59 protein-coding genes and 3 pseudogenes (2 of these 62 running past the window's edge) are annotated in these 56,086 nt (G+C 63.4%); 29 read left to right on the plus strand and 33 right to left on the minus strand.

Going from position 1 to position 56,086, the window contains the following annotated elements:
- Positions 1-46 carry the 3' portion of a spirocyclase AveC family protein gene (locus MYXE_RS05005; protein ID WP_161552049.1) on the plus strand. 860 nt of this gene lie to the left of the window's left edge, so the window shows 46 of its 906 coding nt (coding positions 861-906); its start codon lies off the left edge, out of view; it ends in the stop codon at positions 44-46.
- 182 nt (positions 47-228) lie between these two features.
- On the opposite strand, the gene MYXE_RS05010 is transcribed toward MYXE_RS05005, so the two are convergent.
- A complete protein-coding gene (locus MYXE_RS05010; protein WP_139821161.1) occupies positions 229-441 on the minus strand; it encodes a hypothetical protein in 213 nt (70 codons plus the stop codon).
- A gap of 91 nt (positions 442-532) precedes the next feature.
- Here MYXE_RS05010 and MYXE_RS05015 point away from each other — a divergent pair, with 91 nt between their 5' ends.
- Complete coding sequence (locus tag MYXE_RS05015; RefSeq protein WP_232061746.1) at positions 533-904, plus strand: DUF6262 family protein; 372 nt, start codon at positions 533-535, stop codon at positions 902-904.
- Here the strand turns inward: MYXE_RS05015 and MYXE_RS05020 are convergent.
- Both MYXE_RS05020 and MYXE_RS05025 read right to left on the minus strand, forming a co-directional pair.
- Entirely contained in the window at positions 888-1,265 is a 378-nt protein-coding gene (locus MYXE_RS05020) for a hypothetical protein (RefSeq protein ID WP_139821162.1), read from the minus strand. The genes MYXE_RS05015 and MYXE_RS05020 overlap by 17 nt on opposite strands.
- A gap of 74 nt (positions 1,266-1,339) precedes the next feature.
- On the minus strand, positions 1,340-2,404 hold the full coding sequence (locus MYXE_RS05025; RefSeq protein ID WP_085195878.1) for an Lrp/AsnC family transcriptional regulator: 1,065 nt from the start codon (positions 2,402-2,404) through the stop codon (positions 1,340-1,342).
- A 353-nt stretch (positions 2,405-2,757) separates the two neighbouring features.
- Here MYXE_RS05025 and MYXE_RS05030 point away from each other — a divergent pair, with 353 nt between their 5' ends.
- The 5 genes and pseudogenes from MYXE_RS05030 to MYXE_RS05050 form a co-directional block, all read left to right on the plus strand.
- Positions 2,758-4,239: a carotenoid oxygenase family protein gene (locus MYXE_RS05030; protein WP_085195962.1), complete on the plus strand. Its 1,482-nt coding sequence runs from the start codon at positions 2,758-2,760 to the stop codon at positions 4,237-4,239.
- A gap of 31 nt (positions 4,240-4,270) precedes the next feature.
- Positions 4,271-4,687, plus strand: a complete 417-nt coding sequence (locus tag MYXE_RS05035) for an SCP2 sterol-binding domain-containing protein (RefSeq protein WP_085195880.1) — start codon at positions 4,271-4,273, stop codon at positions 4,685-4,687.
- The gene (locus tag MYXE_RS05040) at positions 4,684-6,183 is read left to right on the plus strand and encodes a flavin-containing monooxygenase (protein ID WP_085195882.1); all 1,500 of its coding nucleotides are present in this window, start codon (positions 4,684-4,686) and stop codon (positions 6,181-6,183) included. Before MYXE_RS05035 ends, MYXE_RS05040 begins: the two co-directional genes overlap by 4 nt.
- A complete protein-coding gene (locus MYXE_RS05045; protein ID WP_085195884.1) occupies positions 6,180-7,982 on the plus strand; it encodes an AMP-dependent synthetase/ligase in 1,803 nt (600 codons plus the stop codon). Before MYXE_RS05040 ends, MYXE_RS05045 begins: the two co-directional genes overlap by 4 nt.
- 152 nt (positions 7,983-8,134) lie before the next feature.
- Positions 8,135-8,569: pseudogene (locus MYXE_RS05050) on the plus strand (aldehyde dehydrogenase family protein); the annotation flags it as partial.
- On the opposite strand, the gene MYXE_RS05055 reads toward MYXE_RS05050, so the two are convergent.
- The 4 genes from MYXE_RS05055 to MYXE_RS05070 form a co-directional block, all read right to left on the minus strand.
- Positions 8,552-9,154 carry a transposase gene (locus tag MYXE_RS05055; RefSeq protein ID WP_139821164.1) on the minus strand — a complete coding sequence of 201 codons (603 nt, stop codon included), beginning with the start codon at positions 9,152-9,154 and terminating at the stop codon, positions 8,552-8,554. The pseudogene MYXE_RS05050 and the gene MYXE_RS05055 overlap by 18 nt on opposite strands.
- A 96-nt stretch (positions 9,155-9,250) precedes the next feature.
- Entirely contained in the window at positions 9,251-10,090 is an 840-nt protein-coding gene (locus MYXE_RS05060) for a mycofactocin-coupled SDR family oxidoreductase (RefSeq protein WP_085195888.1), read from the minus strand.
- A gap of 28 nt (positions 10,091-10,118) precedes the next feature.
- Entirely contained in the window at positions 10,119-11,321 is a 1,203-nt protein-coding gene (locus MYXE_RS05065) for a cytochrome P450 (RefSeq protein WP_003922593.1), read from the minus strand.
- A 172-nt stretch (positions 11,322-11,493) separates the two neighbouring features.
- On the minus strand, positions 11,494-12,168 hold the full coding sequence (locus MYXE_RS05070; RefSeq protein ID WP_003922595.1) for a TetR/AcrR family transcriptional regulator: 675 nt from the start codon (positions 12,166-12,168) through the stop codon (positions 11,494-11,496).
- Between the two features lie 197 nt (positions 12,169-12,365).
- Here MYXE_RS05070 and MYXE_RS05075 point away from each other — a divergent pair.
- Positions 12,366-12,512, plus strand: a pseudogene (locus MYXE_RS05075) (acyl-CoA dehydrogenase family protein); the annotation flags it as partial.
- A gap of 79 nt (positions 12,513-12,591) precedes the next feature.
- On the opposite strand, the gene MYXE_RS05080 reads toward MYXE_RS05075, so the two are convergent.
- Genes MYXE_RS05080 through MYXE_RS05110 form a run of 7 tightly spaced genes read right to left on the minus strand, consistent with a single transcriptional unit; the run spans position 12,592 to position 18,209 of the window.
- On the minus strand, positions 12,592-13,326 hold the full coding sequence (locus MYXE_RS05080) for an acyl-CoA dehydrogenase family protein (protein WP_081485440.1): 735 nt from the start codon (positions 13,324-13,326) through the stop codon (positions 12,592-12,594).
- Positions 13,327-13,376: 50 nt separating this feature from the next.
- On the minus strand, positions 13,377-14,465 hold the full coding sequence (locus MYXE_RS05085; RefSeq protein ID WP_003922599.1) for an acyl-CoA dehydrogenase family protein: 1,089 nt from the start codon (positions 14,463-14,465) through the stop codon (positions 13,377-13,379).
- Positions 14,462-14,884 carry a nuclear transport factor 2 family protein gene (locus MYXE_RS05090; protein WP_003922600.1) on the minus strand — a complete coding sequence of 141 codons (423 nt, stop codon included), beginning with the start codon at positions 14,882-14,884 and terminating at the stop codon, positions 14,462-14,464. The genes MYXE_RS05085 and MYXE_RS05090 overlap by 4 nt, the downstream gene beginning before the upstream one ends.
- Positions 14,868-16,082: a metal-dependent hydrolase family protein gene (locus MYXE_RS05095; RefSeq protein WP_085195890.1), complete on the minus strand. Its 1,215-nt coding sequence runs from the start codon at positions 16,080-16,082 to the stop codon at positions 14,868-14,870. Before MYXE_RS05095 ends, MYXE_RS05090 begins: the two co-directional genes overlap by 17 nt.
- 3 nt (positions 16,083-16,085) lie before the next feature.
- Positions 16,086-16,409 carry a hypothetical protein gene (locus MYXE_RS05100; protein ID WP_003922602.1) on the minus strand — a complete coding sequence of 108 codons (324 nt, stop codon included), beginning with the start codon at positions 16,407-16,409 and terminating at the stop codon, positions 16,086-16,088.
- The gene (locus MYXE_RS05105; RefSeq protein WP_085195892.1) at positions 16,393-17,673 is read right to left on the minus strand and encodes an aromatic ring-hydroxylating oxygenase subunit alpha; all 1,281 of its coding nucleotides are present in this window, start codon (positions 17,671-17,673) and stop codon (positions 16,393-16,395) included. The genes MYXE_RS05100 and MYXE_RS05105 overlap by 17 nt, the downstream gene beginning before the upstream one ends.
- A 5-nt stretch (positions 17,674-17,678) precedes the next feature.
- A complete protein-coding gene (locus MYXE_RS05110) occupies positions 17,679-18,209 on the minus strand; it encodes a carboxymuconolactone decarboxylase family protein (RefSeq protein WP_003922604.1) in 531 nt (176 codons plus the stop codon).
- A gap of 256 nt (positions 18,210-18,465) precedes the next feature.
- On the opposite strand from MYXE_RS05110, the gene MYXE_RS05115 reads away from it, so the two are divergent.
- The 12 genes from MYXE_RS05115 (at position 18,466) to MYXE_RS05170 (ending at position 29,139) form a co-directional block, all read left to right on the plus strand.
- Positions 18,466-19,749: an amidohydrolase family protein gene (locus MYXE_RS05115; protein ID WP_003922606.1), complete on the plus strand. Its 1,284-nt coding sequence runs from the start codon at positions 18,466-18,468 to the stop codon at positions 19,747-19,749.
- Between the two features lie 65 nt (positions 19,750-19,814).
- The gene (locus MYXE_RS05120; RefSeq protein WP_003922607.1) at positions 19,815-20,993 is read left to right on the plus strand and encodes an acyl-CoA dehydrogenase family protein; all 1,179 of its coding nucleotides are present in this window, start codon (positions 19,815-19,817) and stop codon (positions 20,991-20,993) included.
- Complete coding sequence (locus MYXE_RS05125; protein ID WP_003922609.1) at positions 20,993-21,754, plus strand: SDR family oxidoreductase; 762 nt, start codon at positions 20,993-20,995, stop codon at positions 21,752-21,754. Before MYXE_RS05120 ends, MYXE_RS05125 begins: the two co-directional genes overlap by 1 nt.
- Complete coding sequence (locus MYXE_RS05130; protein ID WP_085195964.1) at positions 21,754-22,974, plus strand: CaiB/BaiF CoA transferase family protein; 1,221 nt, start codon at positions 21,754-21,756, stop codon at positions 22,972-22,974. The genes MYXE_RS05125 and MYXE_RS05130 overlap by 1 nt, the downstream gene beginning before the upstream one ends.
- Positions 22,964-23,773 carry an enoyl-CoA hydratase/isomerase family protein gene (locus MYXE_RS05135; protein ID WP_085195894.1) on the plus strand — a complete coding sequence of 270 codons (810 nt, stop codon included), beginning with the start codon at positions 22,964-22,966 and terminating at the stop codon, positions 23,771-23,773. Before MYXE_RS05130 ends, MYXE_RS05135 begins: the two co-directional genes overlap by 11 nt.
- Positions 23,766-24,911 carry a thiolase family protein gene (locus MYXE_RS05140; protein WP_003922613.1) on the plus strand — a complete coding sequence of 382 codons (1,146 nt, stop codon included), beginning with the start codon at positions 23,766-23,768 and terminating at the stop codon, positions 24,909-24,911. Before MYXE_RS05135 ends, MYXE_RS05140 begins: the two co-directional genes overlap by 8 nt.
- Position 24,912: 1 nt before the next feature.
- Entirely contained in the window at positions 24,913-26,061 is a 1,149-nt protein-coding gene (locus tag MYXE_RS05145) for an acyl-CoA dehydrogenase family protein (RefSeq protein ID WP_085195896.1), read from the plus strand.
- A gap of 95 nt (positions 26,062-26,156) precedes the next feature.
- Complete coding sequence (locus tag MYXE_RS05150; protein WP_003922616.1) at positions 26,157-26,756, plus strand: TetR/AcrR family transcriptional regulator; 600 nt, start codon at positions 26,157-26,159, stop codon at positions 26,754-26,756.
- 44 nt (positions 26,757-26,800) lie between these two features.
- On the plus strand, positions 26,801-27,256 hold the full coding sequence (locus MYXE_RS05155; protein ID WP_085195966.1) for a hypothetical protein: 456 nt from the start codon (positions 26,801-26,803) through the stop codon (positions 27,254-27,256).
- A 125-nt stretch (positions 27,257-27,381) separates the two neighbouring features.
- Complete coding sequence (locus MYXE_RS05160; RefSeq protein ID WP_085195898.1) at positions 27,382-28,635, plus strand: cytochrome P450; 1,254 nt, start codon at positions 27,382-27,384, stop codon at positions 28,633-28,635.
- On the plus strand, positions 28,632-28,820 hold the full coding sequence (locus MYXE_RS05165; protein ID WP_003922619.1) for a ferredoxin: 189 nt from the start codon (positions 28,632-28,634) through the stop codon (positions 28,818-28,820). The genes MYXE_RS05160 and MYXE_RS05165 overlap by 4 nt, the downstream gene beginning before the upstream one ends.
- Before the next feature lie 19 nt (positions 28,821-28,839).
- Positions 28,840-29,139, plus strand: a complete 300-nt coding sequence (locus MYXE_RS05170; protein WP_085195900.1) for a DUF1330 domain-containing protein — start codon at positions 28,840-28,842, stop codon at positions 29,137-29,139.
- Here MYXE_RS05170 and MYXE_RS05175 read toward each other — a convergent pair.
- From MYXE_RS05175 to MYXE_RS05215, 9 genes are all read right to left on the minus strand, one after another.
- The gene (locus tag MYXE_RS05175; RefSeq protein ID WP_085195968.1) at positions 29,136-30,584 is read right to left on the minus strand and encodes an HNH endonuclease signature motif containing protein; all 1,449 of its coding nucleotides are present in this window, start codon (positions 30,582-30,584) and stop codon (positions 29,136-29,138) included. The genes MYXE_RS05170 and MYXE_RS05175 overlap by 4 nt on opposite strands.
- Before the next feature lie 820 nt (positions 30,585-31,404).
- Positions 31,405-31,599 (minus strand): ferredoxin, encoded by a 195-nt coding sequence (locus tag MYXE_RS05180; protein ID WP_085195902.1) that lies wholly within the window; start codon positions 31,597-31,599, stop codon positions 31,405-31,407.
- A complete protein-coding gene (locus MYXE_RS05185) occupies positions 31,596-32,801 on the minus strand; it encodes a cytochrome P450 (protein WP_003922624.1) in 1,206 nt (401 codons plus the stop codon). The genes MYXE_RS05180 and MYXE_RS05185 overlap by 4 nt, the downstream gene beginning before the upstream one ends.
- 113 nt (positions 32,802-32,914) lie before the next feature.
- Positions 32,915-33,712, minus strand: coding sequence for an NAD(P)-dependent oxidoreductase (locus tag MYXE_RS05190; protein ID WP_085195904.1), 798 nt, complete (start codon positions 33,710-33,712; stop codon positions 32,915-32,917).
- Positions 33,709-34,524 carry an NAD(P)-dependent oxidoreductase gene (locus tag MYXE_RS05195; protein ID WP_085195906.1) on the minus strand — a complete coding sequence of 272 codons (816 nt, stop codon included), beginning with the start codon at positions 34,522-34,524 and terminating at the stop codon, positions 33,709-33,711. Before MYXE_RS05195 ends, MYXE_RS05190 begins: the two co-directional genes overlap by 4 nt.
- A complete protein-coding gene (locus MYXE_RS05200) occupies positions 34,524-35,429 on the minus strand; it encodes an alpha/beta hydrolase (RefSeq protein WP_085195908.1) in 906 nt (301 codons plus the stop codon). Before MYXE_RS05200 ends, MYXE_RS05195 begins: the two co-directional genes overlap by 1 nt.
- Positions 35,426-37,093: a thiolase C-terminal domain-containing protein gene (locus MYXE_RS05205; protein ID WP_085195910.1), complete on the minus strand. Its 1,668-nt coding sequence runs from the start codon at positions 37,091-37,093 to the stop codon at positions 35,426-35,428. Before MYXE_RS05205 ends, MYXE_RS05200 begins: the two co-directional genes overlap by 4 nt.
- Positions 37,075-37,371 (minus strand): ferredoxin, encoded by a 297-nt coding sequence (locus MYXE_RS05210; RefSeq protein WP_172468567.1) that lies wholly within the window; start codon positions 37,369-37,371, stop codon positions 37,075-37,077. The genes MYXE_RS05205 and MYXE_RS05210 overlap by 19 nt, the downstream gene beginning before the upstream one ends.
- 8 nt (positions 37,372-37,379) lie before the next feature.
- Positions 37,380-38,672 carry an NADH-ubiquinone oxidoreductase-F iron-sulfur binding region domain-containing protein gene (locus MYXE_RS05215; RefSeq protein WP_085195914.1) on the minus strand — a complete coding sequence of 431 codons (1,293 nt, stop codon included), beginning with the start codon at positions 38,670-38,672 and terminating at the stop codon, positions 37,380-37,382.
- 26 nt (positions 38,673-38,698) lie between these two features.
- Between MYXE_RS05215 and MYXE_RS05220 the strand changes: the two genes are divergently transcribed.
- On the plus strand, positions 38,699-39,172 hold the full coding sequence (locus tag MYXE_RS05220; protein ID WP_003922634.1) for a hypothetical protein: 474 nt from the start codon (positions 38,699-38,701) through the stop codon (positions 39,170-39,172).
- Between the two features lie 2 nt (positions 39,173-39,174).
- On the opposite strand, the gene MYXE_RS05225 is transcribed toward MYXE_RS05220, so the two are convergent.
- The 4 genes from MYXE_RS05225 to MYXE_RS05240 are packed head-to-tail and all read right to left on the minus strand — an operon-like array spanning position 39,175 to position 42,711.
- On the minus strand, positions 39,175-40,041 hold the full coding sequence (locus MYXE_RS05225; RefSeq protein ID WP_085195916.1) for an alpha/beta fold hydrolase: 867 nt from the start codon (positions 40,039-40,041) through the stop codon (positions 39,175-39,177).
- A 17-nt stretch (positions 40,042-40,058) separates the two neighbouring features.
- Entirely contained in the window at positions 40,059-40,451 is a 393-nt protein-coding gene (locus MYXE_RS05230; protein ID WP_085195918.1) for a Rieske (2Fe-2S) protein, read from the minus strand.
- Complete coding sequence (locus MYXE_RS05235) at positions 40,452-41,597, minus strand: amidohydrolase family protein (protein ID WP_085195921.1); 1,146 nt, start codon at positions 41,595-41,597, stop codon at positions 40,452-40,454.
- A 22-nt stretch (positions 41,598-41,619) separates the two neighbouring features.
- A complete protein-coding gene (locus MYXE_RS05240; protein ID WP_085195923.1) occupies positions 41,620-42,711 on the minus strand; it encodes an amidohydrolase family protein in 1,092 nt (363 codons plus the stop codon).
- Positions 42,712-43,030: 319 nt separating this feature from the next.
- Here MYXE_RS05240 and MYXE_RS05245 point away from each other — a divergent pair, with 319 nt between their 5' ends.
- Together MYXE_RS05245 and MYXE_RS05250 are read left to right on the plus strand one after the other, a co-directional pair.
- Entirely contained in the window at positions 43,031-44,029 is a 999-nt protein-coding gene (locus tag MYXE_RS05245; protein WP_085195970.1) for an acyl-CoA dehydrogenase family protein, read from the plus strand.
- Positions 44,013-45,188, plus strand: a complete 1,176-nt coding sequence (locus tag MYXE_RS05250; RefSeq protein ID WP_085195925.1) for an acyl-CoA dehydrogenase family protein — start codon at positions 44,013-44,015, stop codon at positions 45,186-45,188. The genes MYXE_RS05245 and MYXE_RS05250 overlap by 17 nt, the downstream gene beginning before the upstream one ends.
- Before the next feature lie 17 nt (positions 45,189-45,205).
- Here MYXE_RS05250 and MYXE_RS05255 read toward each other — a convergent pair whose 3' ends face one another.
- From MYXE_RS05255 to MYXE_RS05280, 6 genes are all read right to left on the minus strand, one after another.
- Positions 45,206-45,364, minus strand: coding sequence for a hypothetical protein (locus MYXE_RS05255; RefSeq protein WP_157139301.1), 159 nt, complete (start codon positions 45,362-45,364; stop codon positions 45,206-45,208).
- A 151-nt stretch (positions 45,365-45,515) separates the two neighbouring features.
- Positions 45,516-45,965, minus strand: coding sequence for a hypothetical protein (locus MYXE_RS05260; protein WP_085195927.1), 450 nt, complete (start codon positions 45,963-45,965; stop codon positions 45,516-45,518).
- Between the two features lie 12 nt (positions 45,966-45,977).
- Positions 45,978-47,351 (minus strand): cytochrome P450, encoded by a 1,374-nt coding sequence (locus MYXE_RS05265; protein WP_003922646.1) that lies wholly within the window; start codon positions 47,349-47,351, stop codon positions 45,978-45,980.
- The gene (locus tag MYXE_RS05270; RefSeq protein ID WP_050947787.1) at positions 47,348-47,593 is read right to left on the minus strand and encodes a ferredoxin; all 246 of its coding nucleotides are present in this window, start codon (positions 47,591-47,593) and stop codon (positions 47,348-47,350) included. The genes MYXE_RS05265 and MYXE_RS05270 overlap by 4 nt, the downstream gene beginning before the upstream one ends.
- 10 nt (positions 47,594-47,603) lie before the next feature.
- Positions 47,604-48,464, minus strand: a complete 861-nt coding sequence (locus MYXE_RS05275) for a mycofactocin-coupled SDR family oxidoreductase (protein WP_003922648.1) — start codon at positions 48,462-48,464, stop codon at positions 47,604-47,606.
- A gap of 32 nt (positions 48,465-48,496) precedes the next feature.
- Positions 48,497-49,198, minus strand: a complete 702-nt coding sequence (locus MYXE_RS05280) for an SDR family NAD(P)-dependent oxidoreductase (RefSeq protein ID WP_003922649.1) — start codon at positions 49,196-49,198, stop codon at positions 48,497-48,499.
- A 261-nt stretch (positions 49,199-49,459) separates the two neighbouring features.
- On the opposite strand from MYXE_RS05280, the gene MYXE_RS05285 reads away from it, so the two are divergent.
- The 6 genes and pseudogenes from MYXE_RS05285 to MYXE_RS05310 form a co-directional block, all read left to right on the plus strand.
- A complete protein-coding gene (locus tag MYXE_RS05285; protein WP_232061747.1) occupies positions 49,460-50,980 on the plus strand; it encodes an aldehyde dehydrogenase family protein in 1,521 nt (506 codons plus the stop codon).
- Positions 50,977-52,185 carry a CaiB/BaiF CoA transferase family protein gene (locus MYXE_RS05290; RefSeq protein WP_003922652.1) on the plus strand — a complete coding sequence of 403 codons (1,209 nt, stop codon included), beginning with the start codon at positions 50,977-50,979 and terminating at the stop codon, positions 52,183-52,185. Before MYXE_RS05285 ends, MYXE_RS05290 begins: the two co-directional genes overlap by 4 nt.
- A gap of 300 nt (positions 52,186-52,485) precedes the next feature.
- The gene (locus MYXE_RS05295) at positions 52,486-53,298 is read left to right on the plus strand and encodes an MlaE family ABC transporter permease (protein ID WP_039891142.1); all 813 of its coding nucleotides are present in this window, start codon (positions 52,486-52,488) and stop codon (positions 53,296-53,298) included.
- Positions 53,299-53,311: 13 nt separating this feature from the next.
- Positions 53,312-54,175 (plus strand): MlaE family ABC transporter permease, encoded by an 864-nt coding sequence (locus MYXE_RS05300; protein WP_085195929.1) that lies wholly within the window; start codon positions 53,312-53,314, stop codon positions 54,173-54,175.
- Positions 54,176-54,184: 9 nt separating this feature from the next.
- Positions 54,185-55,374: pseudogene (locus MYXE_RS05305) on the plus strand (MCE family protein).
- Positions 55,371-56,086: the 5' portion of an MCE family protein gene (locus MYXE_RS05310; RefSeq protein WP_085195933.1), read on the plus strand. 313 nt of this gene lie beyond the right edge of the window; 716 of the gene's 1,029 nt are visible here — the first part of the coding sequence; it begins with the start codon at positions 55,371-55,373; its stop codon lies off the right edge, out of view. Before MYXE_RS05305 ends, MYXE_RS05310 begins: the two are co-directional and overlap by 4 nt.

A 56,086-nucleotide genomic window follows, 5' to 3' on the forward strand; every position in this document is an offset into this window, starting at 1 on the left:
CGACATACCGCCGCCGCACTTGCCCACATACTTTCCCGTCCCATAGTGAGTGGCGCATGGTGCGCCCCGGTGCACCATAATCGCTGGTGGCAGGTTGTTGACTACGAAAATGGGAGCCGCCGCACCCCCCTCCAGGTGCGCGCACAACTCCAGTGTCGGGGTAAGGGGATTGACCGCCGGGGTCCAACGGCAGGAATCCGGGCAGCAATTCGGCGATGCACGCCATTGTCATTCCGGCCTCGAAGTAACTGTCGATAGCACAGTGGCCGCGACGGTTTCGCAGATGCCCGAGTAAGCGGCGAAGGTCCGGTGGACCATCTCGGGCGTGACCGCAGCGATGATCGTGAGCAACTCGTCGCGCGAGGGCATGTTGGGCTGCCAGTGCAGGTGGTACTTCCAATCGGGCTGCATCACGCTCGCCTGAAGCATCCCGGGTTTCATGCAACCTCGTTGCGTGTGACCACGAGCTGACAACTCCCGCCTCATCATCGCCGCCGCCCGCTGCAGGGCGAAAACAACCCCCAAACGCGCCGTGTGGACGCTGCGACGGATGGACAAGGCCGGTCTCCCCATCACTTTCGATGCTGTAGCCCGCGAAGCCCGCGTCTCTCGGTCCTGGCTATACAACCAGCCGGAGCTATGCAGCGAGATCGAGCGCCTCCGCGCACGTCGACACCTCCCGACTCAGCACATGCCGGTGCCGGACCGGCAGCGCGCCTCCAACTCCTCCCGGCTCCAGCGTCTCAAGGCGGCGACCGAGCGCATCAACCACCTGGAAGAAGAGAACACGCGGCACCGACAGGCGCTGGCGCTCGCACTCGGCGAACAACGAGCCAAAGCCGTTCACGGCGAACACCGCGACACGCTGAGAAGAAAACCCACCGCCCTCATCGGCCCGTGTTGACCAATGCGTCGACCGCACCGTCCTCAACGCAAAACCGCTGGTCAAAGCCCTGAACAATTCGTCGGCTCAAGATAATCACCCTCTTGGTACGGGCACCATTGCGGGACTTGCCGCCATCACGGCCGGCTGGATCGTGCTTGGCGTAGCCGAGATGATCGTCGAGCTCGCCCCGGGGCCGCGGACTCGATGATTCTCTTGGTGAGCTGGCCCAGCAGCCCGTCCTCCCGGTCAACCGCAGCCCCTCCGAGCGGGCCCGATCCACCAGCTGCCCGACCAGCTGCTCGTCGAGGTCGTCAAGCCGCAGCAAGCCCCGCGCGTCGGGCATCTCGGCGGCTTCCCTGTCTATCATCACATCAGTCACAGTGCTCTCCTTCTTTCTCAGGAGCTACACCCGTTTAACTTAAACAGCCTCGCCGTGTACTCGGTTCGGTGTGTTTACGTGAGCGTGTCGAGGCGTTTCATGTAGGGGCTGAATCGGATGACATCGACCATGAGCAGAGTGTCGGTGGCGAAGACCCCGTCGATGGTTTGCACTCGGCTGGCGATCAGGTCGATTGCGTGTTGGAGGTCAGTTGCGGTCAGGGTGAGGCTGAGGTCGGCGCTACCTACGCAGACTGCCATGAAGACCAGCTCGGGCAGCGCGGCGAGTTCTTTCTGAATGGCAGTAAGGCGGGCGCGGTCGGCCCGCAGCGAGACACAGACGATGACACCGGCCAGCCCTAAAGCCACCGGTTCGACCATGGCCACCGCCCGGACAAGTCCTGCCTGGGTGAGCCGGGCCAGCCGGGTGCGGATGGTTCCTTCCGACACACCGTGGGCGCGAGCGATCTTGCGGCTGGATTGGCGCCCGTCATCGATCAAGGCTTGCAGGATCGCGATATCGAGGTCATCGAGGTCGATCTTTGGGGCCGGCAGTCGGATCGGCGGAGCCCCTCGGGCCAAAAACAGTCGCCGCCCGTTGGGAGTGACCGAGGTTTGTGTCGCCAGATCGATACTCATGTCGGAGATCCCGCTAATGGCGGGTAGATTGTCGTTGGTCAGCAGGCGTAGCTCAGCGCGGTCCTTGACCAGGAAATAAGCGATGACGTCGTGGGTTCCCAAACACACCGCCGTGGCCTCGCACTGCTCGAGTCGGCTGACGTCAGCGGCGACGTCGTGAGGCGAGCGGGCCTGGGTCTTGATCCGGGCGATGACGAACCACTCGAAGCCGGCCACTTCCCAATCGAAAAGCGCGGTGAAAATGATTGCGCCGCTGGCCGCCAGCTTGCGCAGCCGGATGCTGACCGCCGATTCGCTGATCCCGGTATGGGCCGCTAACACGCGGTTGGTCATCTTGCCGTCGTGCAGCAGATATTCGATCAGCGCTCGGTCGGTTTCGTCCAAGTTTGCCGTCAGTAGCGGCACATCGTCGCGGGGAAACAGCTTCGCACCCGCAGAGGCCCCCTGCACAGTCGGCGGCCGCAACCGGACTCGGTCAGCTCCCGAAGCGTCCTCGGTCATTTGACACCCATACAAGTTGGGAGATGCATCAAAACAGTCTAGCGACGCTACGCGGCCTTTAGCGGCGACGGCACTCCGCGACCACGCCTCCCATCATCGAGTTCGGCGGCGCAAAGATCGTGAAGGTCTGTGTGAGTCCTACAAGCGCGGCGCCATCCGAGGCTGATCGAGCAGCACAGCGTGTGCATGAGTGGATGCAGTGCGAGCTTCAGATGTATGCAGATTCGCAGAACGCACGCCAGTAGCTCATGTTTGCGTTGTGTTTTGGGGATTATAAAGCTGATATTTGACAGATTTGTGGCCTGCCGCATAGAGTGATGAGTGCCACTGCTAAATCACCAGGAGGTGTGTCGATGGTCACTGCGATTCCAGATGACATTCGGCTGTTCGGCCCGTTGAAGCCCATGCGATTCGAGGCCCATGTGGAAGACTGCGTGGTCGCGGAGGGTCAGATCCCCCATGAGTTGCACGGTGGGTTCTACCGGGTCGGCCCCACCTGGAAGCGGCCAACACGGCAAGGGTTCAACGGGTTCGCCGCCACCGACGCGATGGTGCAAGGGCTGGTGTTCCATGACGGCAAGGCTGACTTCACTAACAAGTGGGTCAGGACTCCGAAGTATCTCCTGGAGGAGAAGCACGGGGTCGGGCTGTTCGAATGGGCCGACGGCATCTATACGGACTGGCGCGGTTACGGGCTGGGCCGGGTGCTCACCAACGAATACACCGAAGGTGTGCCTAGCGGCAGCCCGATCGTCAATGTTTTCCCGTTTGCCGGGGAGATGCTGGCATCCGGCGAGCAGGCTATTCCACCGATTGCCATCGACCCGATCACTCTGGACACCCGCGGCATCGTGCCCTGGTCGGCCAAGCTGTCGCCCGGGATGACCCCGCCGGCTTGCTACGGCGATAACGCGTTCACCGCGCACCCCAAGTGGGACGCGGAAACTGGCATCCTCTATGGCTGGACGTATCGTGATACCGAGCCCTACGTGACATTGCATTGGGTGCATCCGGATTGGCATGTGGAATCCCGCGACATCGACGATGCTCCCTACGCCCAGAACGCACACGACATGTGGCTGACCGAAAACTATGTCGTGCTGCCATTCCAGCCGTTCATCGTGGGTCAGGACCGCATCGATCGGGGCCTTTCGGTGTTTGGCTGGGATCCAAGTTTGCCCACCAAGTTGGCATTGATTCCGCGTAACGACATCAATGCGCCGATCAAGTGGATCACCGCCGACTTCAACGAGGAATACATCATGCATACGATGTCGGCCAACCACGTCGGCGATACGTTGATCCTTGACGGTCCAATCTTCGACCGGCCGCCGTTCCCGTTCGAGGACCAGGTCGAATTCGGTGTGGACTTCGTTCCGTTCGGCTCCGGCGTCACCGGTCGTTGGACGATCGACCTGACGACCGGCACGATCAAGAGCGAACGCCTCGATGACCGCCCAGTTGAGTTTCCCAAAGTCGACGAACGCTTCTACGGCAAGAACTACCAATGGGGGTTTCTCGCCGCAGGGGAGAACCTGTGGTCGCTTGACACCGTGATACGGCGAAACGTACGGACTGGTGCTGAGGAAAGCTACACGCTTGATACCGAGGAGCAATCCGCAGCGTTGTTTGAACCCACCTTCGCTCCTCGCGCTGTGGATTCTCCCGAGGGCGACGGCTACCTGATTGTGCCGATCTCACACTTCATGGAAAACACCTCCGAATACCAGATTTTCGACACCGAAGACCTCGCCAGTGGACCCATTGCCCGCATCGAACTGCCCTTCCAAATCGGGTGGACGCCGCACGGCCACTACATGAACTTCGACCACTGACCGCAAATCACCTGCAGGAAAGAGATAACCGTTGGCCTTCTTCACTTCCACCGAACAGGTGTACGACGTGTTCACCGGCTTCATGAAAGACATGGCGGCCGACCCAGAGCTCGGTCCCAAGTTCGTCAAGTCCAAGACGGCGTTCCGCATCAATTACACCGACCCGGACGCGTCGATCCTTGTCGACTGTCGCCATGACCCTATTCAAATCACCGAGGGCTCTTCGGATGTCAAGCCTGACGTCGAGCTGACCATGAAGGCCGACAACGGCCATCTGTTCTGGATGGGGAAGCTCAAGATCACGACGGCGATTACTAAACGCAAGGTGAAGGTGAATGGCCAAGTCACCAAGATGATGAACCTCCTGCCAGCACTTGATCCAGCGTTCGCGAGGTATCGGAGCTATCTGGCTGAGAAGGGCTACGGCGATCTGCTGGAGGTTTCGTGAAGAAACGAAAGACGCGAATCGCAATCGTCGGTTGCGGTTTCGGTGGTCTTGCGGCCGCCATCGAGCTCAAGCGCTGGGGTTTTGACGATTTTACGGTCTTCGAACGCGCAAGTTCAGTTGGCGGGGTATGGCGCGAGAATACTTATCCCGGTGCGGAGTGCGATGTGCCCTCGCCGATCTACTCCTTTTCCTATGCCCTCAAGCCTGATTGGTCGGGGCTGTTCGGCAAACAGGGCGAAATCCACAGATATCTCGACGAGGTCGCGCGAGAATTTGGGATCACCGAACACATCCAGTTCGACACCGAGGTAACCTCGGCGATCTTCGACGAGTCAACCGGCGAGTGGCTGGTCACCACTAATGCGGGAGAGCCGGTGCTGGTGGATGCACTCATCATGGCAACGGGCCAGCTCAGCCGGCCACGGATGCCTGATGTGGAGGGAATCGGAACGTTTGCCGGCGACTCGTTTCACTCGGCTCAGTGGCGCCACGACGTCGACTTGACCGGCAAGAAGGTCGTCGTTGTCGGTAGCGGCGCAAGCGCCATCCAAATCGTGCCTGCCATCGCCGATATCGTCGGCGATTTAACGGTGGTGCAGCGATCACCCAACTGGGTGATGTGGAAGAGCCGGCGCCGTCCTGGGCGGTTACAAACGGCGTTGATGAAACGCTTCGGGATGCTGCGGACTCTCCACCACGTCGCATTGTTCCTCGCGTATGAGTCGCGCTATCCTCTCGTCACCCGAACTGCGGAGCCTGTGCGCAAACTATTCCAGTGGTGGTTCATCCGGAAGATCAAGCGCCACTTGAGAGATCCAGACGAGATTGCCGCCGCGATTCCCCATTATCGATTGCTGTGTAATCGGCTTTTGTTGTCGAACGATTGGTATCCGACGCTCGGCCGCGACGATGTCCACTTGGTTGGGTCGGCCGTGCAGCGGGTGACACCGACGGGTGTGGTCACGGCGGACGGCCGCAGCATCGACGCCGATGTCGTGATCTGGTGCACGGGATTTCGGGCCAGTGAGTTTCTTAGCCCCATCAAGGTCGTCGGCCGCTGCGGCACGGACCTGCATGCGCAATGGCGGCACGGAGCCGAGGCATACCTGGGCATCAGCGCACCCAACTTTCCGAACATGTTCATGTTGTTCGGGCCCAACACCAACAGCATCACCAACACGATCGTGTTCTTGCTCGAGCGGCAAGCCCGGTACATCCGCCAAGCCCTGGAATACAAAGAGTCTCATCAGGTCAAGTGGCTGGACGTCAGCGCGGATACGTATCGGGAGTACCACCAGTGGCTCGAAAAGAAACTTGACAGAACGGTTTTCACCGACAACTGCCCGGGCTGGTACACCAACGACGAGGGCAAGGTCACCGCGATGTGGCCGGCATCTCACCTGACGTACGCGCGGATGACTGCTAGGTTCCGTCCCGAACGGTACACATTCACCGCCAACGGGCAGTCGCGCGCAACCGCCGCGATGGTGTCATGAGCCAGCAGGACTCTATCCTGTCGGCCCGCAGCATGTGCGAGCTCTTCGACCGCACGACCCGCAGGCACGCTGATCTACCTGCGCTGCACTCGACCGACGGGGTGGTGAATCTGACCTACCGTCAATACCGCGACGCCGTCATCGACATCGCTGGAGCACTGTATTTGCAAGGTATCCGACGAGGCGACCTGGTGGCGTTGATGTTCGAAAATCGCCCCGAGTTTCATCTCATCGACACCGCAGCGATGCACCTCGGTGCCACAACCTGCTCGATCTACAACACCTCTCCGATCCCCGACATCGAATACGTGCTGGCCAACTCCGGCGCCAAACTGGCGGTCTGCGAGGAGAAGTTCGCGCCGAACCTCGTCAAGGCAGCATCCGCCGACTGCGAGATCATCTGCACCACAGCGGATGTCACGGGCACCGTCTGCCTGGATACCCTTGCGCGGCCGACGCCAGAGGAGTTCGACTTCGAGGCAACCTGGCGGGCGGTCGGGCCCGACGACGTGCTGACGTTGATCTACACGTCGGGAACCACCGGCACACCAAAAGGTGTCGAACTGACTCACGGGGCAATGCTTGCCGAGGTGGCTCTTACCAGTGAGGTGCTCGACTTTCGTCCCGGCGACCGTGTGCCGTCGGCGTTGCCGATGGCGCACGCAGCCCAACGGTGGGGCACGCTGTACTCGGCCATTGCGTTCGGTCTCGACGTCACGTGCGTCGACGATGTCACCAAACTGCTTCCCACCCTGGTACGGCTTCGACCGCAGATCTGGGGGACGGTGCCCCGCATCCTGGAGAAGATCACCCAGGGATTACAGACAAAGTTCGCGGCCGAGCCAGACCCGCAGAGGAAGGCCGCCGTCGACTCTGCACTCGACGTCGGCGCCCGGGTGGTCGCATTTCGCAAAAAGCACGGCAACGTTCCGCTGCCAGAGGACCTTGCCGCCGACTATTCCCAGGCGGATCGGTTGGTGCTGGCCGAGATTCGCAAATCACTTGGACTGGATCAACTGAGGTGGCTCATGGTCGGGGCGGCGCCCACGCCGCCGCATGTCATGGATTTCATGGCGGCGATCGGCTTCAACATGGTGGAAGTCTGGGGCATGTCGGAATTGGCTGCGGTCGCAACAATCAACGCTGCGGGTCCTGCAAAGTTTGCGACTGTGGGCAAACCGCTCCGCGACGTCGAAATTCGACTGGCAGACGACGGCGAGGTGTACGTGCGCGGGCCGATCATGATGCGTGGCTACCGCAACGACGCCCAGAAGACAGCTGAGGCACTGGACGGCGATGGGTGGTTGCATACCGGAGACATCGGAACCATCGACGACGAGGGGTTCCTCTCGATCATCGACCGCAAGAAGGAGATCATCGTGAACGCGGCAGGAAAGAACATTTCCCCGCTGCGGATTGAGGCAGCAGTAAAGGCGGAGACCCCGCTGATCGGCTCAGTCGTGGCGATCGGAGACGGACGCCCGTTCATCACCGCCCTCATTGTCTTGGACCCGGAAGCCGCGCCGGCGTTTGCGCGCAACGCCGGCCTCGCCGCCACCACGGTGGAGGAACTCGCCGTCGACAGCACCATCCAGCAGGCCATCGATGCCGCAGTTGCGAGGGCTAACGAACGAGTAACCCGGGTCGAGCAGATCAAGCGCTACAAGATCATCCCGGACGTGTGGCATCCAGGCGCCGGTGAACTCACACCTACCCTTAAGCTGCGGCGCCAAAAGATTGCCGAGCGCTACGCCGACGAAATCGACGCCCTCTACTCGGCGCTCGGAGCAGCCAAATGACCGTCGACGAACGCATCAAAGTCCCGCCGACACGGTGCTGTCACGCGATCTTGCGACCGGGGACCGGTTAGCGGAGTTTCCCGCCCTGGCTCCAGGCCGATGTCGACCGGGCGGTACACAATGCGCGCACGGCCGCCGAACTATGGTCCAACGCCGGATATTCCGCGCGTCGGCGGGCCATGTTCGGTTGGGCACGTGAAATCGTTACGCGTAGCAGAGAATTGGTGTCAGCCATCTCGCGCGAGAATGGCACGCCGGCCTATATGGAACTCGTTATCGCCGTTGAGCACATCGCCTGGGCAGCACGCAACGCCAAGCGGGTCCTGCGGCCACGCAACGTCCCTACAGGTGTGCTCATGGCCAATTACGCAGCAGCCGTTCACCACGAACTCTACGACGTCATCGGTATTATCAGCTCATGGAACTATCCGCTGTTCGCTCCGATCGCGGCCATGGCCTCAGCGCTTGCCGCAGGCAACGCGGTCGTCCTGAAACCCAGTGAATACGCAACAGGTGTGGGCACGCTGCTCGTAGATTGCTTCCGCAGCGCCAATCAGCATCTGCCGCGATCAGTTGTCGAGCGATGAGGTGTTTCTGATCTGACTTAATCCTGTGGGTGGTGTGGGTTTGTTTAGCCGGGGACTTGCGCTCCATCCGTGTAGCCGGGTGAACGCGGTGAGCAGGTCGGTGGCCCAGGGCCAGCTGGCACCCAGCCGCAGCGTGGTGCGCCGCGCCGAGCGCACCAGCACCGCGGCGGTACGCAGCGGGGTGTAGCGCAGCCGTTTGGGCTCGGCAATGGCCAGCGCACCATCTAGACAGAGCGTTTTGGTCCAGGCGAGCAGGTCGGCGGCGATGAGCACCAACATCAGCCACGCGTTGTTGATGGCGAAGTCATGGGAGGGCAGGTTGGCCAGCCCGGTGTCCTTCAGGTCGCGGATGGCGCATTCCATCCGGCCCCGACCGCGGTAGAGTGCCTCCAGGTAGGGCCAGGTCCGCGTCGGGCAGGTCGGTGACAAACAGCTGGCAGCGGTAACCGTCGACGTCGGTGAAGCGCAGTTGCGCGCCGGGGTGGGGTTGTTCACCGCCCACCAGTAGTTACAACCAGACCCGGACGACCAGCGGTAGTCATCACCCGGAAGTGCCCTTCTGTTGTTGAAACTGTTACCGATCACAACCACAGTTTCCCTTGCAACAGAAGGGCTTTCCGCTATTTACACCCCGTGTCGCCCAGAACTACTGCAAAATCCGGGCTAGGCGCTGAACCGTGATTACTTCAGGCAACTGCCAGCGTCGACCGGGAGCGTCACACCGGTGATGTAACGGGACTCTTCGGACGCCAAGAACAGCACCGCGTTGCTGATGTCCTCAGGTTCCACCCAGCCGATCGGCAGCGTGTGCATCATCTGTGCGACGACCTTCAGGTCCTCGGGGCCGGGGTTCTCGAGGTCGGGACGGAACAGCTTCATCGTGCCCTCGTTCATGAACAACGGGGTGTTCACGTTGGTCGGGTGCACCGAGTTGACGCGAATCATGTGCTGACCCAACTCGACCGCAAACGTGCGCATCAGTCCGACAACACCGTGTTTGGCTGCCACATAATGACCGGTGTGCGGGTATGCCTTCAGCCCGCCGACCGAGCTGGTCAAGATGATTGAGCCGCCGCGGCCACCCGCAAGAATATGTGGCACACCGGCTTTCACGGTCTTCCACACCCCGGACAGGTTTACGTCGATCATTTCCTGCCAATCGTGCTCACTGGTTTTGTCGAGGGTGTCGCCGCCGTTGCCGATGCCGGCGTTGGCCACGATGATGTCCAGTCGGCCAAGTTGCTCCACGCCGCTGTCCACTGCGGCTTTCAGTGCGGTGTAGTCACGGACATCGACTTCAGCGGTAACGATGCGACGGTCGAGGCCCTTGACGAGGTCCGCAGTCTCAGCCAGATCCTCCGGTGTCGAAGCGGGAATCGTGGTGTTCTCGACGATTGGCTTGCAGACGTCGATCGCGATGATGTCGGCGCCCTCCTGCGCCAATCGCACTGCATGCGATCGACCTTGGCCACGCGCCGCGCCGGTGATAAATGCGACCTTGCCTTCGACTCGCCCAGTCATCGCTACCTCGTTTCTTCTTAGATCGGGATTAAGGGATAACGGCCACCATCGATTCCCAGCCGCGCACTGTCGAAGTCGGGGAAAGCCTGGCGTTCGTCAGATCGACGTCCCACTCCGGGAAGCGCTTCAAGATCTCCTCGAGCGCGATCCGTCCTTCCAGGCGCGCCAACGCCGAGCCGAGGCAGTAATGCGTGCCGACACTGAACGTCAGGTGCTGGCGCAGTTCCCGGTGGATGTCGAAAACATCTCCGTCCGGCGGGAATTGACGGTGGTCTCGGTTGGCCGCGCCGATGAGCATCATCATGACGCTGCCCGCTGGCACGGTTTGGCCGTACCACTCGACATCGCGCGTGACATAGCGCGCCACATGCGGCGCTGGCGGCTCGAAACGTAGCAGCTCCTCAATCGCCCTGGGGATAAGTGCTGGGTTTTCGACCAATTCCCGCCGCTGGTCGGGGTGTTCGGCCAGTACCTTGCCGGTCCAGCCGATCAGACGTGTGGTGGTCTCGTTGCCGGCGCCCGAGACCACGCTGACGTAGGTGAGGAGTTCTTCGCGCGTCAGTCGGCGCCAAACGCCCTTTTCGTCCTCGAATTCGACGTTCAGCAGCTCGGTCATGATGTCGTCCGACGGATGCTCGGCTCGCCAGTCGATGTACTGGGCGAAGAAATCGCCGCTGACCATACCGTCCATGGCGGCCTTCATCGGCTTGCCTTCTTCGGTGCGCATCTGCGCATTCGCGAAATCACGGGCAGCTTCTTGATCTTCCTCAGGAACTCCGAGCAGCATGCCGATCACGCGCATCGGCATCTGCGCCCCGAGGTCCGCGACGAAGTCGAACCGGTCGGCGCCGATCAACGGATCCAGGCAAGCAGCACAGAATTCGCGGATCTTAGGTTCGAGCGCGTTGATCTTGCGTGGCGTGAACATGCGCGCCAGCAGCTTACGGTGCACGTCGTGCAGTGGCGGGTCCTCGAAAATGATTACGCCCGGCGGGATCTCGATGTTCGCCTTGATCAGCTCGAGGATCGCACCGCGGGCCGAGCTGAAAGTCTCGCAATCGATCAATGCCCGATCAACATCGGCAAACCGGCTCAGCGCGTAGAAGTCGTGTTGCTCGTTGTAGTACAACGGCGCTTCTTCGCGCAGCCTTCGAAACATCCCGTACGGGTCAGCGTTGAGCTCGACGTTGTATGGGTCGTAGTACACGTCGCTGGTAGCGCTGACTGTCACAGATATCGCCTCTCGCTTCCAGGTTCTGGATGGTCGCACGCTGTCGTGGGGGACCATATGATCCGGCCACCGTGTCAACACGGGATACATTTATGCTACTTCACGCTCTTGATTTTTAAGAATCTAATTCTCAAAAGTGCGATAGTCGCACAGCGGCGCAGTGCGCGAGAACCTAGCTTCCGCCCTGGTCTTTGGCGGCTTTGACGAATCCGCGCGAGCAGAAGTCCCATACTTCGTCGGCAGTGATGGGATGGACGGTCGCCTCGTCGGTGCCGCCGCTGGACTGCGCGATGAACATGACCGTCTGCATGGTCATGGCCGCCATGCGTCGCGGGTTGATCCCGGCCCGTAGCTGACCGGCCGCGCCCACCTGCTCCATGAGCTCGGTGAGCAACGCAAGTAGCGGTGCGTGAGCGACTTTTACCTCGGCGGGATGGGACACCAGCAAACGCGGCGCGAAGTCGGTGAACAGCGGCCGCTTTGCGGTGGGGTCGGGGCGAGACGCCTCGAAGAGCAGCTGCACGGCTACTTTCAATCGCTCAAGCGGATCGGAATAACCCGCGATGGCGGCTCGAATCTGATCGGCGGCGCGGCTCAGTGCATCTTCGAAAAGGGCGAGCAGCAGCTCATGCTTACCGTCGAATTGCAGGTAGAAACTCCGTAGCGACTGCCGCGACCGGTCGACAACTTCCTGGACGGTGAAGTCTGTGCTGCCCTTTTCGATGATGATGGCCTGCGCGGCGTCCAGGAATCGCTGCACGCGCTGGGCAGCCCGCAGTTTGGCTGTCTTGATCGAGCGTTCGACCGCGCGCTGCTTCCAGGCCGGTTCCTCACTAGGGCTGGTCACGGGCGTCTCGGATGATTGCCGCGAGGGGAGAACATGATTGAACTGTACAGGAGAACGCCGTGCCATCGGTCCCGTAGACCCCCTCACAGACGCCGTGTCTGAGATTGTAACTTTCGGATGGTGAGAATACTATTCTCTTGCCGCTGTCCAGGGAAGCAGAATGCCGATAGTCGGGCGACGTCTGTGAGGGAGCACCCGTGCAATTGACGTTCGACGCCGAGGTCGAGGCATTCCGCGCCGAGTTTGTGGCATTTCTCGACGAGCATTTGCCCGACGACGCTCGGGCCGTCGAGCGGCCGCGCTCGTGCTCGCACATCCCGGAGTGGGCGCGATGCTGGCAGCGACGCGTTGCTTGATGCCGCCGAAAGTGCAACTACCGACGTATTTCTCGAGTGAGGGCGTCATGGAATGCACTTTCGCGGCTCAGAGCTGCGCCAGCCGCGGCGCAAAACCCTTGGAACGCAATATGGATCCGGCTTCTCGAGTCAACTCACGTGTGCTACCCAGCATTCCGTCGAGTACCAACGAGCGCTTGACGTGGCGATGCAGCTCATGCTCAGCGGTAAAGCCGATTCCGCCCAGCACCTGCTGGCAATGCCGCGCTGCCGTCAACGCGGCCTGACCGGCTGCGGCTTTGGCCAACAGGCAGCTCAAGTCATCGCAGGCGGCTTGCAGAGTGGCTTCCGCGCCTTCGATGGCGACCAAGGCTTCTGCCAGCCGGTGCCGAACAGCCTGGAACGAGGCGACAGGCCGACCGAACTGGACTCGGTCGAGGGCATGCTGGCGCGCGAGCGTAAGCATGGCTCGGCTGCTCCCGACCAGCCACCAGCCCAGTGCGCGCCGGCCAGCGGCCAACGGCGGCAGCTCACCGTTGGGTACACGGCGAATCGGGAGGTCACCGCCCAATGTCGTGGTCGCGCCGTCGGTGCGCTCCCAGACAACCCATGATCCGCCCGCGAATGGCAGCGGCACGGTGCCGCCGACGTCGTGGCCGCTGGCATGCAGCACGACGTCGTTGATCACGGGCGCGTGCGAGCCGGTCTCGCCGAGCAGCCGGAACACCAACGGGATAGCGGAGTCTGGCATTTCCACGAGCATGTCCGGCCAGCCGAGTTCAGCCAACGCCTCGTCGAGCCGCCGGCCCGACACTGCGATCATCGTCTTGCGGAGTGCATCCTCCAGCAGCTGCAGAGAGTCGGTGTCCACCCTTACTCCTTGCCCAAGTCCAAAAGCCGGCGCGCGATGATGTTGCGCTGTATCTCGGCGGTGCCGCCGTAAATGGTTGCCGCGCGCGAGTAGAGGTACTCCGGACGCCACGGCGACTCGTCGAGTTCGACGACACCGGGCAGCATGTCGCGCACGGAGTCGTACAGCCTTTGCTCAGCAGTGGCCAGCAATACCTTGTCGATCGACGTCTCCGGGCCTAGCCGCTGACCACCCGCCAGGCGGTGCAGCGTGGTGCGTGATCGACAGCGCAAAGTATGCAGCGCCAAATACGCTGCGCCAAGGGTGAAATCGCCGGGATCGACCGCCTCGGCGATGAGTCGGTCAATTCGTGAATACAAGTACGCGATCCGCTGCCAAAAGCATGTCGAGCGTTCATAGGGCAGCAGGTCCATCGCCAGCCGCCAGCCATCACCCGGCTTGCCCAGCATCCGGCCTGCGGGGATCGCCACGTCGTCGAAATACACCTCGCAGAATTCGTCAACGTCATGCATCGTGCGAAGCGGTCGAATGGTGATGCCCGGCGTGTCCAGGTCGACGAAGAACGCGGTAATCCCGTCGTGACCGGGTGCGGTGCGGGTCAACAAGATGCACCGCGTGGAGAATTGCGCGAAGCTGGTCCAGACCTTCTGACCGTTGACGATCCAGTCATCGCCTCGCGGGGTGGCACGGGTGGACAGCGACGCCAGGTCGCTGCCCGAGCCTGGTTCGGAAAAACCCTGACACCACTGCTCTCGGCCGCTCAACAGCCGTGGCACCATTTCCGCTGCCAGTTCTCTTGGCGCATAGTCGATCATCGTGGGCGCAAGAACCTCGACCATCGAGTAGGGGCCCGGCTCGGCCAAGCCGCGGCCGACGACTTCCTCCCCGACGATTGCCCGAAGTATCGGGGACCCGCCCAGTCCGCCGACTTCGACCGGCCAGCCGTAGCGCATCCACCCGGCGTCGTAAAGCGCCCGGTGGACCCGGGCCAGTTGCCGCATATGGCCTTCGAGCGAGCGATCCGGACCCGGTGTCAGGTCATGGTCGTCCAGCCACGTACGCAGATCCGCCCGGAACTGCTCGACGTTCATGTCGACGATGGTCGCCCGACTGCGTGGGGTCGTCCGGAATCGTGGGCGCCGCTGCGGCGGATGAAGGTCATGGCCCGAGTCTTCAGCCGCCAACCGTCGGCGGTACGGGCGTATGTGTCGCGGTAGTAGCCGATGCGCATGTCATGCGTGGCGTGGTCGATGAAGCACAAGGGCTGGGTACCCGTCGCGGTGTCGCCGTCGATATCGATCAGCGCTGTCCCGGTGAGGAACAAGCCTTTTGGAGCGGCTGCAACCAGCTCCGGGAACTTGTCGAGATGATAGGTCTCTCCGAACGCACTGTAGGTGCCGTCCGGTGTGAAAACCCCGAGCAGACCATCGATGTCCTCTTGGGTGATCGTGACCGCGTAGCGGGCAAGCAGCTGCTGGATCTCGACGAGGTCGTCAGTTCTTGTTGGCATACACCTTGCCACCCTTCATGACGAACCGCACGTCCTGCGTAACGGTTATGTCTTCCAGAGGATTTCCCGGCACCGCGATGACGTCGGCGAGCAATCCTTCGGCCAGCTGGCCACGATCGACGACGTCGATGAGCTCCGCGGCGGTGATGGTCGCCGCCCGCAGCACAGCCGCCGGCGGCAAGCCCAGGTTCACCAGTGTGACCAGCTCGTCGGCGTTGCGGCCGTGAGGAATCGCGGGCGCGTCGGTGCCGACAGCGATCTTGACACCCGCTTCGTAGGCCGCCACCACGGATTTACGTGCCCGGGGAAACATTTCCGCGGCTTTGGCCTGCAGCTCGGGTGGCGCATGCGAAACGTCCATCGCCTCGGCCAGTCGCCGCGTCGTCACCAGGAAGGTGCCGTGACGCACCATCTCGGCGATAGCCTCGTCGTCGACCAGAAAACCGTGCTCGATGCAGTCGATCCCTGCTGCCACCGCGTGCTTGACCGCGTCAGCGCCGTGGGTGTGCGCAGCGACCCGTAATCCGCGCCGGTGCGCCTCGTCGACGATGGCGCGCAACTCCTCATCCGAATAATGTTGGGCCCCAGGCGGACCAGTCAACGACATTACCCCGCCCGAAGCGCAGACCTTGATCAGCTGGGCGCCGTGCTTGATCTGGTAACGCACGGCCTTACGGACCTCGTCGACACCGTTGGCGATGCCCTCCTCCACCGTGAGCGGCAGAACACCCGGTGCGAGGGCCTGAAACATCGTCGGGTCCAAGTGTCCGCCGGTCGGCGTGATCGCATGGCCCGCCGGCACCACCCGCGGGCCGTCGATCCAGCCGGCGTCGATCGCCTTGCCCAAGGCGACATCGAGCAGATAGCCGCCGGTCTTGACGAATAGCCCGAGGTTGCGCACGGTGGTGAAACCGGCGCGCAGCGTGCGGCGGGCATTCCCGACGGCTCGCAACAGCCGCGTCGGGGGATCGTCTTGGACTTGGGACAGCCCGGGCTGCTCCCCGCGCCCGCCCATCAAGAGGTTGACCTCCATGTCCATCAACCCCGGCAGCATGATCTGCTCGCCAAGATCGATGACGTCACCGTCCGCGGAACCGCCCACGCCGACGATCCGCTGCCCGTCGATCCGCAGGATCCCGGGCCGGACGATCTCGCCGGCGTCGACGTCAAGCAGCCCGGCCGCCTTGAGCGTCAACACTTCTCAGATCACCGGCTCCCGAATGCAGTCGAGGTAGGTGGCGCCGCTGTCGGGCACCTTCGGTTGCTTCCACGCCTCAACTGGGAACGACACAGTGATCAGCGACTGCATCAGATGCATCAGTGTGCGTGCGTCGTCGGGCAGATCGTCGAGCGGGAACTGGTCGCAGTAGGCGATCACGTCATCCATGCGGGGGAATGCAGCATCGTAGAACGCCTGCATCTCGGCCATCGAGGAGGACAGCCGCTTGGCGTAGCGTTCCGGTTCGGTGGCCAGATCCCAAGCCAAAAACGGTTCCAGGTCGGCGAATTCAGCGGGCAGAGCCATTGTTGCGGTACTCCTTGACGTAGTCTCCGGTCACCTTGTGCAGATGGCGGAGCAAGATTTCTTGGTCACACAGTGGGAATTCGCGAACCACCCGGGTGCCGATCATGGTTTGGGTGGCTTCCAGGGTATTGGCATCCTGCAGTGCGTACTCCTTGAACGTCACCGCCGCCAACTCTTGAGCCAGCCGTTCCCGCGCGTTTCTGGGCGGCACGAAATACAGGCTCGTCTCGAAGATGTGCCTGTCGACGGCGGTCGGCCAGTAGTGATACGTCAGATACCAGCCCGGCGCCCAGATCAGCAGCATGAAGTTGGGGAAGAAGTGCCACGAATCGATACCCCACTGGGGGGCTCCGGTCGGATTGACACCGGGAGGCAGCTGATCGAGCTTCTGGATCACCTCTGGCCGGTCCCACGGGCCGAACAGGCCACTGCGCAACTTGCGGTCCATGGGCTTGACCATCTTCAGGTCGGCCGGCGGTGCCTGACCGCCCCAGGTGGAGATCATCGCGTGCGGGCTCGCCAACTCGTAGTAGAGCGCCTCGAACCCGTGCTTCAAGATCTTGGCGGCCTCTTCCTTGGTGTACTGCCCCTGGTGCAGCACGGGGGCGTGGTAGAACTCGGCGAACGCGTCGATGAAAAGCTTCCAGTTGGCCCCGACCTCGGCTTTGTAGGTATACACCTCGGTCATCTCGTGGAACGGGTAGCCCTCGATGCCCTTGGCCAGCTGGCCCAAGTACTCCTGCAACGGCTGGGCGTTGGCGTCGAGATTGACGAAGATGAACCCTTCCCACACCTCGCAGCGCACAGGGACAAGTCCGTACTGGCTCTTGTCGACGTCGAAGAACTCATCCTCTTGCTGGATGAAGGTCAGCTCGCCGTCGAGGCTGTACCGCCAGGCGTGGTACTTGCAGGTGAATTGCCGGCATGTACCCGAGGTTTCCTCGTGCGGGTAGTCGTTCCACACCAGTTTGTTTCCGCGGTGGCGGCACATGTTGTGGAACGCCTTGATCGACCCGTCCTTGGTCTTGACCACGATCACCGACATGCCCGGTCCGGCCGAGGGCAGCTCCTTGGTGAAATAGCTGCCGGTGCGCGGTAGCCGCTCAACCCGGCCGACGTTGAGCCAGGTCCGCTTGAAGATCGCCTCGCGTTCGGCTTCGAAGAATGCCGGGTCGATGGAGTCGGTGTAGTCGACGGGTGCGGTGCCCAGTCCCGGGTAGTTTTCCGTCCAGCTTCCCGCAGCCGGTTTGGGGAAGTGTGCCACGGTAGTTACCTTTCTTGCTCCACTTCGACGCCAAAGGTGTTCAGGGCCATCGCCAGTGCGGTGTAGCCGCCGATCGTGAAAATCAAGTCCATCCGCTGCCGCTCGTCGAGCCGCTCGCACAGCGTGGCCCAGGTCGAATCGGACAAGTTGGTTTTCTCGTCGAGTTCATCGACAGCCACCAGCACCGCCCGGTCGAACTCGTCGGGTGCCGCGCCGGAGCGCGCCGCAGCGATGTCGGCATCCGACAAACCCGCCCGCTTGCCGAGCGCCACGTGGTGGGACCACTCGTAGGCGCAGCCACGCCGGTGCGCGACCCGCAAGATGACCTGCTCTCGGACCCGTGGCGGCAGCGTCGACCTGGTCAGCAGATACCCGCCGAATCGAAGGAACGCGCTCGCCAGTTCCGGGTGGCGGGCCAGTGTGGCCAAGAGGTTGCCGGCGTCGCGCGGATTGCGCCGCTCCGCCGGCAGCATGTCGGCGAGCGAGCGCTGCACAGTTTCGTCCCACTGGTCCGCTGGCAGCGGTTCCAGGCGCATCCAGCTGTCCCCTCTCAGATACAGAGAATCAGATTCTCATTTCTAACTAATAGACTTGCATGATTCGATGGCTTGGTCAATCCCGGCTTCGACGTGGAACTTCACCGACTCCGAATACCCGCACACCACGGCGGAGGCCGGGCGGTATGGCCTGGCAGATGTTGATTCTCGTCCTACGAGAAGATAGTTTTCAAAGGTAGTGAACCACAGCGGAAGCTCGGCGCAGCGGGCCCGAGGGCGATCGGAAGGAACGGCGATGAACAAAGACGACATGATCCTGATCAGCGTCGATGACCACACGGTCGAACCGCCGGACATGTTCAAAAACCATCTGCCGAAGAAATATCTCGACGACGCCCCCCGGCTGGTGCACAACCCGGACGGCTCGGACACCTGGCAGTTCCGCGACACGGTGATCCCCAACGTGGCGCTCAACGCGGTAGCCGGCCGACCCAAGGAGGAGTACGGGCTGGAACCGCAGGGCCTGGATGAGATCCGGCCGGGCTGTTACAACGTCGACGAGCGCGTCAAGGACATGAACGCCGGCGGCATCCTCGGTTCGATTTGCTTCCCGTCGTTCCCCGGTTTTGCCGGGCGGCTGTTCGCCACCGACGATCCGGACTTCTCGGTGGCGCTGGTGCAGGCCTACAACGACTGGCACATCGACGAGTGGTGCGGGGCGTACCCGGCCCGGTTCATCCCGATGGCGCTGCCGGTGATCTGGGACGCCGAAAAGTGCGCCGCCGAGGTGCGGCGGGTGTCCAAGAAAGGTGTACACGCGCTGACCTTCACCGAAAACCCGGCGGCCATGGGATATCCCAGCTTCCACGATCCATACTGGGACCCGCTGTGGAAGGCGTTGTGTGACACCAACACCGTGATGAATGTGCACATCGGGTCGTCGGGCAAGCTGGCGATCACCGCGCCCGACGCGCCGATGGACGTGATGATCACCCTGCAGCCGATGAACATCGTCCAGGCGGCTGCCGATTTGCTGTGGTCGCGGCCGATCAAGGAATACCCGGACCTCAAGATCGCGCTGTCGGAGGGCGGCACCGGGTGGATTCCCTACTTCCTGGAGCGGGTGGACCGCACCTATGAGATGCATTCGACGTGGACGCATCAGGACTTCGGGGGAAAGCTGCCGTCGGAGGTGTTCCGCGAGCACTTTTTGACCTGCTTCATCAGCGACCCGGTGGGTGTGACGCTGCGGCACATGATCGGCATCGACAACATCGCCTGGGAGGCCGACTACCCCCACAGCGACTCGATGTGGCCCGGTGCGCCCGAGGAGCTGTGGAACGTGCTGAGCGCCAACAACGTTCCCGACGACGAGATCAACAAGATCACCCACGAGAACGCGATGCGCTGGTATTCGTTCGACCCGTTCGCCCACATTTCCCGCGAGCAGGCCACGGTCGGCGCGCTGCGGAAAGCCGCCGAGGGCCACGACGTGTCCATCCGGGCGCTCAGCCATCACAAGGCCGGCGAGCGGGGCGGCAACGCCCTGATGGAAGCGGCGCAGGCGACGAGCAGCTAGGCGGGGCCGTCCGGGCCCGGGCTGCCCGCGGTGTGACGAAGGGGAGCGATGTGCCCAGTGGCGGAATGAATTTCGAACTAACCGACGATCAACAGCTGATCCGACGCTCGGTGGCTGAGCTCGCTCAGAAGTTCGACGACCACTACTGGATGGAAAAAGACCAAGCGCACGAATTCCCGACCGAGTTCTACCGGGCCATCGCCGACGGCGGCTGGCTCGGAATGACTATCCCGGTCGAGTACGGCGGTCATGGCCTCGGGATCACCGAAGCCACGCTGCTGGCCGAAGAGGTCGCAAAATCCGGGGGCGGGATGAACGCCGCCAGCGCAATCCACTTGTCGATCTTCGGTATGCAACCGGTGGTGGTGCACGGGTCCGAGGAACTCAAGCGCCGCACGTTGCCCCGGGTTGCCACCGGCGATCTGCACGTCTGCTTCGGAGTGACCGAACCGGGTGCGGGGCTGGACACGTCGCGCATCACCACATTTGCCAAGCGCGCCGGGGATCACTACGTGGTCAACGGCCGCAAGGTGTGGATCTCCAAGGCGATGGAATCGGAGAAGATTCTGCTGCTCACCCGCACCGAGGCGCACGACGATCTAGCAAGACGGGGCGCCAAGAAGACCGACGGGATGACCCTGTTCCTCACCGACCTCGACCGTGGCCGGATCGACATCCGGCCCATCCCCAAGATGGGCCGCAACGCCGTCTCGTCCAACGAGTTGTTCATCGACAACCTCGAGGTCCCAGTCGAAGACCGAGTCGGCGAGGAAGGCAAGGGATTTCAGTACATCCTCGACGGCTTGAACCCCGAACGGATGCTCATCGCCGCCGAAGCGCTCGGTATCGGCCGCGTGGCGCTGGACAAGGCGGTCAAGTACGCCAATGAGCGTGAGGTCTTCGGGCGTCCGATCGGCATGAACCAGGGCATTCAGTTTCCGCTAGCCGACTCGCTTGCCCGCCTAGACGCTGCCGAATTGATGTTGCGCAAGGCCACTTGGCTCTACGACAACGGCAAGCCCTGCGGCCGCGAAGCCAATACCGCCAAATACCTTTGCGCCGACGCGGGATTCACTGCTGCCGACCGGGCACTGCAAACCCACGGCGGTATGGGTTATGCCGAGGAATACAACGTGGCCCGCTACTTCCGTGAGGCCCGACTGATGAAGATCGCGCCGATTAGTCAAGAGATGATTCTGAACTATCTGGGCTCGCATACCTTGAAACTGCCGAGGAGTTATTGATGGCCAACCCGTTGTTCGATCTCACCGGGAGATCGGCGATGGTCACCGGAGCGGGCAGCGGCATCGGTGCCGCGGTGGCCGAGGCGCTGGCGGCCGCCGGTGCTGCGGTCCTGGTAACCGATGTAAACGTCGACGCAGCTTCCGCTGTGGCCGAACGCATTTGCGCCCACGGCGGCAAAGCCGACAGCGCAGTGCTCGACGTCCGCGACCGAGCAGACGCGGAGGCGGCTGCTGCACGCGCCGCCGGCCTCACCGAAGGAGTGCTGCACATCCTGGTCAACAACGCCGGGGTGACCGCACCGGCGATGTTTCCTGACCTGACCGACGACACCTTCCGCCAGCTGTTCGACGTGCACGTGATGGGGGCGTTTCATTGCACGCAGGCTGCATTGGACTTCCTGCCGACCGACGGCACCGGTCGCATCATCAACGTGACCTCGTCGGCAGGCATCACCGGCACACTGGGCCAGGTGAACTATTCGGCGGCCAAGGCGGGGATCATCGGATTCACCAAGTCGCTGGCTCGTGAGTTGGCGCGCAAAAACGTCCTGGTCAATGCGCTGGCCCCGCTCGCGGCGACGCCGATGACCGAGACAATTCGTACCAACGAGAAATTTGCGGCCACGATGATGGCCCGGATACCGCTGCGCCGCTGGGCCGAGCCGGCAGAGATCGCCGGGGCGTTCGTTTTTCTCGCCTCTGATGCCGCTTCGTACATCACCGGGCAAGTGCTTCCGGTGGACGGCGGCATGGTGATGTGATGCCGCAAAAGCGCGCGCCGCTGGCCGGCATCACTGTAATCGCGCTGGAGCAGGCGGTATCCGCCCCTTTCTGCACACGGGTGCTCGCCGATTTCGGCGCCAGGGTCATCAAGGTCGAGAACCCCAAAGGGGGAGATTTCGCTCGGCACTACGATGATGTAGTCAAAGGTCTTGGGGCACATTTCGTTTGGGCTAACCGCGGCAAGGAGTCGGTCACGCTGGATCTCAAAGCACCGGCTGGGCTGGATGTCTTGCACCGCTTACTCGAGCGAGCCGACGTGCTGGTGTCCAACCTGGCGCCGGGTTCCACGGCCCGGCTGGGGATCTCGCCGGCGGACCTGGCGGTGCGGCATCCGAAGGTTATCGCCGTCGAGATCGACGGTTACGGCTCGGGTGGTCCGTTCTCGCACAAGCGCGCCTACGACCTTTTGGCACAAGCCGAATCCGGTGCCTGCGCCGTTACCGGTTATCCCGGCGCGCCTGCCAAGCCGGGGCCGCCGATAGCCGACATCAGCACCGGGTTGTATTCGGCGTTGTCGATTGTGGCCCTGCTGTATTCGCGAGACCGCGGCGACAATGGTGACGGCGCGGGTAGAGCGGTCAGCGTCAGCCTGTTTGACACCATGACCGATTTGATGGGCTACCCGCTCACCTACACCCAGCATTCCGGTGTCGACCAGGAGCCGTTGGGCATGAGCTCGCCGGCAGTGGCACCTTACGGGGCCTACCGTACCGCCGACGGCCACACTGTGGTGTTGGGTACAACGAATGATCAAGAGTGGCAACGACTGTCGCGAGAAATCTTGCAGCGGCCCGATCTCGCCGACGACGTGCGTTTCGCCAGCAATGCCGGCCGGGTCGCCAACCGTGAGCTCTTGGACGACTTGATCGGGCAGTGGTGCGCCCAGCATGACCTCGAACATGTGCAAAAGACGGCGGATGCCGCCGGCATCGGCAACGCCCGCTACAACCTGCCCAGTGAGGTGCTGGCGCATCCGCAGCTGAGCGCGCGCGACCGCTGGCGTCAGGTGGACACGCCGGCCGGACCGATCCCCGCGCTGCTGCCGCCCCCGGTGATTTCCGGTTACCAGCCACCCATGGGGGCGGTGCCGGGGCTCGGCCAGCACACCGATTCGGTGCTCGCCGATTTTGGGCTGACAAACGAGGAGATCAGCGTGCTGCGGCAACAGGGTGTTATCGGGCCGGCCTATGCGGGATGACCAGCCTGTGCTTCTTTGCGAGGACCGCGACGGCGTGAGGACGCTGACGCTGAACCGTCCGCACCGCAAAAACGCGATCAACCCGGACTTGTGGATCGCGTTACGCGATGCGCTGCGGGTTGTCGCCGACGACCGCGATGTGCGGGCGCTGGTAATCACCGGAGCGGGTGGGGCGTTCTGCTCCGGCGCCGACATCGCCGCTCCTGACGACACCCATCCGGCGTACAAGCTGCGCCGGCTCACCGACGTGGCGTTGGCCCTGCACGAACTGCCGGTGCCGACCATCGCGAAGGTGACCGGGGTCGCCGTCGGTGCCGGGTGGAATCTCGCACTCGGTTGTGACTTGGTGGTGGCGACGCCGGAATCCACGTTCTCCCAGATCTTTTCCAAGCGAGGCTTGTCTTTGGATCTCGGCGGGTCGTGGCTGTTGCCGAAGCTGGTCGGCTTGCAACAGGCGAAGCGGCTTACGCTACTGGCCGAAACTATTGACGCAGAGGAGGCTCAAGCCCTGAACCTGGTGACCTGGGTGGTGTCCAGCGCGGAGATCGATGAGTTCGTCACCGAGCTCGCCGGCCGGTTGGCGGGCGGCCCGGTGATCGCTCTTGCCCAAAGCAAGGCGTTGCTGAATGAAGGCGCGGATCGGACATTGCGCGAGGCGTTGGCCAACGAAGCCCGTGCCCAGGTGGTGAACTTCGCGACGGCCGACGCGGCGGAGGCTTACGCGGCGTTCGCCGAGAAGCGTGAGCCGTCGTTCACAGGTCGATGGGCGGTGCCCAGATCGGAGCGAAACGATGCGTGAAGCGGTGATCGTGGAGGCGGTGCGCACGCCGGTCGGCAAGCGAAACGGGGCGCTGTCGACCATGCACGCCGCCGACTTGTCGGCCGCGGTGCTCAAGGAGTTGGTCGACCGCGCCGATATAGATCCGCAGCTCGTCGACGACGTGATCTGGGGATGCGTGTCCCAGGTCGGCGACCAGTCCAGCAACATCGGCCGCTACGCGGTGCTGGCGGCCGGATGGCCCGAGACGATCCCCGGCACCACCGTCAACCGGGCGTGCGGTTCCAGCCAGCAGGCCCTCGACTTTGCGGTGCACGCGGTGATGTCGGGGCAACAGGATGTCGTCGTAGCGGGCGGGGTGGAGGTGATGAGCCGGGTGCCGCTCGGTGCCGCCCGGGCCACCGGCATGCCCTACGGCCCCAAAGTCCTTGAGCGCTATCACGATTTTTCGTTCAACCAGGGTCTCTCCGCCGAGATGATTGCCAAGAAATGGGGGTTTTCCCGCACCCAGCTCGACGAGTACTCGGTCCAGTCACACGAGCGGGCTGCCGCCGCGCAGGACAGCGGCGCGTTCGACGCCCAAATCGTCCCGGTGTGGGTCGAGAAGGAGCCGGTCACCGCCGACGAGGGCGTGCGACGCGGCACCTCGGTCGAAAAACTCGCCGCCCTGAAACCGGCTTTCGTCGACGACGGCGTGATCCATGCGGGTAACTCTTCGCAGATTTCCGACGGGGCCGCGGCGCTGCTGGTCACGACGCCTGCTATCGCGCTCGACCTCGGTCTGACGCCGATCGTGCGCTACCGCGCGGGCGCGGTCACCGGTGCCGATCCGGTGCTCATGCTCACCGGCCCGATTCCGGCCACCGAGAGGGTGCTGCGCAAGGCCGGAGTCTCGCTGTCCGACGTGGGTGTGTTCGAGGTGAACGAGGCGTTTGCACCGGTGCCGCTGGCGTGGCTGGCCGAAACCGGCGCCGATCCGGACCGGCTCAATCCGCTGGGCGGCGCGATCGCGCTGGGCCACCCGCTCGGCGCGTCCGGCGCGGTGTTGATGACACGCATGGTTCATCACATGCGCGACAATGGGATTCGCTACGGCTTGCAAACCATGTGTGAAGGCGGCGGCACCGCCAACGCCACCCTGGTGGAACTTGTGGCCTGACATGCGTCGAGAACTGTTCACCGACGACCACGAGGCGTTTCGGCAGCTGGCCCGGGATTTCATCGAAAAAGAGATCGAACCGCACTACGCCGAGTGGGAGAAGGCCGGCCGGATGCCGCGCGAGATCTTCGAAAAGCTCGGATCGCTGGGGATGTTGGGCATGGCGATCCCGGAGGAATACGGCGGGGCAGGCCTTCCCGACTACCGCTACAACGTCGTCCTGCAGGAGGAAGCCGCTCGCGCTTTGGTGACGACGGGAACCGTGCGGACCCAACTCGAGGTGATCCTGCCCTACTTCCTGCACTACGCGAACGCCGAACAACGACAACGTTGGTTTCCCGGGCTCGCCGCCGGCACCCTACTGACGGCTATTGCCATGACCGAGCCCGGCACCGGCTCGGATCTTGCGGGCATCCGCACCACCGCGGTGCGAGACGGCGACGAGTATGTGGTCAACGGCGCCAAGACGTTCATCACCGGAGGTTTGCTGGCCGACCTCGTCATTGTGGTGGCGCGCACGTCGACAGATCCGGATGACCGTCGACGCGGGCTGACGCTGCTGGTGGTGGAAGACGGCATGCCGGGCTTCGTCAAGGGCCGCGCACTGGACAAAATGGGCTGCAAGGTGCAAGACACCGCCGAGCTGTCTTTCACCGACGTGCGGGTACCGGTTGCCAACCGGCTCGGCGATGAGGGAAGGGCCTTCGAGTACCTCGGCCATAACCTGCCGCAGGAGCGGATGACGGTCGCCGTCGGCTCAGTGGCGCAGGCTCGCGCGGCCGTCGCCGCAACCATCGATTACGTCAAGCAGCGCAAGGCATTTGGCACACCGGTGGCGTCGTTTCAAAACACGAAGTTCGAGCTGGCCGCCATGGCTGCCGAGATCGAGGCCGCCCAGACCATGGTCGATCGTGCGGTGATGGAACTGGTGGCCGGCGAGCTGTCCGGCTCGGATGCGGCAAAGGTGAAGCTGTTCTGCACCGAGATGCAAGGACGGGTCGTCGACCGGTGTCTGCAGCTGTTCGGCGGCTACGGCTACATGATGGAGTACCCGATCGCCCGGCTGTACACCGATGCTCGAGTGGCTCGCATCTATGCCGGGACGAGCGAAGTGATGAAAGTGATCATCGCCAAGTCGCTCGGTTTGTGAGCGTCGTCAAAAAATTGGTCGCCTGAGACCCTTGTCACAGCGCGGCCAACCAACCTACTGTGTGTTTACTAGGTTGGTTGTGGCAAAGGAGTTCGGTGACGCGGCCGTACGCCACGCTGCTGGCGAAAGGTGAGGACCGCAAACAGCGGATTCTCGAGGTTGCCCAGCGGCTGCTGACCCGCAATGGCTGGCGTAACACGACTTTGGCTCAGATTGCCCGGGAGGCTGGGGTCAGCCCCGCCGGTCTGCTGCACCACTTTCAATCCAAAGAGCAGCTGCTTCACGCGGTGCTCGACGTGCGCGACGCCGACGACGACGCTCACGCGGACCGAGCCGGCGATCTCATCGCGGAAATCGCGCGGGTGCCCGAGCGGTTCGATCGGACACCCGAACTGATGGGCGCGTTCACTGTGCTGCTGGTCGAAAACCTTCTTCCGGATGCACCGCTGCACGGTCGTCTTCTGACGCGGTATCGCGACGCGCGTGACATCGTCGCGCAGCTCATCCGCCGTGGGCAGGAGGCGGGCCAGTATCGCGCGGATATAGATCCCACCGTAAAGGCAGTCGAAATCCTCGCCTTCATCAACGGAATGGAAACCACATGGTTGCTCGATCCATCGATACCGCTAACCGAGGTGTTCAAGGGGTACGCGGAGTCGCTGGCGCGCGAGCTCGCGCCGCAGAGCCGGAGGTAAGGTACCGGCTCGATGTGGTCGGCGCCAGCGTCGTCGATGTGGTGATGTTCGCGGGCGGCTGGTTGTTCGACCGGGCGATGGCAGGTTGGGAAGTCACCGTACTGCTCACCGATCATCCCGATGACCGGCCGTTGCGGATCCTCGGCGCGCGGACGCTTGACCTGGAATACGCGTTGGCGGCCGCAGACCACTGGCCGCGTCCCCAGACGCTGGCTGCTGCCGCTGATCTCTGCGGGTGTGATCCTCGAGTCCGGCAGGGCGTGTTGCAGGCCCTCGACCATGGCGTTACCGAAGTCACGTTGTGGGGGGACAGCTGGCCGGCCGAGCTCGAGGGCAGCGTTGGCCTGGTGCAGCACGAGCTCAGTGCCGCTGCGCAGGCGTTCAAAGCCCATGCCCTCGCGGCCGCCGCGGTCCCGGCGGCGGTCGTCGGCGCGACGGAGACTTTCCGAAGCGGGGTCATGGCGTCATCGGTGGCGGCCGACCTCGTGCCCGCAGGCTGACGCCATAGGCCTTCACGTTGACGGCGAACAGCCGCTGTGGAAATCTAATACTCACAAGTGAGAGGCAGATTCTCGTTAATCGAGATTGTCGAATGGAGTAGCGGATAGTGACTGACTTGACCGCAATGGATTTCTTCCGCGACGAGCGGCTTGTCGAGAATCCGTACCCCTACTTCGAGGCTTTACGCCAGCAGTGTCCGGTGGCGCGCGAACCGCATCACGACGTGATGATGGTGACCGGTTGGGACGAGGCGGTCGCGGTGTTCAACGATGCCGAGACGTTCTCGTCGTGCATCTCGGTGACCGGGCCATTTCCCGGCTTCCCGGTGCCGCTTGAAGGCGACGACATTACCGAATTGATCGAGCAGCACCGCGATGAGCTGCCGTTCAGCGACCAGCTGCCCACGCTCGACCCGCCGACACATACCAACCATCGCGCGCTGCTGATGCGGCTGATCACCCCGAAGCGTCTGAAGGAAAACGAGGACGCGATGTGGATGCTCGCCGACCGCGTGCTGGACGACTTCTTGGTGGGGGGTCAGGGCGAGTTCATCAAGGGCTTCGCCGCTCCGTTCACACTGTTCGTGATCGCCGATCTGCTTGGCGTGCCCGACGCCGATCGCGACGACTTCGTCCAGAATCTTCACCGCCATGTGGGCGGCGGCCTGGGCAGCACGGAAGGGGAGTCCCTGGCGCACAGCCCGCTGGAATTCATCTACGGCCGGTTCGCGACCTATATCGAAGATCGCCGCCGCGAGCCCCGTGATGATGTGCTGACCGGGCTGGCAACTGCGACGTTCCCGGACGGCTCCATACCTGACGTTGCCGACGTCGTGCGGGTGGCGACCAATGTGTTCTCGGCAGGGCAGGAAACCACCGTGCGCCTGCTGGGCAGCGCGTTGAAGATCATGGCCGAAAACCCCGATGTCCAGCAGTTGCTCCGCAAAGACCGCAGCAGGATCCCGAATTTCATCGAAGAGACGCTACGGCTCGAGAGCCCGGTCAAGGGCGACTTCCGCTTATCTCGCGTTCCCACTGCGGTGGGCGGTGTCGAAATGCCCGCCGGCACAACGGTAATGGTCTTGCAAGGGGCTGCGAATCGTGACCCTCGTCGCTTTGACGAGCCCGACAGGTTTGATCCGGGTCGCAAGAACGCTCGGCAGCACCTGGCGTTCGGGCGGGGCATCCACACCTGCCCTGGCGCGCCACTGGCACGTGCCGAGACGCGGGTGGGCATCGAACGACTCCTCGACCGCACAGCCGACATCAGAATCTGTGAGCGGCTACACGGGCCGGCGGATAACCGCCACTACCACTATGTTCCGACCTATATCTTGCGCGGCCTGACCGAACTGCACCTGGAGTTCGACCCCGCATGAGGGTCGCGGTAGACGACCAGCGTTGTCGCGGTCACGGCGTGTGTACCACGTTGTGCCCCGAGGTGTTTCAGCTCAACGACGACGGCTATTCCGAAGTTCAGGTGCCCGAAGTACCTGCCGGGCTGGAGTCGGCGGCTCGCCAGGCGATCGCCGACTGCCCCGAGCAAGCCATCAGCGAAAGCTGACTGTAGACAAGGAGATCCGTTGGCCAAGGGCTACATCATTTTGACCGAAGCCATCAAAGACCCCGAGGGCATGAAGGCCTACGGTCAAGCGGCCGGCGCGGCGATGGGCGGTGTCAACATACTGGCGGTGGACACCTCACCCCAAGTCCTCGAAGGGAATTGGCACGGTGACCAGACCGTCGTCCTCGAGTTCGACTCGGTCGAGGCCGCTCGAAAGTGGTATGAATCCGAGGCCTATCAAAACGCAGCCAAGCTGCGGCAAGCGGCCGCCGACTGCAACGCGGTCATCATCTCGGGGTTCGAGGCCCCGTCGGCTTAGAAGGGCGGTGGGTCGTCGGGGTCGCCGTACCCAACTGCCCAGGTGTAGGCGTGTTGTCGGGCGAGTCGGTCGTCTCGGTTTCGGTTGCGCTCAGCGGTGATTCGTTGCGATCGCTCCTGGGCCCGGGTGCGGCGTCTGCTGGGCATCATTGCGGTGCGCTCGCCGCACCGGGTGCTCACCCGCACCACCGGGTCGGCCAGGTCGCCGGTAGGCACGGTCAGCGGTGGAAACAGGATCGCGCTGCCCGGCGTGGTGACATAGGTGCGTCCACCCGGTAGCGTCCAAATCACTGTGCCGTCGGGTAGTTGCTTGTCGCGCCAGCCCCAAAAAGTCTTGAGCAAGTGATGTTTTCGGCACAAACACTTCAAATTGGAGGCGTGCGTGGCACCCCCATCGGCGTAGGGAATCGTGTGGTCGATGTCACAATAGACCGCGGGTTGATCACACCCTGGGGCACGGCAGGTCAAATCCCGGCACCGCACAAAGTCTGCCAGTTTGGCCGAGGGTACATACCGAGGTTCGGGCGGAGCGTTCAGGGGATGCAGCACCGGGCACATCCGGGCCGACTTGGCCAATTCGGCGACCACCTTGGCCGGGATAAGCCCGTCAGCACCTGCCATAAACCCCGGCGTGGTACTGGTGCCGTCGACGCTGTCTTGGGTAGCAATCACGTGAATTACCGTGCTATGGGCCCGATTGCCGCCCCGACTGGTGGTGCAGTCGGGCTTTCCGCAGGTACAGGCTAGCCGCTCGGCACCGGCCACCAGCGCATCCAGGGCATCGGCGCGCCGCTGGGCGCGGGTGCGCGGATCGGCGGCACACACCGTGGCAGCCAACTCATCGAGCCGACGATCCAGCGCTCGCCCGGTGCTGGCCAACACATTGCCGTACACCTCGGCGATTCCAGGTTGCAATTCCGACACATCCAAGTAGCGGTCCTTGATTTCTTTCTTGGTACGCCGCACCGCATCCGGGTCGTGGCGGCCCACAATGGCGTCCACCCGCGTCGCCAAGCTGAATCGGCTCAGCGCTGCCCAGCGCGGGGCCCGCACCGCGAGCTGGGCGTCCACCGCTGCGAGGGCCTTCTCATCGGTGATCAGCGCGGTGCGGTTAGCGATGGTGTTGAACATCGGATAGTTGATGTCCCCGGCCGCTAGACACTGGCCCAGCTTCGGTAGCCGCTCACGCAGCACCAGCGCATCGGTCATATAGCCCGAGGCCGTGCGTGGCCCGACCCGCAACGCGGCAGCCAGCTCGCGCGCAATCTCATCCCACAGGTCCACCGTCCATTCCGGGTGATTCCCGTACTGGCGATTGCGCAACTCGATCAGATCGGCCACCGCGTTCAACCGGCGAGCCGTGGCCTGGGCCTCACAACGGGCCGCGGCACATACCGCATCGATGAGCTCGACCGATTCCGGCGACGACTCAAGCGTCTCGAACATGCTTGCGATGGTAAGCGGAAGGTATGACAAGAGCTGCCATAGCTTGGCCCGGCTGTGGACGTAGACCGGAGTGTGGAAAACGGGCCGGCACGTCGTCACAAAATCAAGATGAATGGGTCGACGTGTTTGGGTCGTACCACGGCGAAGTGGTGGCGGTCGACGGTTGCGATCTCCCACGTGTAACCGTTCGGCAGTGGCTACCACCGATGCGTCGACCGTGCTCAATGGCAGGTTTCGATATCGCGCGACAAGCTCAGCGATGCGCAGCCAGTCCACGACAGCGACAGGCTCCACCCTGAATGCGCCCGCAGCGAACCGACACGTGCTTGAGTTATATGCGTCCGGGCATTCCGCCGATGTGTTCAGGCATTTCGCCAATGTCCCGTGGCGTATCGGCACCTATCGGCCCACCGGGCGTCTCGCCCAGTGGTTCTTGCGGCGGTGCAGCCGGCGCAGTTGGGGATCCGCCGGACCGGTGGGAATCCCCGGATTGGGATCGTCGACAGGAGCGAGCGTACCGGGCAGCCTGCGACGCGGCGCGGCGCGGCGCGCACGCCGGGAAGGCCGCACCCGTCGCGGTTGTTCCAATAAGTGCCACGGCCACAACGGTTCTCGTCGCCGTTCCACGCAATTTCCAAGCCATCAGCCCACCCATCGCTCCTTACCTGCAGGGCATACGGACCTAACAAGCCGCACCGATGTTTGTCAACGCATCGCCCACGCTTCAACGCACGACCGCTTACCGTGCGGGCGGAAATGGACATGACGCAGTTGTCGTTCGACACAAGACAGGATTGATGCAGGCCGCTGCGTCAGCCGTTTATTCCTTGATCGATATGGCCTGGCGCGGACACTGGCGCACTGCCTCGCGGACCAACTCCTCGTTATCCGGAGTCACCTCCGGCTGAAGCACGGTCAGCATGTCGTCGTCACCGAGGTGAAACACCTCGGGAATGATGCCCATGCACACGCCGTTGCTTTCGCAAAGACCGAAATCGACTTCCACTTTCTTCATCGCAACACCTTCACCGGTACGTTCTGCCAGCCCGCAACATTTTGCATGTGAACGCGCCGGCAACCCTCCCAGTCCACCTCGTAACGAGGCATGAAATCGAGCAGCTTCTCTAGCGCGATCGCGCTTTCCATCCGCGCCAGTGCCGCGCCAAGGCAGCTGTGAATCCCGTAGCCAAATCCCAAGTTTTGCGCTTCCGATCGGTCGCGGTCGATGTCGAATTTGTCGGGGTCGGTCCACACCGCAGGGTCGCGGTTGGCTGCGCCGTTGATGAGGAACACCGGCTTTCCGGCCGGAATCGTAACACCGTGCAGCTGGACTTCTTTCACCGAGCAGCGGACCTGATACTGGGAGGGCGCTTCGTAGCGCAATAGTTCTTCCACCGCGGCTGGGATCTTGCTGCGATCGTCGAGCAGCTTCTGCCACTGCTCGGGGTTGCGTGCAAAAACCACCGGCGCATTGCCGACCAGCTTGGTGACTGTCTCGGCCCCCGCGCCGCCCAATAGTGTTGCAAATCCAGCGATCTCAAGGTCATCCAGCTTCCGCTTCTCGCCGTTCTCGCATTCGAGTTCGGACTCGATGAGCTTGGTGAGCAAATCATCACGCGGATCGGAACGGCGTTGCGTCACCAGATCGTAGTACAGCATCGCGGTGTTGATATTGGCCTGCATACCCGACTCCCCGACTTCGACCTGCCCGGGTTCGCGGGTCAGCGATTCGTCAATCCAGTGGCGAATCTGCTGCGCGTGCTCCTCCGGTACTCCCAGCATCGTCGTAATGACCTCCACCGGAAAGGGACCGGAAAAATCCTGCACCACATCGAACCGATCCGGGTCAACCGCGCCGAGGTACTTGTCGATCTTCTCGGTGACCATCTGCCGCTGAGACTGGATGGCACGCGGTGTGAACACTTTGTTGAGCAGGCTACGCATGTGCCGGTGCTCAGGAGGATCCATGAAGATAATCGACTTCTGCGGTGTACGCTGTCCGGACCGTACCATCGACAGGTCGATGCCGTATGCGGACGAATACGTCTCGAAATCCTTGAGCCCCGCGGCCACATCCTCGTGACGAGTCAATGCGTAGAAGTCGTATTCCTCGCTGTAGTAGACAGGCGCTTCCTCCTGCATTCGCCGGTACGTCTCGTACGGGCTGTTGAAGAATTCCTCGGAGAACGGATCGAAGACGACTTTCGGCTTAGTCACTGACTCCTCCTCAGCGGCGACCTGCGGGCCTGGACCGTTACAGCGGAATGGTTGACTGTAACGCTAACAGTAGCGCGTCGGCGCGCGGACCGGAATGGAATCTTGGCCAGATGTCAGCTCTTCACCGCGGCATCGATCACGGCATCGAGCAAGCCGAGGTCGCTTCCAAGTTCACCGGCGATCGTTCTGGCTACGGCGACGTCCTTGCCGACGAATTCCCGCACGGTTTCGACGAACGACGCGAGCGACCCGCGTGCCGCGACCATGTTCAGCACCCGGCTGCCCGCGCTGCCATAAGGGAGGGCCGCCAGCAGGGTCGGCTCCGGCACGCCGAGCCGCTTTCCGAGCTGCGTGGCTTCGGCGAGCAGCCCGATCTGCGCGGTGAAAATCGCCGTGCTCACCAGCTTCACCTTCTGGCCTGCGCCCGTTGGCCCGACGTGCAGGACAGGATCGCCGTAACAGCCCAATGCCGGCCGCAGGCGGGCCACGGTCTCGTCGTCGCCGCCCACGAACAGCGTGAGTTTGCCGGCCGCAGCGTCGTGCGGGCTCCCGCTCAGCGGCGCATCGGCGACGGCCACGCCATGGGTTGCGGCGTGGGCGGCGATCGCCTCGACGGTGGCAGGACTTGCGGTGGTGTGCACGACCAGCGCCGCACCGGGGGCCATGGTCACGAGCAGGTCGCTGTCCAGGCAGACGTGCCGGACTTGTTCGTCGCTAAACACGCATACCACGACGACGTCGGCTGCGGCGGCTGCCGCGCAAACGTCGGCTACCGCAGCGGCACCCAATTCTGCTACGCCAGCGCGCTTTTCGGCCGAGCGGCCCAGAGCACGCACGTCGTGGCCCCCTTCGACCAGGCGGGCCACCATGGGACGGCCCATCCGCCCCGCACCGATGAAACCGATTCTCACCTCGGGTGACCCATCAAGGTCAGCGCCGCGTCAGCGGCGTCGAGCACCGCGCCGGGTTGGGCAGACGCTCGTTCGGCCAGGTCGGCCACCAGCCGGACATCTTTCTGCAGCAGCGCGCCCGCCAGGCCGGCGAGCCGGTCGAGACCCCCGGCACCCCCAAGGGCGCTGAGCGCGAAACTGTTTCCGCTACCACGGGAAATGACCTCGGTGAGGCCATCGGGGGAGACGCCCAGCGCCTGTCCGAGGGCCAACGTGGTAGCGGCCGTGGCCAGGTTGGCGGTGAACAGCAGGTTGTTGAGCAGCTTGGTGGTTTGCCCGGAGCCCACATCGCCGAGATGGACCACCGCAGCGGCGTACGTTTCAAATACTGGCCGGCACTGCTCGACCACGTCGCGGTCACCACCGACCATCACCAGCAGGCGACCTTCCGCCGCCGCGTCGCCGCCTCCGCTGACCGGTGCATCGATGACTGAGACTCCTCGCGCCGCAGCCTTTTTCGCCAATTCGCGGCAGGTGTTGGGATGCACGGTGCTGTGCACCGCAATCACGCTGTTGGGTTTGGCCCCGGCCAGCAGCCCGTTGTCGCCGTGGGCGAGTTCCTCGACGTCGGCGTCACCGACGACGCACAGGCAGATCAGATCGCTGGCCGCGGCGAGTTCGACGGGTGAGCCGGCAACCTTGGCCGCAGTGTCGGCAAACGGTTCGAGCGACGTCGCCCTGCGCGCCCACAAGGTGGTCGGGTAGCCGGCTTCGACGATCCGCCGTGCCATCGGTCCGCCCTGGCTGCCCAGTCCGATGAACCCGACCTGCATTAGCCGGCCTCCAAATCGACATCGGCACTTAACGGATCCGCGACCGCAGGAATCTCCCGGGCGACGACGCACTGCTCGACGAAGGCAAAAACCTTCAGGTGGTAAGCGAAGGCTGTGTAGCCGAGGCTGAGATTGTGTCCTGCGCCCGCCTGTTCATTGATGGTCACACGCGGTGACGCCGAGAACATTTCTGTGATCTCAGTCAGCGCCGCTTCGTCGCACTGCCAGACCTGCTCATATTCAGCGACGGTGAACTGGACCGGGACCCGAACCTGCGCTGCGAGTGCCGGAAAGTCTTGGCGGGCCCAGTTTGTCACCACGGTGTGCTCGTACTCCGGAGCCGTCGATGAATTCGTGATTCCGCTGCGCACATCCGGCGGATACAGCCACGTCGGATGCCACAACAGCTCGCCCAGGCCGGCAGGGCGGTGGTCGCGCGTCGCTGCCTTGAGAACCTCCCGGCTGGCGGGGTGATAATGCGTGCCGGTTCCGGCCAATTCGATACCGAGAAGCTGGTCGCCGCGATCGTCGGCGGCCATCCGTAGCGCCAGCTCACATCCGCCTGAATGCGCCATCACGAACAACCCGGCTCCGCATGACCGCTCACCGAGGATACGCTCTACGGCCGCATAGGCGAGGTTGACCCGTTGCTCGGCATGCGTCATCGCCTCCGGGTATGGCCCCGAGCTGCCATAGCCCGGGCGATCGAGTGCGATCACCGTAAAGCCCAACGCCGCGCCGGTCCGCAGTAAGGACAGCCGCGGGTGGCCCGGGCAGTCGAAATACGCTGCGGTGGTGCCACCCCCGTGCAGGGCCAGCACTACAGCCCTCGGTTGTTCGGATTCAGCGACCAGTGCTGACATCGGCACGCCGTCGGCGGCCACCACCCGGGCACGCGGGGTCATGCGTCGGCCCGCAACAAGAGCACGCCGCTGGGCGTGAGACCGCCGCTGCTCACCACGCCGACACGTGCGCCAGGGACCTGACGGTCACCGCATTCGCCGCGCAACTGGCTGACCGCTTCGTGGAGCAGACCCATGCCATGCGTGCGGCCGTGCGAGAGCTGGCCGCCGTGAGTATTGAGCGGTAACAGGCCGTCTCGGGCGATGTTCTTGCCGCCGTCCAAAAACTCCTTGGCCTCGCCGATTCCGCAGAAGCCGAGCGCCTCGATCCAGGACAGGCAATTGATGGTGAACCCGTCGTAGAGTTCGGCGACGTCGACGTCCTGTGGTGTCAGCGAGGTGCGTGTCCACAAATGGGCCGCCTGTCCCAGCACCTGGGGTTCGTGAGTCAAAGTGCTTTGGTCCCAGTCGATCCGCTCGATGATCTGAGTTCCAACCGCCTCCACCAACACCGGCGGTTTGGCCAGGTCACGGGCGGCGTCGGCCGCGGAGACGATGACGGCGATCGCCCCGTCACAGGGAACGTCGCAATCGTAGAGGCCAAAGGGCGTCGTGATAGGCCGCGCGTTCAGGTAGTCGTCCATCGTGAGTGGTTCGCGATAGATCGCGGTCGGATTGAGTTCCGCATTTGCTCGCTGGTTCAACGCGATCCAGCCCAGCGTCTCCTTCGTTGTTCCGTACCGATGCATGTGCCGCTGCGCGTTTTGCGCCAAGGTGTGCGCGGCGGACGTCGCGCCAAATGGCATCAGCCAGCTCGTAGTGCGACCGCCGGGCGGAATGTGGCCTTGCTGCTTGTTTTGTTTCAAGAGCTCGTTGTAGGTGGCTTCCCACAACGTCCGGAAGCACAGCACATGTCGGGCCAGACCGCTGGCGACCGCGAGCATCGCGGCGATCACCGATCCACCCGGGCCGAAGGTTTCGATGCCGCCGTTGTGCCACGTCGGCCGGATTCCCAGCGCGGCCTCGAGCGCGGTCACTCCGCCCTCCCCGAATCCACCGAGATTGCCCCCGCCTGGATACGTTGATAGGCCGTCGATGTCATCGAAGGTCAAGCCGGCATCAGCGATCGCGGCTTGGCAGGCCTGCATGGTGAGGGTAAGTGGCGGTACCATCAACCGGCGGCCGATGTCGGACATGCCGATTCCGGTGAGCGCGACCTTGTCCTCGAACTTTTGGCGGGTGAGCATGGGCCTGACATATTCGCCGAACCGCTCCGGCGGAATCTCGTCGACCGGTAGGGCGGCGATGGCACCATTTGCGGGACGAAACAGCGGCAGCCACACATCCTCAGCCTGCTCGAAGACCACCTCTACCGGCTGACCCAACTCCAGCTGATCGGGGTCACAGTCAATAATGTTGGTGGTCAATCGGACTCGCGGATCCTCGACGATCGCGACTTGTGCCACCACATATGGCGCCGGTAATCCGGGCAGGCTGAACCGGTGATTGACGGTGAAGCCGGCCAACGTTGCCCGACCGGAAACTGCGCGCACCCCCAGATTGTGTGAGCGACAGTAACGGCAGACCGGGGCCGGGGGATGGATCAGCGCGTGGCACTCCAGGCATTCCTGAAACCGCAGCGTTCCGTCGGCGCCTGAGGTCCAGAAGAACTCGTTGTCATGCGTGAGCAGCGGCAGTGGGCGACCGGTCAACGCGTGAACCCCCACTCGGCCTCATTCTCCTCGGTTTTCAGGCTCGCGGCAGGGTCTTCCGGGGTACTCGACGGCGGCCTTGTGTCGTGGGGTCTATGTTCACCAATCTCCATGATCGCGTGGACCGGACAGTCCAGCAGCGCCCGCATGACCGCGTCGCGATCCTCCTCGAGTACGGTGCCGTCCCCGGTCAGGGACGCATATCCCCAGTCGTCGAGTGAAAAATACTTCGGCGCATGCTTGGCGCAGATGCCGAAACCGTCGCAGATGGTGCGGTCTAGGCGGATGGTCATGCGTGCGCTCATACCGGTTCCACTTCGTAGGGCCGATCAGCGCGAAATGCACCGAGACGGCAAGGCTGGCAAGCGTTATCGAGATGGCGCTCCACCGCGTGCGGAAATTGATCCAGCAGGCTGGCCGCCATGTTGGTGGCGGCATCGAGAGTCGCGCAGGCGCCGCGGCCACGCAACATCACCGACCAGCGCCGCAGCCGCGCCAGATCTTCGGCGGTCGCCGCACCGTCACGCAACGCTCCGGCGACGGCGGCCATCGCCGCAGTGCCGTTGAAACACGACCCGCACTGGCCGGCGTTCTCACGGTCGAAATACGCCAACACCGACGCGGCCACCGCCACCGGGCAGTCGTCGGTCAGTAGCGAGATCGCGCCGGCGCCCAGCCCGCTTCCCAGCCCCCGCAGCGTCTCGTAGTCCAACGTGGCATCGAGCACAACACGGTTGAGTAAGCCGGCGAAATAGCCGCCCATTAGCACACCCTGCACCTGTTCGGTCGAAACGCCATGCAGCGCAAGTACCTCGGTGAAAGGCAGGCCCAGGGGTAACTCGTAGAGGCCCGGCGGCCGCCCCGCCCCGGTGAGGGTCAGCAAAAACGTGCCCGGCGACATCGGGGTGCCCTGCGCGCGAAACTCCGCCGAGCCGTGCCGTTGCAGATATGCCAAGTTGGCCAGCGTTTCGACGTTGCTTACCAGGGTGGGTCGCCCGCCGACGCCCTCTTCGAATGGGCGCGGCGGCTTGTCTGTTGGCTTGACCGGACCACCGTTGAGTGCGCGGACTGCAGCGGTCTCTTCACCGGCCACATACCCAGGTTCAACCATCCACACCTGCACGGGGACACCTAATGCGTCGGTGTCCAGTTCGGTTAGCGCCGTTTCGATGCTGCGCGAAGATTCCGGGTCAGACACATAAACGTATGCGCGGTCAGCGGCCACGATGGCCGCGGCCAACCTCAGCCCGTCCAGGATCAGGTGTGGCCGGTGGCGCAGCAGCCAGCGGTCCTTGATCGACGCGGGCTCCCCTTCTTCGCCGTTGGCGACCACGACCGCGCCGAGGCCGCTGCGTAGTCCGTTGTCGCGCACCGCGCGCAGCTTCACTGCAAGGGGGAAGGCCGCACCGCCGCGGCCCAGCAAGCCGCTGCGCTCGACCTCGGCCAGCAACTCGTCGGCGGAGATCAGGGGCTGATAGCCGCCGAAGTCACGGTAGGCCCCGTAGTCCTCTCGCCCCGGTTGATCGCGCAGCAGCCGGGGCGGGCAACCGGGCCAGGCGGCAGCGGTGACAAGCGATCTGGTGGTGGCTTCCATCAGTGGGCTCTCGCTAGGCTTTCTACATGCGAACCGCGGTGGTGCGGGTCAATGTCGACCCATCGGGTGCGCTCACACCAGCGCAGCTGGAGCAGGGCATGACCACGCTCCTGCAGCTCGCCGGGGCGGTCGGTGCCGAAGTGGTGCAAAGCGACCTGGCCGCAAAACCGGTCAGCCGCCGAGAGGTGCAGCTGCTGATCTCGGGTAACGAGGCTGACAGCGTCAAGCAGACCGCAATCGACCTGTGCTCCAACGCTTTCGGAACCAGCCCGGCTGCCGGAGTGATCACCTACGTCAGCAGGGGAACAGACGATGACGCCCGTGGAGTGCTCTCTGGTTTCGGCCTTACCGGCGAAATCAGGCGTGTTCCAGGCGACGACGGCTACGACATCGTCTACGTGACGTTGCCTCGGGCCGATCTGGAGCGCGTCCCGGAAAGCCGGATCCACACTGCCTTGGAAGCCTCGCTTAACTGCGAAGTCCACATCCTCACGAAGTAACATCACTTTGCCAGGAATTCTAGGATGGCAGGCGCTGCCTGCACCCAAGTGTCGAACATGTTGAAATGCTTGACCTTTCCCGTGGCGCGCTCCTCGGCTGCGCGCTCCCAGGCGTCTTCTGGCCAGGGCGGGTCGATGAGCTTCGACCCTTTGATCAAGCAGCTGACCTCCAGCGACGTCCGCTTGGGATGATCCCAGTCATTCTCCCCGCCGCGGATGATCAGTGTGGGAACCGTGATGCGGTCGAACATTTCGTCGTCGACCCCGGGGATCGTTTGCCCCGGCTTGGGCACGAAGGCATTGAGCCAACGCAACATCACCTTGAGAAACTGGTCGCGGTCCAGGTCGAGGATTCGCTGCTTGTTGTTCGGGTTGTCCTCAATCCGTTCCCGCCATTCGGGTACTTTGAGAAGCGCTTCGATTCCGCCGCCGCGGACCGCGAGGATGCTCGGGATCACGTAGTAGGAGCCCAGCACGAACGTCCCGTACACCCCGCCGACGATGTTCCATACCACGAGCTTCGTGACGAGCTCCGGGTAGAGCATCGCGGTCAGCATGGAATCGCGCGCGCCACCCGAACCACCGGCGATGATGCACGGCCCGAAGCCGAGTTTGGTGAGCAGGCCGTGCAGCGTTTCGGCACGCATATGCGACTCGCTTTGGCCGTAGAACTGGACATCGGAAGCACCGCAGTTCGGCCGGTCCCACAGCAATACCCGGTAGCCGCCGTCGACCAGAGCCTCGGCCAACGGCCGCAGGCCGGGCACGTTTTTGCTAAATCGGCCGCCAGGCGTCAAAACGATCAGATCGCCCGATTCACCTAGGATTTCGTATACGACGTTACCGCCATTGATCTCGAGAGCAGGCACCAGTGTTTCTCCTCGGCTCAGGCCATCACCAGTACGTCGTTGCCCACCACTCGCACCGGGTAGGTGCGGATGCTCCATTCTGGTTTGACCGCGGTGGTGCCGGTCGCGAGCTCGAAACCCCATTGGTGCCACGGGCAATAGATGTATTCCTGGTCGCGGACCATCACCGCGTCGCCGGGCGCGTTCTCGTCGACGACGGTGCGACCCCGCAACCGTCCCGAGCACAGCGGACCCCCTTGGTGGGGGCAGTAATTCGCGATCGCGTAGAAGGTGCCGTGCACGTTGTACACTCCCACGCCGTGACGCCCGATGGGCACCAACTTATGTGTGCCCGGCGGGATTTCGTCCACCGTGGCGACGACGTGTTCGCGGCCCTGGGCCAGCCGGGGCCGTGCAGTCTCAACGGGCATTTAGAACACCCGGACCTGACCTTCGAGGACAGGAACCGTCTCGGGAAGGTGATAGGTCGCAATGCCGTTTTTGAACATGACCGCTTCGCGGGCCGCTTTCGGCAGATGCTTGACCAGCCAGCGCGGGTCGTCGAAGGTCCAGTGCGGGTAATCCGAGGAGTACAGCAGAATCTTGTCGCACTCCATCCACTCCAGCACCCGAGTCAGCTCGGTCTTGTCCTCCGGGTAATCCAGTGGCTGCGTCGTGAACTTGATGTGCTCCTTGAGGTATTCCGACGGCTTGCGCTTGATGTCCATCCGCGACTTGCGGGCTTCGTAGATCGCGTCCATCCGCCACATCAGCGGCAGCACCCAGGTGAAGGCGTGCTCGACGAACACGATCCGCAGCGTCGGGAAACGGTCGAACACGCCGTCGAAGATCAGGCTCATCACCTGGTTCGCGGCCAAAAGCGAGTAGGTGACCATGAAGTCGTGGTTGTAGCTGGGGAACCCCACCGGCGGCATCGGCAGCATCTCGTAGTTGCTGCGAGACAGGTGGCAGCTCACCACGATGTCGTGTTTGGTCGCAGCGGCCCACACCGGGTCATACATGGGGTGGCCCCAGGACGGTCGCGGCTCGGCCTTGAGCAGGATCTGCGCCATGTACGGGTGGCCGGCCCACCGTTCGATCTCACGGGCCGCGCCCGCAGGATCCTCGACCGCCACACAGATCGACCCGCGCCAGCGCTGGTGCCAGTTGTTGTGGCTGTCAAGCCAGTGCTTGTCCTGCCAGTCGTTGAGCGCGGACGACATCGCTTGGTGGGCTTCGGGTAGGCGGGGTGTGCGACCCCCCGGCTCCAGGATCGCGATGTCCGAACCCGCCTCCATGATCAGCTGCCGAAACGCCATATCCGGGTCGCTGCCCGGGAACTCGCCGTCGGGCGGGAAGGTGTCCACGCGCATCGCGTAGGAATGTGCGTAGTCGGGGGCGTCGTAGTAGATCAGCTCACCGACCTTGTGCTCGAGGAAAAACTTGCTCCGCCACGGCTCCGGGATGTACTGAATCAATTCGCCGCGTTTAGGCACCGGGTGAACGTCGGAGTCGACGCACCGCACGGCGATGCGTTCGGCCGCCGGAACCCGCTCTTGAACTTGTGTCACGGTCATCGTCGTCTCCCTTTGTCTACGTCTACTGTGCGGCCAACTGGACCGGAATGTCTATGCCATACAGCTCGGCGGCATTGCGCCAGCACACCTTCTCGCGCTGCTCGGCGGTGAGCGCTCTGGGCAGCTTGCTGACATCCCAGCAGTGCCAGTGCGGATAGCTCGACCCGAACATCACCATGTTCTCTTTGCCCGTGAAGCTGAACCACTGGTCGGCGAACTCGGCGTCGCCGGGACCGTCGAAGCTGCCCGCGACGAAATACACGTGCCCCGGTAGATAGTCGCTGGGTATCCGCGGCGCCCACGGTGTTTGCTCGAGGTGGGGCCGACCGAAGACATCCATTCGCCAGATGAACGGGGTTAGGAAGTCCGCGGCACCGTCGGCCCACACGAACTTCACTCCTGGGAACCGTTCGAAGACCCCCTCGGCGATCATGTTCATCAGGTGGTACAGGTAGTTCAGCGCCATGAAGCTGACGTACTGCTCGTAGGTGCGGGTGTGGCCCGACGGCGTCGGCGGGAAACCAATGCCTTCGCCGGTCTCGATATGCACGGCCACCGGAAGGTTGGCGTCGGCCGCGGCCTCCCACAACGGCCAGAATTGTGGTTTGCCATAGAGTTCCCGCGACTGCAGCGGAACACCGATCTGTACCACGCGGGGGTGGTCCCGGTATTTCGCGAGCTCGCGCAGCGCACCAGCGATGTCGTCGGGGTTCACCCGGATGGTCCCGCGAAACCGGTCACCAAAGGCCGGGGACTCCAGCCAGCGCGACACCATCATCTCGTTGTGCGCTGCACACAGCGCGCTGCCCAAATGCCGGTCAGGCATGATGCCCCGGCCCATTGGATGCAGGACCGCAACGTCGACGCCGCGCTCGCTGAACAGGTGATTGCCGACGAAATCGGGATCGGAGCCGGGATAGCCGCGATCCGGACCGCGGGTGTCGCGGGCATATTCACCGCCGGGCGCCCCGTACCAGTCCATCTCGTAGTCGGGAAAGCCCCGGCTCTTGAACGGCTCGCGCAGGAATTTGCGGAGGTCAGGCGTGGACGCGAAAAAGATGTGCACGCTCGCGTCGACAAGCGGCGTACGCGTTCCGTCGGGGTGCTGTATCACTAAACCAACCCTTCGCGGTTCCAACCACCGAGTCGGACCAGCTGGTCATACGATAGGTAATCTAACATTTCCGTTGTTCGCCAATCAACGCGTTTCCGGTAAGCATTTCGATTCACCATTGTCCCAGGTGGCCGCCACTATCGCCACCGTTCACTGTAAGTGGTGTTCTTGTCATTGGACAATATCATTCTCCCCTCGACTTGTTACGGCCGCTTGGCCTCCATCCGACGCGGACGAGGCGCACTGGAGACTGTCACTGCGCTAATCGGAGAATGATATTCTCAAGCTGTCGGCGACCACAGCGAGGAGGCGGGCGGGGATGCTTTTGGAGTTCGATGCTGACCAGCGACTGTGGCAAGACACGGTGCGCGATGTCGTCACCAAACAATGCCCGCCATCGCTGGTGCGCAGCGTCGCCGAGGACGCCGTCGACCCCACACCGCTATGGAAGTCCTATGTGGACCTCGGCTGGACCGAGCTGAGCGAGCCGACGAGCGCGGTGGAACTGGCCATCGTGCTCGAAGAGTTGGGTCGCGCCACCGATCCGACGCCGTTTTTGGCCACGATGACCCAATTCGCGCCGTTGGCCGGCGGGCGCTACGACCCGCACGAGTCGGGCACCGCGGTGTATCACGGGGTGGCCGCGCGTCGAGATGGCCAGGGATGGGTCCTAGAGGGCACGGCCCGCCACGTCCTCGATGGTGACCGGGTGGACCGGCTGGCGGTGGTGACGGACGCCGGGGTCTTCATTGTCGGCGCCGGTGAGGTATCTGCCCGCCGCAGTTCGGTGTTCGACCCGGTATTGCATGTCGCCGAGGTGACATTCGCTGGTGTGGGGGTGCCCGACGGCGCTCGGGTCAATGTCGACGTCGAGCGCGCCCACCATGTTGCGCTGGCCGGGATGGCGATGACGATGGTCGGTGCCTGCCAACGCATCCTCGACCTCGTCCTCGACCATGTCCGCAGCCGCCACCAGTTCGGGGTGCCGATCGGGTCATTCCAAGCCGTGCAGCACAAGGCCGCCGACATGCATGTGGCGATCGAGCGCGCCCGCGCACTGGGATATTTTGCTGCACTGACGATTTCGGCCGACGACCCCCGGCGACGGTTAGCCGCTGCGATGGCCAAGGCCTCGGCGGGAGAGTGCCAGGCGCTGGTGTTCCGCCACGGCCTGCAGCTTTTCGGCGCGATGGGATTCACGTGGGAGAACGACCTACAGTTCGCACTCAAGCGAGCCAAAGCCGGCGAACTCATGCTAGGGGGCGCGGCCGAGCATCGGGCGATGATCGCGGAGGAGTACCGTGCAGCTGACTTTTGACGCCGACGTCGAGGCCTTCCGGGCCGAGTTTGTCGCATTCCTCGACGAACATTTGCCCGACGCGGCTGAGACCTTAGAGCGGCCGCGCTCGGTGTCGCACATGCCGGCGTGGGCGCGGCGTTGGCAGCGGCTGCTGTTCGACAACGGCTGGCTGCTGCCGGGACAACCGCCAGAGTTCGGGGGCCGCAACGCCACCGTTTTGCAGCAGTTTGTGCACCTCGAGGAGCTGTGCCGACGCCGGATCTATCACAGCTTCAACCCCCAAGGCGTGAATATCGTTGCGGCGTCGCTGTTGTCGTTCGGCACCGAGGAACAGAAGCGCCGCTGGGCAGTGCCGATTCTGCGGGCCGAGATCACCGCGTCGCTGGGGATGAGCGAGCCAAGCGCTGGCTCGGATCTGGCGTCGCTGCGCACCCGGGCGGTGCGCGACGGGGATCATTTCGTGGTCAATGGGCAGAAAGTGTGGACGTCTGGAGCCCATGACGCCGATGTATTGCTGACTTTCGTGCGTACCGATCCGAATGCACCCAAGCACAAAGGGATTAGCGCTTTGCTGATCCCGACCGATACGCCGGGCGTGGTGCGCCGGCCGTTCCCGTCGATCTGTAGTCGCGACGACCTTGACTTCAACGAAGTGTTTTTCACCGATGTCCGCGTTCCGGCGGAGAACCTGGTCGGGGAGCAAAACCAGGGATGGCGGGTAGCCAACGGATCACTGGGCCATGAACGCACGATGATGTGGCTGGGTTTCGCCGACCGGTTGCACAACCTCATCACCGATTTCCACCCGACCACGGCCCTCGACCGCGACCACTACGCCACCCTGGTCATGGACCACCACGCGTTACGGCTGCTCGGGTCGGTGGCGCTAGCCCGCGCAGCCCGCGGCGAAGAAGACGTTCCCGGGCTGTCGGTGCTCAAGCTGCTAGGCTCCGAAGCCGAACGAAGCGCCTGCGAACACGCCCTGGCCGCTGCCGGCTCCGACGGCCTCATTCACCCTACGCTGACGGGCCCCTACGCCCCGATGAACCTGGATCACTATTTCGCCAGCTGGTTCGAGCGCTATGCCCGCAGTTTCTCTGGCACCATCGCCGGCGGCACTTCGGAGATCCACCGCAACATCATCGCCCAGCGAGTGCTCGGCCTGCCGCAGCGTTGACGGGCACTCCCTCGCGCTCACTTACCATGGCGCCCCTTGCGTCCACGGCTGTCCGGCAACACCACGACCGCGATGGCCTCGTCGCGACGAAGGGTGAGCAGGTGGGGATCGGATGTGGCGGCCGCTGTCGCTGCAGCACGAGCGACTTCGGCGACCACGCAATCGGCAAAACTCACGCCGCGGCGTCGACCGTCTTAGTGGCGGGCCTCGGAGCAGCCCCGCCCGCCTCGCCACCGCCGCGTCCAACGGCGACGGGTCGGCCGGTCCCAGTAGGGCGACATCCAGGACTGCTTCTTCTTCGGTGGCTTTCTCGATGCAAGCCTCGCCCTAATACCGCACCAGCGTGAACGGATACGTCTCCGTTCCACCCGGCCCACCGCCGCAACTCGACCCGTAGGTCGTCACCAATGTGCCGGACAGTGTGGCCGGATCCCATGTGTAGGTGTCGTGCGAGGGAAGGAAGTAGACGACGCAACGCACGCCGTCGGGAATGTCGACGGTGAACGTGTAGTGGCCGTTCGCCAGGTGCGCGTTTCCGTCGTACGGCGCCGCCTGCCCGTTGGGCCTGGGGATGGCTTGGATGGTGACACAGTCGTCGGCGGGCGGGGTGCACGGCCGGATTGCCCAAATCCACCTGTGGTTAGGAAAATCGCGCGCAATCTGCAGTTCGTAGTTGCCGATCTGCATGCCGGCGCGGCTTACCGGGGCGAAGACCACCGCAGCCGCCACCAGCACGGCGGCCACTGCCAACGCTTTGAGCGGTTGCCGTCGGTTCATCTGCTCAGTATGTCAGTCGATGACAGCGGCTTCCTTGTATTCGGTAATCGGCCTGGCCAGACCCTGCTCGTCGCAGATCCGCTGCAGTTTTTCCAGCGTCTCGTCAAGGCCGGCGCCGATCCGGGGGCCGGGTGTGAAGGTGGCCGGCAGATGCCGCATGCCCTGGATGACGCCGATGGTGTCGTAGTGCACTGTGCCCGCAGGATCGCAGCGGTAGTCGGGCAGGCGGTCGAGCACCGCCGTGAGCATCGACTTGAACACCACCCGCGCGACGTTGGATCCAGCGCAACGGTGAACGCCCAATCCGAAGCTGAAGTGCCGATTACCCTTGCGGTCCAAGATGACCTGGTTCGGATCGGCGAACACCGACGGGTCGCGGTTGGCCATCGCCCACGAGATCCACAGGCGTTCGCCCTCTTTGAACCGGGTGCCGAAGAATTCACAATCCTGGGAGAACGTCCGGCCGTCGCCGGGCGCAGGGGTGAAGTAGCGCAGGAACTCTTCGGTCGCCGAGTCCAGCAACGTGTCGCGCTCACGGCTGAGCAGCTCGCGCTGATCGGGGTGCTGCGACAGCCATTCCAGCGCGTGCGCCGTCAGCGCCGTCGTGGTGTCGAAGCCGCCGCCGATGATCAGGCCCAGCATGCCGAACAGTTCGAGGTCGGGTGCCGGTTCGCCGTCGATGCGCAGCTGAATAAGCGCGTTGATCATGCCGGGGCGCGGGTTCTCCCGGATCTCAACGAGATTGCTGAACAGGTCGACGCCCATCTGCCGGTGCTGCTCAGCCACCCGCTCCGCCTCCGGCGAGTGTTCGGGAGTGTATACCGCCGCGTGCACGGGCTCGCTGTACATCTTCCATTTCTTGAGCGGAATACCCAGCATCGCCAGGGTGAGCACGGCCGGCACCACGTTGGCGAGATCGTCGACGAAGTCGATGCGGCCCTCTTGGATCTTGTCGTCCAGACAGGCGCGCACCACGTCGTCGACGAAGGGCACCCACCGTTTCACAGCGGCCGGAGACATGTACGGATTCAGCACGTTTCGGTAAATACGGTGCTCGGGATCGTCCATCTCCAGCATCCCGCCCCGGATGCCGCTGGCGCGTCGAGCCGGGGGGATGCTGATGCCCTGGTATGCCGGTCGTTCCCCGGTGAGGTCGTGATCGTTTGAGACATACGGGCAGCGGGCTAGCTCGAACACCTCCCGGTTGCCGGCCGCCACCCAGTGGCCGCCGTACGTGTCGGTCCAGGCGATCGGGCACTTGGCGAGCATCTCCTCGGTGATCGCCTCGAACTGGTCGCGGTACTCGGGCGTATGGCGGTCGAAGTGGTAGCGGGGTTGCCTGCGCTGGTTGTCAGCGTCTGCGGCCGTCCTGTCTTGCACGGTCACGACGTTGCCTCCCTTGGCTTTTCGAATTCAGAGTTATTGCCTGACGGTTCGGCATCGATGAAAATCGCGCACTCCGGGCAAGATTGGGCGGCTTCGCGAACCTTGTCTTCCAGGTCGCGCGGGACTTCGTCGAAGACCGCCGACGAGTGGCCATCGATGTCGTCAAGCTCGAATGCCTCCGGTGCGATCATCGAACACAATGTGTGTCCCTGGCACCGCTCGGGATCGACCCAAACCTTCATAGACTTCCCCTCAGATGTGGTAGTCGTACCACTTGAGATAGCCGCCGGCGTCGACACGTAACTGCATCCCGGTCACGTATCGAGCTTCGTCGGAGGCCAGCCACAAAACCGCGTTGCTGATGTCCTCCGGTTCGACGTACGGGATCTTCATCGCCTGCTGCACCCCGAACACCGGTTCGGCGTCCGCGCGGGTCGGGTGCTGCAGGTCGGGCCGGAAGGCGCGGTACATCGGCTCGCTCTGCAGCATCGGGGTGTTGGTGTTCGTCGGGTGAATGACGTTGGCGCGGATGCCGCGCGGTGCCAGTTCGGCAGCCAGCACGTGGACGTACTCCGCGATCAGCCGCTTGGAGTACAGGTATGCCATGCCGCCCGGATCGGCACCGGGATTGTCATTCTTGGCGACGTCCATCAGCGCGGCGGTGGAAGCAGTGGCGATGATCGACGCGCCCTCGCTCAAATGCGGCAACGACACCTGGATTGCGTTGATGGTGCCGATCAGGTTGGTGTTCCACACGTCGCACCAGGCCTGCAGCGGTGGGCTGCCCTGCATGCCGGCCACACCGGCCTGCGCAACCACGATGTCGAGCTTGCCGAATTCGGCCAGGCCGTTGTCGAGGGCAGCGCGCAATTGCGCGGCCTCGCGCACATCGGCCTGGGCGGTCACCACACCTTGGCCGGTCTTCTCTACCAGCCGCGCGGTTTCGTCGAGGTCTTCGGGCCGGGCCATGGGATATCCCATGGACTCGATGTCACGGCAGATGTCCACGGCGATGATGTCGGCGCCCTCTTCGGCCAGCCGGACCGCGTGGCTGCGGCCCTGCCCACGCGCGGCACCGGTAACGAAAGCGACTTTTCCCTGAACCCTTCCCACAAGACTTCCTTTCGATTCATGACCCCGATGAGCTATGTGTTTCGGCCGCCGTTGACGCCCAAGATTTGTCCGGTGATGTAGCCGGCCTCCTCCGACACCAGAAAGGCGCACGCCGCGGCGATGTCTTCCGGTTTGCCGATCCGGCGAACCGGGGTCGCGGCGATGTTTTTCTCGATGTCGCCGAGATGGCCCTGCTCCGCGGCCTTGCGCAGCATCGGGGTGTCGATGAAACCGGGCGGCACCGCGTTGACCGTGATGCCGCTTGGCCCGTACTCCAGCGCCAACGACTTGGTGAGCCCGTTGACCGCCGATTTGGCCGCCACATAGTGCGACATATAGGGGACGCCGGAATGCGTGCTCGACGACGAGATATTGACGATTCGTCCCCAGCCGGCCTCCAGCATGTCCGGCAAGACCGCCTGAATGGTGTGGAAGACGCCGTTGAGGTTGACGTCGATGATGCGCTGCCACTCGTCGAACGTGATGTGGACAAACCGCTTAAACCCGTCAAGGCCCGCGGCGTTGACCAGAATCGTGACCGGCCCCCACTGGCCGCGGATCGCCGAGAGCGCGGCATCGACCTGTGCGCGGTCCGTGACATCGGCGGTGAAGGCAAATTCAGTCTCTGCCGGTTTGAGGTCGATGGTGGCCACCCGATGGCCGTCTTTGCGCAGCCGCTCGGCGACGGCCAACCCGATACCCGATCCGCCGCCCGTGACAACAGCGGTCCTCACGCCGCGATCCAAAGCGGGGGCGCTAACTTTTCAGTCATCAAGAACATCCCTTCCGATTATGAGAACCGTACTCTCGCATTGGACATTCTCGCAAGATTCTGAACTACCGGTCTTGAAATGCGCGAATGCTTGCATACAGGTAACGACTCCAGACTGACAAGCAATGCCCAACGAATGCGTTCGGCGCTTGAGTTCTCGGAGTCCGAATGTAAGATTCGCCAGGGATGAGAATCAAATTATCCACATGTCTAGGAGGCCGGAATGCCATCGCAGGACTCGGCAGCGACCATCGTGGGAGGTGGCGGGTTCGCGGGCGAACGGCCGACCGACCGGCTGTTGCTGATCGACGGTCGGCTGGTCACGGCCAACCGGACATTCCCCTCGGTCAATCCGGCGACTGGTGAAGTCCTCGGCTACGCCCCCGACGCCGGGGTCAACGACGCCCAAGCCGCCATTGCGGCCGCGCGGCGCGCCTTTGACACCACCAGCTGGCCCACCGACGTCGAATTCCGGATTCACTGTCTTGACCAGCTCCACCGCGCACTGGTCGATCATGCCGAGGAATTGCGCGAGCTGACGATCGCCGAAGTCGGCGCCACTCGCGCATTGACCCACGGGCCCCAGCTCGACGAGCCGATCGGGATTGTCCGCTACTACGCCGACCTGCTGCGCACCTACCCCATGAGCGAAGACCTCGGCGAAATCGAGTCGCGCGGCATGCGCCATCACCGTTGGGTAGAGCGAGAAGCCGCCGGGGTGGTCGGGGCCATCATCGCCTACAACTATCCGAATCAACTTGCGCTGGCCAAGCTGTCTCCGGCTTTGGCTGCCGGATGCACGGTTGTGCTCAAGGGCGCACCGGACACGCCGCTGATCACGCTGGCGCTCGGCGAGCTGATCGCCAACCACACCGATATCCCGGCTGGCGTGGTCAACGTGCTGAGTTCGTCGGATCCGGCGGTCGGCGCCGCGCTGACCACCAGCCCCGACGTCGACGTCATCACCTTCACCGGCTCGACCGCCACCGGGCGCAAGATCATGGCCGCGGCCAGCGAAACGGTCAAGCGGGTCTTCCTCGAGCTCGGCGGCAAGTCCGCGGTGATCATGCTCGACGACGCCGATTTCGCCACCGCCAGCATGTTCGCGGCCTTCAGCATGTGCAGCCATGCTGGACAAGGCTGTGCGCTGACGTCACGGCTGCTGGTCCCGAGAAAGCACCACGACCAAATCGTCGAGCTGATCGCGCAGAACTTCGCCAAGGTGCGGCATGGTGACCCGGCTGATCCGAATACCTACATGGGTCCGTTGATCAGCGAGCGTCAACGAGACAAGGTCGACGGCATGGTCCAGCGGGCCATTAATGGTCCGGGCCCCGGGGCGACTCTGGTGACCGGAGGCAAGAAAATCGACCCGGGGTTCTTCTATGCGCCCACCTTGCTGACCAACGTCGACCCGGACAGCGAGATCGCCCAGGAGGAGATTTTCGGGCCGGTGCTCGTGGTCATCCCCTTCGACGATGACGACGACGCCGTGCGCATTGCCAACAACTCGATCTACGGCCTGTCGGGCTCGGTGTTCGGCAGCCAGGACCGGGCGCTGGCGGTGGCGCGCCGGATCCGGACCGGCACGCTTTCCATCAACGGGGGTAACTACTTCGCGCCGGACGCGCCCTTCGGGGGTTACAAGCAGTCCGGCGTGGGTCGAGAAATGGGGGTCGCCGGGCTCGAAGAGTTCCTGGAGCGCAAGACATTAGCGATGCCGGTTGCCGGGGTGGTCGGATGACCGCCCCGCTGCACGGCATCCGCGTACTCGAAGTGGCCATGTACGGTTTCGTCCCGTCCGCGGGTGCGGTTCTGGCCGAATGGGGTGCCGACGTGATCAAGGTCGAGCACGCGGTAACCGGCGACCCCCAGCGTGGGCTGCGTCAGACGGGCATGTTGCGGGTGGAGGGCGACCCCAACCCCAACATCGAGCACGCCAACCGCCGAAAGCGCAGCATCGGCCTGGACATCTCGGTGCCCGAGGGCAAGGAGGTGCTCTACGAACTGGCTCGCAGGTCCGATGTGTTCTTGACCAGTTTCCTGCCAGGTCATCGCAAGAAGTTCGGGATCGACGTCGACGACATCCGCGCGGTCAACCCCAAGATCATCTACGCGCGCGGAAGTGCGTTCGGCCCGCGTGGCGCGGAGTCGGGCAAGGGCGGCTATGACATGACCGCGTTCTGGTGCCGGGCCGGAACCGCCGCCACCATCACCCCGGTCGGCATGGACGGCATGATCGGCCCGCCCGGTCCGGCCTACGGCGACACCATCTCCGGCACCAACCTCGCCGGCGGTATCGCCGCGGCGCTGCTGAAACGGGAACGCACCGGCGAGCCGTCGATCGTGGACGTCTCACTGCTCGGCAGCGGCTTGTGGTCGCTGGGGCACACCGTGGCCTTGACAGTGCATCTGGGACAACGGCTGGAAGCCCCACCCCCGGGGGTGCACGGGGCACCCAACAATCCCTTGGTTGGCCTGTACACGACGGCGGACAACCGCTACATCTCGTTCGTGATGATGCAGCCGACCAAGTTCTGGGCAGACGTGTGTCGCCACATCGATCGCCCCGAGCTCGCCGACGATCCCCGCTTCGCCACCGACGAGCAGATCGCCGCCAACACCGCCGAGGCTGTGAAAATCCTGTCCGAAGCAATCGCAACACGCAGTCTGGCCGAATGGAGCGAACGGTTCGTGACACTGTCGGGTCCGTGGGCGCCGGTGCAGGACACGCTCCAAGCCGCCAACGATGCGCAGATACGGGCCAACGAATATATAGTGCGGGCCGGTGAGCTCGAATTGGTGGCCAACCCGGTGCAGTTCGATGTCACCGCGCCCGAATCCGGCCCAGCCCCCGGTTTCGCCGAGCAGACCGACGAGATCTTGCTCGAACTCGGATTCGACTGGGATCGCGTCATTGAGCTCAAGACGGCCGGCGCCGTCACGTAGAGCCGGGAGACGTTCGATGCCGGGAAGTTTCGAGACTCTTGATCTTGGTTCTGTATTCGCCTCCAAAAGGGCGGAGCATGAGTCATAATCGCGAAACGCACGACCAAGGTGGGGGATCTGTCCGATCACCGTTAAGTGGTGATGCCAACCCCAGGCAGGGAGGAAGCGGCGTGGGCAGCCTAGCTATTCTCGGCGCCGGGATAACGACGCTCCCGGATGTCGTCGCGATCCCTCTGCCGCACAAGACTATTCGTCTGAAAGCCGGGCCATTTCCGACCGTTGGGGAAGGAGCGCCAACTGGTGGCGACTAAGGGGGTCGAACGTTGGACCCCTGGCATCAGTTTGAGCGGGGGCCTCAGCGGGGCAATGCAAGCGGTTGGAGGGCTGTTCGCCATGGCCGCGGACGCGATACGGTTCACCTTCCGCCGACCATTCCAGTGGCGAGAGTTCCTTGACCAATGCTGGTTCATTGCTCGAGTCTCGTTGCTACCCACAGTGATGGTCGCGATTCCGCTGACGGTACTTGTCAGCTTCACACTCAACATCCTGCTGCGCGAACTGGGCGCGGCCGATCTATCCGGTGCCGGTGCCGCGTTCGGCGCGGTCACGCAGGTCGGCCCGCTGGTGACAGTGCTGATTGTCGCGGGAGCCGGTTCGACCGCGATGTGCGCGGACCTGGGTTCACGCACCATCCGCGAGGAGATCGACGCGATGGAAGTGTTGGGAATCAACCCGGTTCAGCGATTGGTAACGCCCCGGATGCTCGCGGCCGGTCTGGTGGCTTTCCTGTTGAACAGCTTGGTGGTCATCATCGGCATTCTGGGCGGCTACACCTTCTCGGTGTTTATTCAGGACGTCAATCCTGGCGCGTTCGCGGCCGGTATCACGTTGCTCACCGGTGTGCCCGAGGTGATCATTTCGTGCGTCAAGGCAGCGCTTTTCGGCGTGATCGCGGGCCTGGTGGCTTGCTACCGCGGATTGACGGTCTCCGGTGGCGGTGCCAAGGCCGTGGGCAACGCCGTCAACGAAACCGTGGTGTACGCGTTCATGTCGCTGTTCGTCGTCAACGTGGTCGTCACTGCCATCGGCATACGCTTCTCGACACACAAGTGACCGGAGAGATGCCGTGTCGGTAAAGACGCTCAGAGCCACCTATCCCCGGACATTCCGGGCCCTCGACCAATGGCGCAGACCGGTTGCAGTTCTGAGCGGGATCGGCGACCACGCCTTGTTCTATGGCAGGGCACTCGCCGGTATACCGCATGCCTCGGTGCACTATCGCCGTGAGATCGTTCGGCTCATCGCCGAAATTAGCATGGGCGCAGGCACTTTAGCGCTGATTGGTGGGACCGTCGTCATCGTCGGGTTTCTGACCCTGGCCGCAGGCGGCACACTTGCCGTGCAAGGGTATAGCTCGCTGGGCAATATCGGTATCGAGGCGTTGACCGGATTCTTGGCGGCATTCATCAACGTCCGTATTTCGGCACCTGTCGTCGCGGGAATCGGCTTGGCCGCCACCTTTGGCGCCGGGGTAACCGCTCAATTGGGCGCCATGCGGATCAGCGAAGAAATCGACGCGCTGGAATCAATGGCGATCCGGCCCGTCGAGTACTTGGTCAGCACCCGCATCATTGCCGGGATGATGGCCATCACGCCGCTTTACAGCATCGCGGTGATCCTCTCGTTTCTCGCCAGCCGATTTGTCACTGTCGTGTTGTTCGGGCAATCAAGTGGCCTCTACGACCACTACTTCAATACGTTCCTGAACCCGATCGACTTGTTGTGGTCGTTTTTGCAGGCCATCCTGATGGCTCTTACTGTTCTGTTGGTGCACACGTACTTCGGCTATTTCGCCTCAGGCGGGCCTGAGGGTGTAGGAGTCTCGACCGGCAACGCGGTGCGTGCGTCGCTGATCGTCGTGGTCTCGGTGACGCTACTAGTTTCGCTCTCCATTTACGGCGCCAACGGCAACTTCAACCTCTCGGGGTAGGAAAGGTCGATGAACCACACGGGGATACGTGCACTGGCGGGTCTAGTGACCATTGTGGTGATCGTCGGCATTGTCGCGGTGGCCCTGAACTTGTTCCGTGGCGGATTCGCCGAGACAGTCCCCATTACCGTGTTGTCGCCCCGCGCCGGGCTGGTGATGAATCCGGACGCCAAGGTCAAGATGCGCGGCGTGCAGATAGGCAAGGTCGACACGATCGAGTCGCGGGCGAATGGCCAAGCCGTCCTTCACCTTGCGATCGATCCCTCGCAGCTGAAGTTCATTCCCGCCAACGTGCTCGTTAATATCGCGTCCACAACGGTATTCGGCGCCAAGGCGGTTGAACTGGTACCGCCGGGCCAATCCCTCGCCGCAGCGGCTGCATGCTGGACAGGTGCTCGACGCCAAACATGTGATGGTGGAAGTGAACACGGTGTTCGAGCATCTGACGGCGGTGCTCGCGAAGATCGAGCCGGGCAAAGCTCAACGAGATCCTGGGAGCTCTGGCCAAGGCGCTGAGCGGCCGAGGGGAAAAGCTCGGTCAGGCGCTTAGCGATCTGGATTCGTTTCTGGCCAAGTATGATCCAAGCCTTCCCGCGCTGAGCCGCGATATCGCGATGTCGCCGACAGTGTTCAACGCCTACGCCGACGCCGCGCCAAACCTTGTCAAGACCGTAGACAACGCGTCAACGATCAGCCAGACCATCGTCGACGAGCAAAGGAACTTAGATGCGTTGCTGATCAGCGCTATTGGCCTGGCCGACATCGGCAACGATGTATTGAGCACCAACCGCAAACCGCTGACGAATGTTCTGCATCTCCTGGTGCCGACCACCGACCTGACCAACGAATACAACAAGGCGCTGTGGTGTGGCTTCGCAGGAATGGCGGTAATCGCGCACAACCAGCCGTTGCCGGAACCGAGCATCTGGATCACGGCGAGCCTCACGTGGGGCGGTGAACGGTATCGGTATCCGACGAATTTGCCCAAGGTTGCAGCGACGGGCGGACCGCAATGCAACGGCTTGCCGAGGCTGCCCTTCAACACCAACCCGAAGCTCTTGGTTACCGATATCGGCGCGAACCCGGCGCAATACGGGAACCAGCAGCTGCTGATCAACTCCGACCTGCTCAAACAGCTGCTGTACGGCCCGATCGCCGGTCCGCCGCGTAACCCCGCCCAGATCGGACAACCCGGATGAGAGGCTCAGCGCGCGCGACGATCATCAAGTTCGGCGCCTTCGCCGCCGTGATGGCGATGCTGACCGCGTTCCTATTCTTCGTGTTCGGCCAATACCGCACGGGCGCGACAGCCGGTTATTCGGCAGTCTTCAACGATGCGTCCCGGTTGAAGTCCGGGGATTCGGTGCGGGTCGCGGGAATTCGGGTGGGCACCGTCAACAGCGTCTCGCTGCGCCCGGATAAGAAGGTCGTGGTGAAATTCGATGCCGACCGCAACATCGTGCTCACGCAAGGGACCCGAGCGGCGGTTCGCTATCTCAACCTAGTCGGTGATCGCTATCTCGAACTCCTCGACGGGCCCGGCTCTACCATGCGGCTGCCAGCTGGAGGGCAAATCCCGGTGGATCGCACCGCGCCGGCGCTCGACCTCGACCTACTCCTCGGCGGCCTGAAACCTGTTATCCAGGGCTTAAATGCACACGATGTCAATGCTCTCTCGTCCGCGCTGCTGCAAGTGTTTCAGGGCGAGGGCGCAACCCTCGACTCACTATTCTCCAAGACGACGTCGTTCTCGAATGCCCTGGCCGACAACGACGAAACGATCCAGCAACTAATCGACAACCTGAACACCGTGGTGGCCACCCTCGGCAAGGACGGTGAGAAGTTCTCAGGTGCTATCGACCGGCTTGAGCGGCTTGTCAGCGGACTGTCGGACGACCGCAACACGATCGG

Source organism: Mycobacterium xenopi (genome assembly GCF_009936235.1).
GTDB lineage: Bacteria > Actinomycetota > Actinomycetes > Mycobacteriales > Mycobacteriaceae > Mycobacterium > Mycobacterium xenopi.

What these genes read in the sequence shown, in the direction of transcription:
- MYXE_RS05045 (WP_085195884.1), top strand. Translation starts at nt 6,180, where the DNA reads ATGAGCCAGCAGGACTCTATCCTGTCGGCCCGCAGCATGTGCGAGCTC.
- MYXE_RS05210 (WP_172468567.1), bottom strand. Translation starts at nt 37,371, where the DNA reads ATGACCATCCGCCTAGACCGCACCATCTGCGACGGTTTCGGCATCTGC.
- MYXE_RS05155 (WP_085195966.1), top strand. Translation starts at nt 26,801, where the DNA reads ATGTTCGCGGGCGGCTGGTTGTTCGACCGGGCGATGGCAGGTTGGGAA.
- MYXE_RS05120 (WP_003922607.1), top strand. Translation starts at nt 19,815, where the DNA reads ATGAATTTCGAACTAACCGACGATCAACAGCTGATCCGACGCTCGGTG.
- MYXE_RS05175 (WP_085195968.1), bottom strand. Translation starts at nt 30,584, where the DNA reads ATGTTCGAGACGCTTGAGTCGTCGCCGGAATCGGTCGAGCTCATCGAT.
- MYXE_RS05245 (WP_085195970.1), top strand. Translation starts at nt 43,031, where the DNA reads ATGCTTTTGGAGTTCGATGCTGACCAGCGACTGTGGCAAGACACGGTG.
- MYXE_RS05100 (WP_003922602.1), bottom strand. Translation starts at nt 16,409, where the DNA reads ATGGCTCTGCCCGCTGAATTCGCCGACCTGGAACCGTTTTTGGCTTGG.
- MYXE_RS05145 (WP_085195896.1), top strand. Translation starts at nt 24,913, where the DNA reads ATGCGTCGAGAACTGTTCACCGACGACCACGAGGCGTTTCGGCAGCTG.
- MYXE_RS05270 (WP_050947787.1), bottom strand. Translation starts at nt 47,593, where the DNA reads ATGAAGGTTTGGGTCGATCCCGAGCGGTGCCAGGGACACACATTGTGT.
- MYXE_RS05235 (WP_085195921.1), bottom strand. Translation starts at nt 41,597, where the DNA reads ATGACCGTGACACAAGTTCAAGAGCGGGTTCCGGCGGCCGAACGCATC.
- MYXE_RS05130 (WP_085195964.1), top strand. Translation starts at nt 21,754, where the DNA reads ATGCCGCAAAAGCGCGCGCCGCTGGCCGGCATCACTGTAATCGCGCTG.
- MYXE_RS05195 (WP_085195906.1), bottom strand. Translation starts at nt 34,524, where the DNA reads ATGCAGGTCGGGTTCATCGGACTGGGCAGCCAGGGCGGACCGATGGCA.
- MYXE_RS05290 (WP_003922652.1), top strand. Translation starts at nt 50,977, where the DNA reads ATGACCGCCCCGCTGCACGGCATCCGCGTACTCGAAGTGGCCATGTAC.
- MYXE_RS05165 (WP_003922619.1), top strand. Translation starts at nt 28,632, where the DNA reads ATGAGGGTCGCGGTAGACGACCAGCGTTGTCGCGGTCACGGCGTGTGT.
- MYXE_RS05200 (WP_085195908.1), bottom strand. Translation starts at nt 35,429, where the DNA reads ATGACCCCGCGTGCCCGGGTGGTGGCCGCCGACGGCGTGCCGATGTCA.
- MYXE_RS05090 (WP_003922600.1), bottom strand. Translation starts at nt 14,884, where the DNA reads ATGCCAACAAGAACTGACGACCTCGTCGAGATCCAGCAGCTGCTTGCC.
- MYXE_RS05160 (WP_085195898.1), top strand. Translation starts at nt 27,382, where the DNA reads ATGGATTTCTTCCGCGACGAGCGGCTTGTCGAGAATCCGTACCCCTAC.
- MYXE_RS05080 (WP_081485440.1), bottom strand. Translation starts at nt 13,326, where the DNA reads ATGATCGCAGTGTCGGGCCGGCGGCTCGACGAGGCGTTGGCTGAACTC.
- MYXE_RS05025 (WP_085195878.1), bottom strand. Translation starts at nt 2,404, where the DNA reads ATGACCGAGGACGCTTCGGGAGCTGACCGAGTCCGGTTGCGGCCGCCG.
- MYXE_RS05180 (WP_085195902.1), bottom strand. Translation starts at nt 31,599, where the DNA reads ATGAAGAAAGTGGAAGTCGATTTCGGTCTTTGCGAAAGCAACGGCGTG.
- MYXE_RS05215 (WP_085195914.1), bottom strand. Translation starts at nt 38,672, where the DNA reads ATGGAAGCCACCACCAGATCGCTTGTCACCGCTGCCGCCTGGCCCGGT.
- MYXE_RS05060 (WP_085195888.1), bottom strand. Translation starts at nt 10,090, where the DNA reads ATGACTGGGCGAGTCGAAGGCAAGGTCGCATTTATCACCGGCGCGGCG.
- MYXE_RS05285 (WP_232061747.1), top strand. Translation starts at nt 49,460, where the DNA reads ATGCCATCGCAGGACTCGGCAGCGACCATCGTGGGAGGTGGCGGGTTC.
- MYXE_RS05125 (WP_003922609.1), top strand. Translation starts at nt 20,993, where the DNA reads ATGGCCAACCCGTTGTTCGATCTCACCGGGAGATCGGCGATGGTCACC.
- MYXE_RS05085 (WP_003922599.1), bottom strand. Translation starts at nt 14,465, where the DNA reads ATGAACGTCGAGCAGTTCCGGGCGGATCTGCGTACGTGGCTGGACGAC.
- MYXE_RS05140 (WP_003922613.1), top strand. Translation starts at nt 23,766, where the DNA reads ATGCGTGAAGCGGTGATCGTGGAGGCGGTGCGCACGCCGGTCGGCAAG.
- MYXE_RS05230 (WP_085195918.1), bottom strand. Translation starts at nt 40,451, where the DNA reads ATGCCCGTTGAGACTGCACGGCCCCGGCTGGCCCAGGGCCGCGAACAC.
- MYXE_RS05110 (WP_003922604.1), bottom strand. Translation starts at nt 18,209, where the DNA reads ATGCGCCTGGAACCGCTGCCAGCGGACCAGTGGGACGAAACTGTGCAG.
- MYXE_RS05260 (WP_085195927.1), bottom strand. Translation starts at nt 45,965, where the DNA reads ATGAACCGACGGCAACCGCTCAAAGCGTTGGCAGTGGCCGCCGTGCTG.
- MYXE_RS05220 (WP_003922634.1), top strand. Translation starts at nt 38,699, where the DNA reads ATGCGAACCGCGGTGGTGCGGGTCAATGTCGACCCATCGGGTGCGCTC.
- MYXE_RS05115 (WP_003922606.1), top strand. Translation starts at nt 18,466, where the DNA reads ATGAACAAAGACGACATGATCCTGATCAGCGTCGATGACCACACGGTC.
- MYXE_RS05010 (WP_139821161.1), bottom strand. Translation starts at nt 441, where the DNA reads ATGAAACCCGGGATGCTTCAGGCGAGCGTGATGCAGCCCGATTGGAAG.
- MYXE_RS05135 (WP_085195894.1), top strand. Translation starts at nt 22,964, where the DNA reads ATGCGGGATGACCAGCCTGTGCTTCTTTGCGAGGACCGCGACGGCGTG.
- MYXE_RS05030 (WP_085195962.1), top strand. Translation starts at nt 2,758, where the DNA reads ATGGTCACTGCGATTCCAGATGACATTCGGCTGTTCGGCCCGTTGAAG.